Here is a 57671-nt window from a genome sequence, read left to right as displayed (position 1 = left end):
GGATCCGTTGCGGCTGATCGACATCAACTACCACGGTGCGGTCGCCGTCCTCGACGGCCTGCTCCCCGCGCTGCGCAGGGGCGAGTCGCCCGCGGCCGTCGTGGTGTCCTCGGTCTCCTCCACCCAGGTGCGGTGGGCGGAGAATCCCTTGTCCGCGGGCGCGGATCGCGATGCCGTCGCCCGGGCGCTGGCACCGGCGGGCGACTACGCGGGCCACCTCGCCTACGCCTGGTCCAAGAACGCCCTCACGGTCGCGGCCCGCGAGCGCGCGGCCGACTGGGGCGCGGCCGGGGTACGGCTCAATACGGTCGCCCCCGGCACGGTCGCCACCCCGCTGCTGCGGGCCGGTCTCGATGATCCGCGCTACGGCGAGCTCATCCGCGGCTTCACCGCCCCCATCGCGCGCACGGCCGAACCGAGCGAGATCGCCGCGCTCATCGTCTATCTGCTCGGCCCACAGGCCGGATACATCCACGGCGCCCAGTTCGTCATCGATGGCGGCGTGGACGCGCGGTTGCGGCCGACGGCGTTCTGATATCGGGGTCCGCGCGAACGGGTGCTGGGATACTCGCCGAGTGGTAGGACACCCGTTCCGCGGCCGGGGTCTCAGGCTGAACTGAGATCGCTCCATGCCCTGCGGCTCGTTGGGATTGGAGCGCTTCACGTTCGAAGACCGTGGTACCGCCAGGTATCTCTCTCCCCGAGGTTCTCAGCTGCATTCCGACTGGGCGCCGCGGGATGCGCCGCACTGGACGGTCGGTCGCGTCGAGAACCAGCTGGCGTGGAATATCTATTACCGGGTGCCGGCCCGGGGTGGCGAGATCATGGTTTGGGATCGGCTGTGGACGATCGATGTGGAGGCACACAAGAATTCGGGGCGGTGCGGCTATTCGGAGCGAACGGTCGTCGGCGCGACCGCGCGAGCGATCGGACCGCGGATCGGTGATCTGATCCTGTTCTGTCCCAGAAATATGCATCGGGTGGTTCCGGCCGCGGGCGCCGGCGCCCGAATCTCCGTCGGTTCGTTCATCGGTCTCACCGCTCGCGGTCACCTGGCAATCTGGTCGTGACCGGCCGATCCGGTCGCGCGACCACCGCCCGGCGCGACCCCGATCCGCCGTCCGGCCGCGCATGCTGCGAGAATGAGCCGGACGAATCGACCGCCCCGGACCAATCCGACACGCCACGGATGTAGGCATGCCATTCGCCCCTCGGTAACCGTGGCGCGGTAGAACGGAACGACATACGCGCGGGGCAATGGAAAGGCAGGACGTTGACGCTCGGTTCCGGATTGTCCGAGGTGTCGGCACCGTCTCCGCTGCTGCGCTCGGCCGCGGCGCCCGTGCCGCGCACCCTGGTCGACATTCTGGCCGCGACCGCCCGGGCCCACCCGGACGCACCCGCGATCGACGACGGTGACGACGTCCTGACCTACAGCGAACTGCTGGACGAGATCGACGAGACCGTAGACCGGCTGCGCGCGGTCGGGGTGCGGACCGGGGATCGCGTCGGAGTGCGGATTCCGTCCGGCACCAGCGAGCTGTACGTCACCATCCTGGCCGTGCTGCACGCCGGGGCCGCCTACGTTCCGGTGGACGCGGACGATCCCGACGAGCGGGCCCGGTTGGTCTTCGGTGAGGCCGCGATCGACGCCCTGGTCACCGCGGAGGGCATCACCGCGGTGCACGAAAGCGGCAGCGTCCGCCCGGAATCCACCGGCGCGCCGCAACTCGGCGACGACGCCTGGATCATCTTCACCTCCGGCTCCACCGGCACGCCCAAGGGCGTCGCGGTCACCCACCGCAATGCCGCCGCGTTCGTCGACGCCGAGGCGCGGCTGTTCCTGCGCGACAACCCGATCGGCCCCGGCGACCGCGTATTGGCCGGGCTCTCGGTCGCTTTCGACGCCTCCTGCGAGGAGATGTGGCTGGCCTGGCGGCACGGCGCCTGCCTGGTGCCCGCCCCGCGCGCGTTGGTGCGCAGCGGTATGGACCTGGGCCCGTGGCTGGAACGCCGCGCGATCAGCATCGTCTCGACCGTGCCCACGCTGGCCGCGATGTGGCCCGCCGAGGCGCTGGAGGCGGTGCGGCTGTTGATCTTCGGTGGTGAGGCGGTCCCGCCCGAACTGGCCGAGCGCCTGGCCGGAACCGGGGAGCGCGAGGTGTGGAACACCTACGGTCCTACCGAGGCCACCGTGGTGGCCTGCGCGGCACGGCTGACCGGGCAGGGGCCGGTGCGGATCGGTCTGCCGCTGGACGGGTGGGATCTGGCCGTGGTGGACGGCTCCGGAAACCCGGTGGGGGAGGGCGAATCCGGTGAGCTGGTGATCGGCGGCGTCGGGCTGGCCCGCTATCTGGATCCGGCCAAGGACGCCGAGAAGTACGCCCCGCTGCCGTCGCTGGGCTGGGAGCGCGCCTATCGCAGCGGCGATCTGGTGCGCAACGAGCGTGCCGGGCTGATCTTTCTCGGCCGCGCCGACGATCAGGTCAAGATCGGCGGACGGCGCATCGAACTCGGCGAGCTGGACAACGCGCTGCAGAATCTGCCCGGCGTCACCGCGGCCGCCGCCGCGGTGCGAACCACCAAGGCGGGCAACAAGATTCTGGTCGGATATCTGGCGAGCGCCGATCCCGACTTCGACGTGCATGCCGCCCGCGCCCTGCTCGCGGAGAATTTGCCCGCGCCGCTGGTGCCGCGGTTGGCCGTACTCGACGAATTGCCCACGCGCACTTCCGGAAAGGTCGACCGCGACGCGCTACCCTGGCCGCTGCCGGGGGCGGAGTCCGAACCCGCCCACGGCCTGACCGGCACCGCGCAGTGGGTGGCCGAGCAGTGGAACTCCATTCTGGGCGCGGATATCTCGGGACCCGATGCGGACTTCTTCGATCTGGGCGGCGGATCGCTGTCGGCCGCACAGCTGGTGACCGCGCTGCGCGCCCGCTATCCGCAGGTGACCGTCGCCGACCTGTACGACCATCCGCGCCTGGGCGCGCTGGCGGAGTGGCTCGACGCGGCCGCGCCCGCCCCCGAGGTCCAGCCCCGCACGGTCGCGCCGACGCCGCGGCTCGCCCAGTGGGCACAGGTCCTGGCGCTGGTGCCGTTGACCACCCTGACCGGTCTGCAGTGGCTGACCTGGCTGGGCATCGTCACCAATATCGCGAGCTGGTCCGGTGCGCTGCCGTGGATGCCCGGGCTGTCGTGGTGGTGGGCGCTGGCGGGCTTCGTGCTGTTCATCTCCCCACCCGGGCGCATGTCCATCTGCGTCCTCGGCGCGCGGATACTGTTGCGCGGGGTGCGCCCCGGCAGCTATCCGCGCGGCGGCCCGGTCCATCTGCGGCTGTGGGCGGCGGTGCGGCTGTCGGAGGCCAGCGGAGCCGAAAACCTCTCCGGCGCACCGTGGATGGTGCCGTTCGCCCGCGCCCTGGGCGCCCGGGTCGGCAAGGGCGTGGATCTGCATACGCTGCCGCCGGTGACCGGGATGCTCGAACTCGGCGACGGATGCAGCGTGGAGCCCGAAGTCGATCTGGCGGGCTACTGGATCGACGGCGATATCGTGCATATCGGCCCCATCCGGATCGGGGCCGGCGCGGTCGTGGGCTCGCGCTCGACGCTGCTGCCCGGCGCGGTGGTCGGCAAGAATTCGGTCGTCGCGCCCGGCTCGGCGGTGTTCGGCAAGGTGAAGGCGGGCCAGGAGTGGGCCGGTTCGCCCGCGGTGAAGGTCGGCAAGGCCGAACATCCGTGGCCGTCGGCCACCCCGCCGCGCGCGCCCGCCTGGGTGGTGGTGTTCGGGCTCAGCTCGATGGTGCTGGCCGCCCTGCCGATCGTCGGCCTGGCCGCGGGCGGTGCGCTGATCGCCTGGTGGATTCGCGACGAGGCGACGCTGCCGGCGGCCCTGGGGCACGCCTTCGCGATCCTGCCGGTGGCCACGGTGCTGAGCCTGGGCATCTTCGCCGCGCTGACGGTGCTGGCGGTGCGACTGCTGAGTATCGGTCTGCGCGAGGGCTACCATCCGGTGCGCAGCCGCATCGGCTGGCAGGCATGGGCCACCGAGCGATTGATGGATTCGGCGCGTACCTTCTTGTTCCCGCTCTACGCGAGCCTGTTGACTCCGCTGTGGCTGCGGCTGCTGGGCGCCCAGGTCGGCAGGGGCGTCGAAGCGTCGACGGTGTTGCTGCTGCCGAAGTTCACTACCGTCGCCGACGGCGCGTTCCTGGCCGACGACACCATGGTCGCCAGTTACGAACTCGGCGGCGGCTGGCTGCGCATCGGCGCCGCGAAGGTCGGCAAGCGGGCCTTTCTCGGCAATTCCGGGATGACCGCACCGGGGCGGCGGGTGCCGAAGAACGGCTTGGTGGCGGTGCTGTCGGCCGCGCCGGAGAAGGCGAAGGCGGGGTCGTCGTGGCTGGGCAGCCCGCCGGTTCGATTGCGGCGCAAGGCCGGTGAGTCCGACACCGCCCGCACCTTCGATCCGCCGCTGCGGCTGAAGGTGGCCCGCGGGATCGTCGAGACCTGCCGGTTGCTTCCGGTCATGGTGACCTTCGGCATCGGACTCGGTGTGCTGTTCGCGCTGGCCTGGCTGGCGCAGGGCATCGGATACTGGTTCGCCGCACTGCTTTCCGGTGTCGTGCTGCTAGCGGCGGGCGTGCTGGCCGGGCTGTGTGCGGTGGCCGCGAAGTGGACGGTGGTCGGGCGCATCGGCCGCGAGGAACATCCGCTGTGGAGCTCGTTCGTGTGGCGCAACGAGGTGGCCGACGCCTTCGTGGAAACCGTTGCGGCGCCGTGGTTCGCGCGCGCGGCGACGGGGACCGCGGTGATGAACATCTGGCTGCGCGGACTGGGCGCGAAGATCGGGCGCGGGGTGTGGTGCGAATCGTACTGGCTGCCCGAGGCGGATCTGGTGACCCTCGGCGACGGGGCGACAGTGGAACGCGGCTGCGTGGTGCAGACGCATCTGTTCCATGATCGGATCATGGCCATGGACACCGTGACCCTGGAGGCGGGCGCGACGCTCGGCCCGCACTGCGTCGCGCTGCCCGCCGCGCGGATCGGCGCGGGCGCGACCGTCGGCCCGGCCTCGCTGGTGATGCGCGGCGACACCGTGCCCCCCTCGACCCGCTGGTGGGGCAATCCGATCGCACCCTGGCCGGAGCGGCGATGACCGAGAAGTTCTACGAGGAACCGATCGACGCGTATCTGCCGCAGAACGGCAATCACGGCTACCGGGTATCGCGCTACGAGCTGGAGTTGGAGTACCGGGTCGCGAGCAACCGCCTGGCCGGGCGGGCCGCCATCACCGCGGTCACGACGGAGGCGCGGTCGCGATTCGCGCTGGATCTGTCGCAGTCGCTCAGTGTGTTCAAGGTTTTCGTCAACGGCACCAAGGCCGCGCGGTACACCCATCAGCGCGGCAAATTGACCATCACTCCGGTGCAGCGAATTCCGGCGGGCGGCGCACTCGCGATCGTCGTGCAGTACGCGGGCACGCCCCGGCCGATCCGCGGGCCCTGGGGCGAGGTCGGTTGGGAGGAGCTGACCGAGGGCGCGCTGGTGGCCGGTCAGCCCAATGGGGCGGCCTCCTGGTTTCCCTGTGACGACCACCCCGGTTCCAAGGCGAGCTACCGCATCTCGATCACCGCCGATTCGCCGTATTACGTTGTGGCCAACGGTGTTCTGACCCACAAGCGGGTCAAGGCCAGCCAGACCACCTGGGTCTACGAACAGCCCGAGCCGATGGCGACCTATCTGGCGACCGTGCAGATCGGCCCGTATCAGAAGCAGCGCATCGAGGCGGCGCCCGGTGCGGGGCGGGTGCCGATGCAGGCGGTGCTGCCGCCGCGGCTGCGGGTGCGATTCGACCACGACTTCGGCCGTCAGCCGCAGATGATGGCGGAGTTCCAGCGGTGCTTCGGGCCGTATCCGTTCGAGGTCTATACGGTCGTGGTGACCGATGACGATCTCGAGATTCCCCTGGAGGCACAGGGACTTTCGATCTTCGGCGCCAATCACTGCGACGGTGTGCGCGGCGCGGAGCGGCTGATCGCGCACGAACTGGCCCATCAGTGGTTCGGCAACAGTCTGACCGTACGGCAGTGGCGCGATATCTGGCTGCACGAGGGCTTCGCCTGCTATGCCGAATGGATCTGGTCGGAGGCATCGGGCGGCCCGAGCGCCGATGCGATGGCCCGTTCCGCTCATCAGCTTCTCGCCCGCCGCCCGCGCGATATCCTGCTGGCCGATCCGGGGCCGCGGTCGATGTTCGACGACACGGTGTACAAACGCGGGGCGCTCACCCTGCACGCCCTGCGGCTCGCCCTGGGGGACACGAAATTCTTCGCGCTGCTGCGGGATTGGACCGCGCGCTACCGGCACGGCTCGGTGAGCACCGAGGAATTCACCGATCTGGCAGGGCATTACGCCGAGGCGCCGCTGCGCGAGCTGTGGGACGAGTGGCTGTACGCGCGGTCGCTGCCGAACCTGCCGACGGCATAGGTGAGGGCGGGCACTGGCCCGCCCTCACCTGTTCAGATGTGTTCGTTACCGGATGACATAGGCGCCGTGATGGGTCGGCGACTCCACCGCGCTGCGCGGCGCGGGCTTCGCGGGCAGGCCGGTGGGCAGGCCGATTCCGAACGCGTAGGTCGCGATCGCGTAGGCAATAGCACCGGCGTTCGTGGTGATCGCCTTGTCGCTGATGTTGCGGACGGTGTCACAGGCGGCGTGGTAGCACGGGTCGTAAGGCTTGCCCGCCTCGCCGCCGAACATCTTCTGCTCCTCGGGCGTCTTGATGCCCTCGGCGCCGGTGAACAGGCCGCCCGCCGGAATGCCGACCGCGATGAACGGGCCGTAGTCCGAGCGTCCGTCGAACGGGGTGGGCACATGCGGGATGCGGAGCATGTCGAAGTAGTCGGCGAAGGTCTTCTCGATCTCCGCCGAACCGGCCGGGCCGCCCTCGCTGCCGTCATAGATCTTGTACGCGAAATTCGGCGACCCGATCATGTCGAAGTTGAGGTAGAGGCTGATCTTCTTGCGGTCGGCCTCGGACAGGTTGGCCACGTAGTGCTCCGAGCCGAGCAGACCGAGCTCCTCGGCGCCCCACCACGCGAAGCGAACCTTGTTCTGCGGCTGGAACTTCGCCATCTGCAGCGCGACCTCGAGCAGGCCCGCACTACCCGAACCGTTGTCGTTGATGCCCGGTCCGGCGAGCACCGAGTCCAGATGCGCACCCGCCATCACGACCTTGTCGGCATTGCCGCGCTTGGATTCGGCGAGGACGTTGTGGGTCGTACGGGTCGTGCTCTCGGTATCGGTCTTCAGGCGAACGACCGTATTGGCCGGAGAGGCCAGATCCTCGCCGATCGCGAAGCTGGTGCCCACCACCGGCACGGTGATGCCGGGCCCGCCGAGGGTTCCGGTGAAGGGGGCGGTGCGGCCGGGCTGGCCCTCGTTGAAGATGATCACGCCCTTCGCCCCGGCGGCCTGCGCATTGCGCGCCTTGTCGCCGAACGGGCAGGTGCCGCGCTGGATCAGGGCGATATTGCCGGGCTTGAAGCCCGCGAAGTCCGAGGCCTCACAGCCGGAGGTCGAACTGGGTTCGGGGCTGGGCGGCAGTTGCAGATCGACGCCCTGAACCGTGGCCTGCACATCGCCGGAACCCGAGTAGGTCAGCGTGGCGAAGTCGCCGAGCTCGCTGCTGCCGGGCGGGGTGGGCTTGTAGGTCTTGGCGTCGGGGGAGATCTGGTTCATGATGGCCGTCGACTTCTCCTTGAAGAAGGGGAAGTCGAAGGGCTGCACCGTCACCTGATAGCCCGCACGGCGCAGCTTGTCGGCGACGTAGTCGCGCGACTTCTCCTGGCCGGGCGTACCCGCGGCGCGGTTGCCGCCGTTGGCGTCGGCGATGTCCTGGAACGCCTGCAGGTGCCGCTTGATGTTTTGGGTCTGAATCGAATTGGTCAGCTGAAGCTCGGGCTTCGCGGGGGCGGGGTCGGCATGGGCCGACCCGGTCAGCGCGAACGAGAGCACTAGCGGCAGTGCGGCGGTCGCGGCGAGAACGTGGCCGGCTCTGGCACGTATGCGGGGCATGAACGGCTCCTCCCAGGGGACAGAAGTGAATCCCGCTGTCGAAGCTAGATCGACGCATTCGGCCGTTGAAACCTCGATTGAAAAAGAGGAGTAGGGGCTTGCTATTGCGCGAGATGTCGAAACTCATTGCCGCAGCATGAGTTTTCCACGTCGCCCGGTTCGTTCGCGATGTTACCGGCCGTGTCTCGCGGGCTTGCGCGGAGGGGCGCCTGCCGCCTCGTCCGGATCGCCGCGCCGATGTCCGATTTGCCCGGTAATCTTGTACTACCGGCCGTAGTAAGCAATAATGAGGTCGTGACCTTCTGTAGCAGGTTTGCTACACATCGTCACGCGATCACTATGGGAGGGCATATGACGGTCAGCGTGGACCGCCGTCCGATCATCGTCTCCGCCGCCGCGGGCATCGGGGTTCTCGCCCTGGCCGGAGTTGGGGATCGGCTGTTGTTGGGTGTATTCGTCTGCGCCGGAATGGCATTGGGCTGGCTGAACGGGTGGCTCACCCGGGTGGCCGCGGCCCGGATCGCGAGTGATGCCGAGTCGGGCAGGCAGCGGCTGGCGGCGACGACCGGACTGCGGCTGTTCGCCGTCACGGTGTTCGCGCTGCTCATCGGCGTGCTGGCGCGGCCCGATGGGCTGGGCATCCTGTTCGGGCTGGTGGTCTTTCAGATCATCGCGGCGATCGGGGTGGCGGTGCCGGTGCCGCGAGGTGCGCGATGACGAAAGTCGAAGTGGGCCACCATGAAACCGCACGCTGGTTCGGCATGGACTTTCATGTCGACACCATCCTCGCCACCACCGTCGCGGCCGTCGTCGTGCTGGGGCTGGCGTTCTGGCTGCGGCTCGAGCTGACCTCCGGGGTGCCGAACGGGGTGCAGCTGTTCTTCGAAACCGTGACCGTGCAGATGCGCGGGCAGGTGGAAAGCGCTGTGGGACTGCGGCTCGCGCCGTTCGTGTTGCCGCTGGCGGTGACGCTGTTCGTGTTCGTGCTGCTGTCGAACTGGCTGTCGGTGCTGCCGGTGCAGTACGGCGGCGGGGAATTGCTGAAGCCGCCCGCCGCCGACGTCAACTTCACCTACGCGCTCGCACTGTTCGTCTTCCTCTGCTACCAGCTCGCCGGGATGGTGCGGCGCGGTCCGCTCGGACATCTGAAGCAGGTGCTGAAGGGCCATATGGGCTGGGGGCCAATGGTTCTCATCAATGTCATCGAGGAGCTGGCGAAACCGCTGTCGCTGGCGCTGCGATTGTTCGGCAACATGTTCGCGGGCGGGGTGATGATCTCGGTGATCGCACTGCTCCCGGCCTGGCTCAGCTGGGGTCCCAATGCCGCGTGGAAGCTGTTCGACCTGTTCGTCGGGCTGATCCAGGCGTTCATCTTCGCCCTGCTCACCGTCCTCTACTTCGGCCAGGCGACCTCGGTCGAGCACGAAAAGCACTGAGTCGCCACCAGATTCCTGTTCAACGGGGAAAGGAAAAGGAAATGGCAGACATCACCCACGCCACGATCGTCCAGGCCGCGGCGCTGCTCGCGGGCGGACTGATGATGGTCGGCGGTGCGATCGGCGCGGGCTACGGCAACGGTATGGCGGGTTCGGCGCTGATCAACGGCGTATCCAGGCAGCCGGAGGCCGAGGGCAAGCTGCGCGGCAACTATCTGATGGCGGTCAGCCTGGTCGACGCCGTGTACTTCATCAATCTGACGTTCATGGCGCTGTTCGCCTTCGCGGCGCCCGGGAAGTAGTGCCATGGCCGCGGAAAACCTTGCCGGACAGAACTTTCTGATTCCCAATGGGACGTTCCTGGTCGAGCTGGCGATCTTTCTGATCGTGCTCGGTGTCATCTGGTTGTTCGTGGTTCCGCCGATCCGCGAGGTGCTCGCCGAGCGGGAGGAGCGCGTGGCCCGGACCGCCGCCGACGGGCAACGGGCGCGCGAGCTCGCTGCCGCCGCCGCGGATCGATACCGGTCCGCGGTGATCGAGGCCCGCGGCGCGGCCGCGCGGGTGCGCGAACAGGCCAGAAGTGAGGGGCGGACGATCCTGATGTCCGCGCGGGAGCGGGCGCGGTCGGAGGCCGACGCGATGGTGGTCGCGGCCACCATCGAACTGCGGTCGCATGCGGATGCGACGGCCGCCCGGCTGCGGGACCGCATCGATCCGCTGGCTCAGGAGCTGGCGGACCGGGTGAGCGGAGGTGTGGTCGTTGAGCGAACGTGACGGCATCTACGACATCACCTGGGACTGGCCGGTATTCCTGAGTCAGCTGTTCGGCTTCGCCGTCATCGTCGGTGTGCTCATGAAATGGGTGGCGCCGCCGATCAAGTCGGCGATGCGACGATCACAGGACACCATTAGCGCACAGCTCGAGGAAAGTTCGCAGGCGTCGGCTCGCTTGGCCGCCGCCGAACGAGCCTTCGCCGAGGCCGTCGCGGCGGCCGCCACCGAGGTCGCGCAAATCCAGCGGGAGGCCCGCGATGATGCCGAACGCATCGTCGCCGAACTCCGGGAGACCGCGGCGGCGGAGGTCGAGCGGGTGCGGATTCACGGGATGGATCGCGTCGCCCGGGTGCAGCGGCAGCTGCGCGCGGAACTCGGCCACGACCTGACCGTCGCGCTCCTCGACCGGGCCGAATCCGTTGTGCGGGAACGGTTCGACTCGGTGGCGGCCAGGTCGGCGAGTATCGATCGGTTCCTGGACGAGCTGGCGTCGGCGGGGGAGCGTGGTTCGTAGGTTCTCCCGCGCGGGATGGTGCTGAGCGCCCGGGTTGCTTCTGGCCCGGGCGCTCTCCGGGTATCGGGGGCCGCTCGGTTGCGGTCAGTACCGGCCGAAGACGAGGGCGACGTTGTGGCCGCCGAAGCCGAAGGAGTTGTTGAGGGCGTAGTCGATTCGGGTGCGGCGTGGGGTGCCTGCGACGATGTCGAGGTCGATTTCCGGGTCTTGGTTGTCGAGGTTGAGGGTGGGCGGGATGATCGCGTCGCGGATGCTGAGGACGGTCAGGATCGATTCGAGGGCGCCGGAGGCGCCGATCGAATGGCCGAGTGCGGATTTCGGGGCGTAGACGGCCGGGTGGTTGCCGACCGCGCGATTGATGGCCTTGGCCTCGGCGGCGTCGCCGATCGTGGTGGCGGTGGCGTGCGCGTTGACGTGGGTGATGTCGGACCCGCTCAGCCCCGCGGTGTGCAATGCCCGGATCATGGCCCGTGCCGCGCCCGTTCCCTCGGGATCCGGTGCGACCAGATGGAATCCGTCGGAGGTGATGCCCGCTCCGAGCAGTCGCGCATGGATGGTCGCCCCGCGCGCCCTGGCGTGTTCCTCGGTCTCGATCACCAGCAGTGCCCCCGCCTCGCCGAAGACGAATCCGTCCCGATCGATATCGAAGGGCCGTGACGCTGCCTTCGGCTCGTCGTTGCGCGTACTCATCGCCCGCATCATCGCGAAGACGGCCATCGGCACCGCGTCGATATATCCCTCGACCCCACCGGCGACCACGATGTCGGCATCGCCCATGGCGATCATCCGCCACGCGGTCGCGATGGCCTCCGATCCCGATGAGCACGCCGATACCGGGGTGATCACCCCCGCCCGCGCCCGTAATTCGAGCCCCACCACCGCCGACGGCCCGTTCGGCATCATCATCTGCACCGCCAGCGGCGAAATCCGCCGATATCCGCCCTCGGCCAGCGCGTTATGAGCATGCACCACCGCATCCCCACCACCCTGTCCGGTTCCGATCACCACCCCCAGCCGTTCGGTATCCACCTCCGGCCCTCCGGCCGCCCGCCACACCTCCCGCCCCAACACGGTGGCCAACTGCTCCACATAGGCCATCCGGCGCAATTCCACCCGGCTCAAAGCCGATTCCGGCCGGACGCGCAACCGCCCCCCGATCCGCACCGGCAGATCGTAGGCATCCACCCACCCGTCCTCGAGCCGCTCGATCCCCGACTCACCCGCCAGCAATCCCGCCCAGGTCCCCTCGACATCCCCCGCGAGGGAGGTCGACGCCGCCATCGCCGTGACCACCACACTGGGAAACCGCCCATCGGCTGCAAACGGATTGTGCGCCCGCATTCCCCCTCCTCCGGACCGCCATCGAATCATCCAGTTCGACCATATGATTCGGTTCCGGCACAGGTCGTCGAATCGGGCGAATGACCTGGCGGCGAGCAATCATTTGCTATGCGTGCGAGCCGTCCGCACGGGACGACTTGTTCCGGGATGTGGCGTTCCTCCGCGTGGAATCGTCGCGGACCGCAAACGATTCCGGCCCGGGCTGGGTGGCCCGGGCCGAAATGCGCTGGGTGGCTCAGCGACTCAGAGCTGGTCCATCTCGTAGTCGTTGATGATCTCGTCGGAGTGGGTCTGACCGATGACCTCGGGGGTGGTTTCGCCGAGGGCGCCGGTGAGATCGCTGTTGCCAGTGGGGCTCTGGTAGGGCTGGACGTTGCGGGCGTGTTCGTCCTCGTCGCGGCGTTGAGCGGCCGCGGCGGGGGCGCCCATGAAACCGGAACCGGCAGCACCGCTCTGGCCCGGTGTGCCGGGCATGCCGGGACCGAACGGGATGCCGGGCATGCCGCCCAGGAGGCCGCGGGCGCCGGGCAGGCCGCTGCCCGCGCCGGGCTTGGACCCGATCGAGCCGCTGCCGCCGCTGCCACCCGCGCCGCCGCGGCCGAAGACGCCGCCGAACCCGCCCGCGCCGCCGCTGGATCCACCATAGGAACCGGCGTGCGCGCCGTTGCCGCCGTAGGAGGCCGCGTGCGTCGACGCACCGAGGTTGGAACCGGCCAGGTCGGTGCCGCCGCCGAGGCCCGCGGCCTGGGTGTCGATGCCGCCGCCCGACAGCAGCTGCTGGGCCTGCTCCATGATGGGCTGACCGACGTTCTGCGCCACCGCCTGGGCGACCTCGGCCGGATTCGGTCCGCCCGCCGAGCCGAGCAACTGCTGGACGACACCGGACAATTGGCCCGTGTATCCGGCCAATTCGGCGCGGGTGGCATTGACGATGCCCACGGCCGTGCCGAGATGTTCGGTGGCACTGGCGATCAGCGTCGCCTGCGCGGGCGGGGTGAAGATGACCGGCGCCAGCGCGGTGGCCTCGGCCGCGAATGCGTTCGCCACCGCGGTCAGCTGCACATTGCCACGCTGCACGACCGCCGCGGCCTCCTCGGTCAGCTTGGAGATATCGATGCCGCGCTGGCTGGTGTCCTGGCCGTGTACCTGGGTCTGCTGCGCCGCGGCCTGGGCGGCGCGCGCCGACTGGCCCTCCCACACCTGCTCGACGGCCTTCATCGCGCCCTGGCCGACCTGCATGGCGGCCTGGATCACCTGGGAGGACTGGCTCAGGATCGTGGTCGGATTCAGCGCGCCCAGCACGCCGGTGCCGAAGCTGGACAACAGATCCAGGAACGGCTTGAAGAGCAGGTCGACCCCCGGCAGCGCGGGCAGCGCCACGCCGTTCATGAGCGCGCCGATCGGATCGGCGGGCAGGGGCGGAACCGCCGGCGCGGCGGCAGCGGCCGCCGCGGCGGGTGAGCCGGCCTGCTGGATCGCGGCCGCGGCGCCACCGCCGAGCCCCGCGGGCGCCTGACTCAGCGCCGACTGCGCGTTGTCGAGCACGCCCTGGGCCGCGGTATGCGTGTTGTCCAGCACGCCCTGGGCACCGTTCAACGCCCCGTGTGCCGCGCCGAGCAGGGAAGAGTCGTCGCCGAATGCGGCCGGTCGAATCGCGCCCGAGGTGTCGGGCGCGGCCCCGCCGCCCAGCCCCGGCGCGTGCGGCGCGCCGATCACCGAGCCGTTGGTGTCCTCATATTCTTTGCGCGCCAACACGAATTCCGGCGGTTCGATCGGCGGCAGGTCCGCGGGCAGCTGCGGCAGCGGCAGATCCGGAATCCCGCCGTGCTGGGTCGCCTCGGCGAGGGTGGGTCCGGGCGGCGGCGGGGCGGGAGCGGCCGGTGGCGCGCCGATGATCCCGCTGTCCGCTCCGTCGACTGTGCGCACTGTCATGCCCCTATCTGGCCGCCGATGCCCCCGAGCACGCCCGCGCCGCCCTGGTCGGTATCGCCCAGGACCGCGACCGTACCGAAGGCGGCCTTCCCGAGATGATCGACCCTGGCCGACAGATCGTTGATGTCCTTGGCGTGCAACACCTGTGCCGCGGCGAACATGGCGAGATAGTCCGCGCCGATGACGCCGAACACCGGCGTCATGGCCGCGATATGACCGACCGTGTCCATATTCCCCGCCCCCGCGATATCGGCCGCCACACCCTCGTGTGTCGCGGCGAACGCCTGGACCGCTTCGGTCTGCAGCGAGAGATCACTCATCGAGTCTGCCCCCCAATCGTCGTGATCATCAGCCTTCGTGAACGTCTGAATTGTCCGCGCCACCATCGCCGAACGGTGGTGACTGGGCCTCAATATAGCCGACCTCGCGGACAGGTTTCGAGCCCGCGCGCGGGGAGGGAAATGAACTGGAACGCGTTGCAAAATAGAACGAGTTCTATATTCTCGATCGCATGAAGGTCGCAGTCACCGGAGCAGCGGGGTTCCTCGGTACCAATCTGCTCCACCAGTTGGTGCAGCGCGGTCACGAGGTGACCGCGATAGATCGAACGGTTCCGTCCGGACCGGACGATCCGCGGATCCGGTGGCTGACCGCCGACGTGCTCGACCCGACCTCGATGCGCGCCGCGCTCGACGGCGTGGAGGTGGTCTATCACCTGGTGGCGGTGATCACGCTGGCGCACCGCAGCGATCTGGCCTGGCGGGTGAACACCGAGGGGGTGCGGGTGGTCGCGCAGGCCGCCCGCGCGGTCGGCGTGCGACGCATGGTGCACGCCAGTTCCATTCACGCGTTCGACCAGTACAGCTGTGGTGGCCGCATCGATGAGCGCTCGCCGCGGTCGGTCGATCCGGCGCTGCCGGTCTACGACCGCTCCAAGTTCCAGGGCGAGGTCGAACTGCGCCGCGTCATCGACCGCGGCCTGGACGCGGTGATCTGCAATCCGACCGGTGTCTACGGTCCGATCGACAACAGTGCCTCCCGCATCAACGCTTCGGTCTGGGATGCCGCGCGCGGTCGCGTGCCGGTGATGGTTGGGGGCGGATTCGATCTGGTGGACGTGCGCGACGTGGCCGCGGGGCTCATCCTGGCCAGCGAGCGTGGCCGGACCGGCGAGAATTATCTGCTGCCCGGGGCCATGGTGTCGATGCTCGAGCTGACCCGCCTCGCCGCGACCGTCAACGGAAAACGCGGGCCGCGCTTCGCGATTCCGGTGCCGGTGATCTCGGCCGCGCTGCCGGTCATCGAGCCGATCGCCAAACTGTTCGGCAGCGACAAGGTCTCGCGCGCCGCGATGGGCGCGCTGCTGTCGGCGCCCCAGGTCGACGGCGCCAAGGCGCGCGGTGAACTGGGCTATCTGCCGCGCCCGACCGAGCGGACCGTGCGCGATCTGGTCGCGTTCTACCGCGGCGAACCACTGGAACCGGAGGTGCGCAGCATTGCTTGACACCGCTTAGAACACATGTTCGACTGGATGGGTGCGATGGCAAGGCCAGACCCTGGATGCCGATGACGGCGCCCTCCCGGGACTCGAGCGGGCCGGTTTCGTGCGCAGCGTCCAGACCCCGGAGTTCGAGGGCGTCACATTTCACGAGGTGCTGTGCAAGAGCGCGCTGAACAAGCTCCCGGAGAGCTCGGGGTTGTCGTTCAAATGGACGATCAACCCGATGCGCGGCTGCTCGCATGCCTGTCGCTACTGCTTCGCCCGCACCACACACGAATATCTGGATCTGGACGCGGGCCGCGATTTCGACAGCCAGATCGTCGTGAAGACCAATGTCGCGGCGGTGCTGCGCAGGGAGTTGCATCGCCGATCGTGGCGACGCGAGACGGTGGCGCTGGGCACCAACACCGATCCGTACCAGCGCGCCGAGGGGCGCTATCGGCTGATGCCGGGCATCATCGGCGCGCTGACCGATTCGGGTACACCGTTTTCCATCCTCACCAAGGGCACGCTGCTGCGCCGGGATCTGCCGCTGCTCACCCAGGCGGCGCGGGTCGTGCGGGTCGGTCTCGCGGTATCGATCGCGATCGGCGAGCAGGATCTGCACCGAAGTCTGGAACCGGGCACCCCGTCGCCGCGCGCGCGACTGGATCTGGTGCGGGCGTTGGCCGATGCCGGATTCTCGGTGTCGGTACTGGTCGCCCCGGTCATTCCCTATCTCACCGACGGCACCTCGCACCTGGACGAATTGTTCGCCGCGATAGCCGACGCCGGGGCGACGAGCGCGGTGGCGTTTCCGATGCATCTGCGCGGCAGCACCCGCGGCTGGTTCCTGGAGTGGCTGGCTACCCACCACCCGGCGCTGCTGCGCCGATACCGACAGCTGTACGGTCGTGGGGCGTACGTCACACCGGAGTATTCTGCGTGGCTACGTGGCCGGGTCGAGCCGCTGCTCGCGCGGCACGGATTGAATCGGGACACCGTCGCGGAGTCCGCTCCGCCGGAGCACGAGGACCGATTATCCGAGCCCGACCCACAGCTCGCCCTGTTCGCTTGACGCAGTGCTCGATTCCGGTCGTTCCGTTCGGAACGTCCGAATCATGTGGTCCCCAACGTTTCTCGGGTGTGCCCGAGGGGAACGGGGGAGTAATTTGGCGTGTGGTATCTCTCACCGACGAGGAAGTGATGCAGGCGCATGGTTGACCTCGCGCACCACAGCGGTGCCGGCACAGAGAAATTGGAGCGGGTCGTCATCCGTTTCGCCGGGGACTCCGGCGACGGTATGCAGCTGACCGGTGATCGCTTCACCCACGAGGCGGCCGCCTTCGGCAACGACCTCGCGACCATGCCGAACTTCCCGGCGGAGATCAGAGCCCCGCAGGGCACGCTGCCCGGCGTGTCGTCGTTCCAGATCCAGATCGCCGATTACGACATCCTCACCGCGGGCGATCAACCCGATGTGCTGGTGGCGATGAATCCCGCTGCGCTGAAGGCTAATCTGGAGGATCTGGCGCGCGGTGCGACGGTGATCGTCAACACCGACGAGTTCACCAAGCGCAATCTGGCCAAGGTCGGCTACGCCGGTGATCCGCTCACCGACGACACGCTGTCGGGCTTCGTCGTGCATCGGGTGCCGATGACCTCGCTGACGCTGACGGCCACCGAGCCGACCGGCGTGGGCAAGAAGGACGGCCAGCGCGCGAAGAACATGTTCGCCCTCGGACTGCTGTCGTGGATGTACGGGCGGCCGATCGGCGGCACCGAACAGTTCATGCGCGAGAAATTCGCCGCCACACCGGATATCGCCGAGGCCAATATCCTGGCGTTCCGCGCGGGCTGGAACTACGGCGAGACCACCGAGGCGTTCGCCACCACCTACGAGATCGCGCCCGCGACCCTCGCGCCGGGCACCTATCGGCAGATCACCGGAAATACCGCCCTCGCCTACGGGATCGTGGCGGCCGGTCAACTGTCCGGACTGTCGGTCTTCCTGGGCACCTATCCGATCACCCCGGCCTCGGACATCCTGCACGAACTGAGCAAGCACAAGAACTTCGGCGTCACCACCTTCCAGGCCGAGGACGAGATCGCCGGAATCGGTGCGGCGCTGGGTGCTTCGCTGGGGGGCGCGCTCGGCGTCACCAGCACCTCCGGTCCGGGCCTGGCGCTCAAGAGCGAGGCCATCGGTCTGGCCGTGATGACCGAGCTGCCGCTGCTGATCGTCGATGTGCAGCGCGGCGGCCCGTCGACCGGGCTGCCGACCAAGACCGAACAGGCCGATCTGCTGCAGGCGCTCTACGGGCGCAATGGTGAATCGCCGGTGGCGGTGTTGGCGCCGCGGTCTCCGGCGGACTGCTTCGCCACCGCGGTGGAGGCGGCGCGCATCGCACTGACCTATCGCACCCCGGTGCTGCTGTTGTCCGACGGCGCCATCGCCAACGGCTCGGAGCCGTGGGCGATTCCGAATGTCGCGGATCTGGAGCCGATCGATCCGGCCTTCGAGCCGGAGGCCGAGGAGGGCGATTCGTTTCAGCCCTACGCCCGCGATCCGGAGACGCTGGCCCGGCCGCTCGCGGTGCCGGGGACCAAGGGGCGCGCGCACCGCATCGGCGGACTGGAGAAGGCCGACGGCAGCGGCAACATCTCCTACGATCCGGCCAACCACGAGCTCATGGTTCGGTTGCGGCAGGCCAAGATCGACGGCATCGCGGTGCCGGAGCTCGAGGTCGACGATCCCGACGGTCGCGCCGAACTGCTGCTGATCGGGTGGGGCAGCTCCTACGGGCCGATCGGCGAGGCGTGCCGACGGGCGCGGCGTCGGGGCGTGCCGGTGGCGCAGGCGCATCTGCGGCATCTGAATCCGTTGCCGCCCAACACCGGTGCGGTGTTGCGCCGTTATCGCACGGTCGTCGCCCCGGAAATGAACGGCGGCCAGCTCGCCATGCTGCTGCGGGCGCGCTATCTGGTGGACGTGCAGCCGTGGACCAAGATCGCGGGAACCGCCTTCTCGGCCCAGGAGTTGGTCGGGGTCATCGATGCCGCCCTCGACGGCTCCATCTCGGAGATGGAACACGACAAGGCCTTCGACGCGCGAGCGCGGGCCACATATCGCACCACAGGGGGTAAGTGATGACTATTGTCGAAACCTCGTTGGTCGGCACCGACCTGGGCCTGACCGGGCTGTCCGGGGTGCCGGGCGCGGACGGGCCGCAGAAGGTCAAGGACTTCACCTCCGATCAGGAGGTGCGCTGGTGTCCGGGCTGTGGTGACTACGTCATCCTCGCGACGGTGCGCGGGTTCCTGGCCGAGCTCGGATTGCGCCGGGAGAACCTGATGTTCGTCTCGGGGATCGGCTGCTCGAGCCGGTTTCCGTATTATCTGGACGCCTACGGCATCCACTCCATCCACGGGCGCGCCCCGGCGATCGCGACCGGGCTGGCGGTCACGCGGCCCGATCTGTCGGTCTGGGTCGTCACCGGGGACGGCGATGCGCTCTCGATCGGCGGCAACCATCTGATCCATGCGCTGCGGCGCAATGTGAACATGACGATCCTGTTGTTCAACAATCGGATCTACGGGCTCACCAAGGGCCAGTACTCGCCGACGTCGGAGACCGGGAAGGTGACCAAGTCGACGCCGATGGGGTCGGTGGATCATCCGTTCAACACGCTGTCGGTGGCGCTGGGCGCGGAGGCCACCTTCGCCGCCCGCGCACTGGACTCCGACCGCGCCGGGCTGACCGAGGTCCTGCGCGCGGCGGCCGAACATCGCGGCACGTCGTTCGTGGAGATTCTGCAGGATTGCCCGATCTTCAACGACGGCTCCTTCGACGCGCTGCGCCGGGAGAACGCCGAATCGCATCTGATCAGATTGCAGCACGGCCGTCCGATCAGGTTCGGGGCCGAGGGTGAGTTCGCGGTCGTGCGCAATGGTTTCGGCCTGGAGGTCGTGCTGGCCGATACGGTCGAGGAGTCCGAGATCATCGTGCACGACGCCTACGCCGACGATCCGGAATATGCCTTCGCGCTGTCCCGCCTGTCGGCGCAGGATCTGTCCCATGTTCCGGTGGGCATCTTCCGCGATGTCTCCCGGCCGACCTACGACGACGGTGTCCGGGCCCAAACGGCCGCCGCGCGCGAACGGAAACCGGTGGGTCCGAATTCGTTTCAGGAGTTGCTGACCGGCAAGGAGACCTGGACGGTCGGCTGATGGTTCGCGCCGTGGCCGGGTAGGCGAGGGGCGTTCGGGAACCTGTCGTGGGACGTTCGCTCGGATACATGGCCACGGCCATCGCGGTCCCACCAGGTTGCCCCACCTCGATGCCCGCCACGGTTTCGACGCCTCGCTCGCTTCGCCGCGGGGTTGTCGACCTCACCGATCCGCCACGAACCCGTCGAGCAACCTCTTGCACAAATCGGCGAACCGCTGCCGATTCACCTTCTGCTCCTCACTCAACCCCTCGCTGGCCCCCGGCGAGTAAACCACCAGATGCACATCCTGATCCGGCGTCGCCCCGAGAAAATCGAGCAGCGTACTACTGGCGTCCCCATCCCTGGGCACCCCCATATCCACCGCCGCCAACGCCTTCGCCTCACCCACGGCCGCAGCCACCACCTCGGGCGCCACTCGCCCACTCACCTGCCGCGCGCCCACCCCCACCCCACGCTCCACACTGGCCGCATCCGGCCGCATAACCGCCCGCCCATCCGCCCGCACCTCGAGCGTCGGCCCCAAATCCGTCCGCCCCTCCCACCCACTGGGAATAGTGGTGAGCACCAACGAAACCGGCGCGGACGCGGAATTCTCCGGTCCGGTCGGCACGGGATCGCCCGCCGGTGGCGGGACGGGTACAGGGTCAGCCGCGGGCGCGGCCGGAGGTGCCGGGGCGGGATCGGCCGCGGGTGCCGGAGGAACGACAGACGCGGGCGCGGGATCGCCGACCGGTGGCGGGGGCGCGGCCTCGGGCTGGGGTGCGGGGATGGGATCTTCCGCGGGCGCAGCCTGAGGTGCGGCCGCGTCGGGTGCGGGAGCATTGGGGCCTGTGGGTGCAGGAATGTCTGCCCGAGCTGGCGGCGGGGCGGCGTAGGTGGTGGCGGTGCCGAACAGTCCGAGGCACAGGGCCGAGGCGCAGGCCACCGTCCGAAGGATCCCGAATCGGCTTGCCGGTGTGCGTTTTCCCATGAACCGTCCCTCCGTAGCTGGCTGTTGATCACCACCGACACGATTGTGGGCCGGCGGTTGTCGGCGATGTGCGCGACGCGCCCGTGTGGGCGGGGCGTCCGTGGGGGAGTGGTTTGATCCGGCGTTGGGGAAGGAGGGTGAGTTGCGGATTCACCCGGTGGTGTCGTCGGGCACTTCGATTCCCGGCCAGGTTCGAAGCTCGATTGTGTGCGAGAGTTCCGCGGGATCGTTGGTTCGCGAACCTCGGACGATATTCGGGCATCGTCGCAATGCCGCTCCTCGCGACCCGAGCCTGCCGGGCCGAATCGATCAGCCGCCGTTCAGAACCAGTCCCTCACATGCGATCCGCCCGTAGTGTCGCCCTCCAATTCCCCAGCGGCAGTACCTCTTCGGTACAGCATTCGTTTCCGAACGGCCAACGGATGGGCGCGCCGGGGGAATGCTATCGATGCGGGGCAGGGGTGCGGCGAACATCGGCCCGCCGCGGTCGCGGAGCGTGTCGCCGGACGGCACGTCGCACCGGACATGCGGTGCGTCGGCAGGACGCAGCAGATCCGGGTCCCGCGCCGCAACCGCGCGGGCTCTTGCTCAGGGTGCGCGCTGGTAGGCGCCGTGGTGCCAGCTGAGCAGCCGACGCTCGGCCAGCAGGAGCAGGCCGTTGAGCAGGTAGCCGAGTATGCCGAGCAGGGCTATCGCCGCCCACAGGCTCGGCAGGTCGAACGAGGTGGACGCGTTGTTCAGCGCGTAACCGATGCCTTCGGTGGCGCCGACGAGTTCGGAGATCACCATCAGGATGAGCGATATCGACACGCCGATTCGCATACCCGCGAAGATCTTCGGCAGGGCGGCAGGGATGATGAGGGCGGTCAGACGTTCTCGGGGCGAGAGGCGAAAGGCTCGTGCGGTGTCCACCTTCAGCGGGTCCACCGAGGCGACTCCATCGGCCGTATTGAGCAGCACCGGCCAGACCGAGCCGAACGCGATGGTCACCACCTCCATCTGGGTGCCGATCTTCAAGAAGGCGAGGAAGACCGGTACCAACGCCACCACGGGAAGCGCACGGCAGAACTGCAGGATCGGGTCGAGGTAGTCGGCGAGGACGGGCGATCGGGCGATGGCGATACCTGCCACGATTCCGATCACGGTGGCGATGGTGAACCCGGCGACGATCCTGGCCAGGCTGGGCAGGATGTCGTCGATCGCATCCTGGGTGAGGAACAGACGGTCGACCGGACCCGAGAACCAGAGCCGATACATCTGCGCCGCGATCCGGGTGGGAGGCGGGAAGAACGGACTCCGCTCACCTCGCGCCCACACCTCCCACAGGCCGAGGCCGACGGCGAGCACCGCCCATCGCCAGATCCAGGCCGCCCCCATCCGCGGCATCCGCGAATCCATCCGCCGCCTCATCCCGCCTCCCGGGAATAGGCGCTGTGCCAGTGGAACATTCGTCGCTCGGCAGTAACCGCGAGTGTGTCGAGGATCAGGCCGAGCACACCGGCCCACAGGGTCGCGGCGAGGACGAGGGCGGTATTGCCCGCGCCCGAGTTGGCGTCGGCGATGAACGCTCCGATACCGGGGCCGTTGATCCGGCCGGCGACGATACCGACGGCCACCGCGACGATGATGGCGATCGAGGACGCCAGCCGGATTCCGGTCGCGATGAACGGCGCGGCGCTCGGCAGCGACACCCGCATCAGCACACTGGCCTGGGAGAATCCGAACGAGCGCAGGGTCTGTTTGGCCACCGGCTCCACGCTCTGCAGGCCATAGATGGTGTTGAACAGGACGGGCCAGACAGCGGCGTAGACGATCAGCGTGATCGTCATCCGCGGCCCGACACCGATGATCAAGCTGACCAACGGAATCAGCGCCACCGACGGAATCGGTCGCAGCAGTTCCACGATCACCCTGGTGGCCGTGCGCACGCCGGGCACACTGCCGAGCACCAGCCCGGCCGGCACCGCCACTACCACCGCGATCAGCAATCCGACCGCCCATGCCGCGACGGTGGCGGCGAGATCGGCGAGGAAGCGGCCGTTGCCGAGCAGGCCGACCGCGCGGTCCAGTACGGTGGACGCCAGTGGCAGCACAGCCGGGCTCACCACGCCGGTGCGAACGAGCAGTTCGGCGATCGCGAGCAATACGACCACCCCGGTCAGTCCGCGCCGCAGGCGTTGCCGCGTGCGGTTCCGCGGACCCGATTCAGAGGCGAAATGCCTTGACAAGGTTGCCTTTTGGGCCATGTCAGCTCTAATCCACCGCCGCGTCCGTGACCGGAATCCGGCCATCGGATCGGGAGCGCACCGCACGGCTCGCGGGATTTCCGCGGATCAATACCCCGACCTCGGCGCGCAGACGGATGTAGCCCGGCAACTGTTTGGTGGCGATCTGGTCCCGGGACCGCGGCAGCTCGACCGGGAGATCCGCGATCACTCGCCCCGGTGCACGGCTGAGCGCGAGGACCCGGTCGCCGACATAAACGCTCTCGTCGATATCGTGCGTGACGAAGACGATGGTGATCTCTCGCTGGTCGCGCAGCCGAAGTATCAAGTCTTCCAGGTCTTCCCGAGTCTGTGCGTCGACCGAGCCGAACGGCTCGTCCATCAGCAGTAGCTTCGGCTCGTAGGCGATGGCGCGGGCGATCGCGACCCGCTGCTGCATCCCGCCGGACAGCTGCCACGGGTGCCGCTGAGCGACCTCGGACAGACCAACCGCGGCGAGCGCGTCCAGGGCGGCGTCCCGGCGCTGTCGGCGGCTGCGGAATCGGCGGCGCAGCGGCAGCGCGACGTTGCCGACGGCATCCAGCCATGGGAACAGCGAGCGGCTGTAATCCTGGAACACGATCGCGAGTTCGTCAGGCACCCCGGTGACGGGCGTGCCGTCCACGATCACCCGGCCCTCGTCGAACCGCAGCAGTCCGGCGATGGCTCGCAACAGCGTCGACTTGCCGCAGCCGGATGGGCCGACGATGCTGACCAGCTCGCCGCGGGCCACGCTGAAGGTGAGGTCGGCGAGCGCCGGGTGGATGTCGGCTCCCTTCCGGTAGGAATGGCTAAGGCTGCTTACCTCGAGCACGGCCTGCTCCCTATCGGAAGATGATCGGGTTCACATCCAGCGGCTCGGACAGCATTCCGCCGCTGTGCATCAGATCCGCCACCCGCTGCAGCTGGGCCGGATCGGTCGTCGGCGGATAGCCACCGAGGGCGAGCTGCTGGGCGTCCTGCGGCGAGATATTGGTATAGCTGGGGATGATCTGGTGCACGGCAGCATGATCGGCGGCAGCATGCTCCTGCGCACGGGCCAGCGCGCGCTGAAACGCCCGCGCGGCCTTGGGGTTCTGCTGCGTCCACGAACGGGTGGCGAAATAGCCCGAGAGCGGGAGGTTCTCGGTCGGTCCACTGCACTGCGACATCACCGAAACGGCACGCACCTCCCTCTTGGCGCTGGTGACGAACGGCTCGACCACGCTGATCGCGTCGACCTGGCGGGCCGCCAGGGCACGATTCATATCCGGGAAGGGAATCTGTACGTAGCGGATGCCGGTGGTATCGATACCGGCGGATTTCAACAACACGTCGGCGGTGAGGGTCTGGATGTTGTTGACGATGGCGACGGCGATCTTCTTGTCGGCCAGGTCCGCCGGAGTCCGCACGTTCGAATCGGGCAGCGCCATAATGGCGTAACCGTCGGCGACGCAGGTGGTGGCCGTGCCGAGCACTTGGAGGTCGAATGTGCCCCTGGCGTTGCCCTGCAGGTAGGAGACGAGATTGCCGCCACCGATGAGGTCGATGGTGCCGTGCAGGAGATCCGGTAACGCCTGCGTGCTCTGCGTGACGAGCTTGGTGTCGACCGTCAGCCCCTCCTGCTGAAAGTAGCCCTCCTTGATCGCGATGAACAGCGGGGCATCGTCGAGCACCTGCACGGCGCCGACAGTGAGCCGCGTCTTCTCCAGCCCGTCCCCCGCCGCGGGTTGCGGGCTGGAGCCACCACCGCATGCCCCGGCCGCGAGCACGACAGCGAGCCCGGCGCCGAGCACAGCGAGTATCCGACGAGAAAGACCGATGCGCTTCACAATTCATCCACCCCTGCGAATCTGTCGAAGCACTATGTCGACCAGGATCTCACCTTCGGATTGTTCCGGCACCGGAAATCGGCTCTACTCCCCTACGGGCCAACGGATTACCGCAAGGCGGCATTCGGTCGTGATCAGCGGCGGGAAGGCCGAATGCTGATCTTCCCGTTTCCCGCCATGATCTACGTCCTGCACCGCCGTGGGATCACGGCGATCTTGTTCGCTATCGGTGCCGTGTCGGGGACGGTCCTGAGCATCGAGATGGGCTGCCGCGGCCGGGACTGATGCGCCGCCACGGCGGCATCCGGCGATGCTGGATTCACTATCCGGCTTGTTCGAAGGTGAGCCGGACCCGGTGCGGAGCGAGGGCGCCGGCACAGCTTGTCGCCGGGTGGTGCGCGACAAACGACAAGAAGGCTTCGGTCTCTTCAGGATTGGAACACCAGCGGCTGCCGTCGCCGATGCCGTGGAGGGGCGGCGTGACCGGATAGTGGAGGGTGAGCGAGAGCTGCAGGATGGTGTCGCGGGGGTTGTCGATTATTACCTGGCGCGTGATGTCGTAATGGAATTCTTGATGGTCGTCGCCGTCGATGCCCCACTGAAACAGCAACATGTCGCCGTCGTTGTCGAGGTCGACATCTGTCACGCGGTGACGGGTGTAGAACGCGGCCATAGCGCCGACAGCGGCAGCCGCGTCGAGGCTGTCGAGAGTTCGGCCGCTGTCTTGCAGGTGCCGACGGAAGGCGTTCTCGAGCTCATGGGCGCGCACCGGCGTAATTGTGCAGGGTCACACCGCCGCACGCGAGACCGGAACCGGTGCGCCGCACGGCGACATTGCTGCGCGGCGCGTCATGTGGGTGGTTCGATTCAGTGGCTACCGGAGATCATGAGAGTGGCAGCTCTGCGTCCGTGCCATGACGTGTGAGTCATCCGGCGGGCTTTTCGGGAATTTCTTGCGTCATCGAGGCTAGCTCAGGGGTGACATCAACAATGTAGTTCCTGGGCGGCTCACCTTTGGCCAGCGGCTCCTCTTTGACGTCGATAAGGGCCCTGATGCCCTCACTCGCTTCAAAGACGCCGTCGGTGTGAAAATAAGTCTTCGTCCCCTCGTTGCGGAACCCTGCCAGCGGCCTCTCGTCAAAAATGCGAGAGACCGGGACCATGACCGGCCAGTTGATGACCGGTGTCTCGACAATTCCCGTCACGTACCCGCTGAACGCGCCGACCATGGTGTAAGGAACGCGCGGTTTCGTCTTCTCGATCATCAGAACCGCCGTCACTTTGGTATGCTGCGGAATCTCGATCTTCTTCTCGAAGTCCCAGCCGCGCTCCTTCGTCTCTGTCGCGGACTTCGACGACTTGAAGGAGTACTCGGTCGAGACGGTGGTGTCGACTCCTCCGATGAGGGGCACTTTGATTTCGGCCGTGACCGAGATGCCAACGGAAACAGAGTGTTCAGTGGTCCATGTGTAGCTGTTCGTAATCGTTTCGTGTCGCCTGACCGTCGTTTCTTGCTGGACAGACGTGCGATTCGTCTCGATCACCTCGTCGATGGTATCCATTGCCGTGCTGGAACTCGACTCATCCAGATGGTAGTTGATAGCGCCATCGAAAATCAGTCTATCTAGCGACAGCTTTTTGACCTCTAGGTGTGGCGCACCGGGATGGTCTTTCGCCAACAGCGCAGAAACGGCCTCTTTGAAGTGCTTGTCGAGGTCGATGATCTGAGTCACTTGCTTGGTCCTTTCATGTAGCTTTTGGAAACCGAGGCTCGTCTTTCCTCGGCAGATGCGAAAAATATGGTCGAGCTGCCACGAAAACGCAGGCGTTGCGCCAGCGGGCGACATCTCAACTAGGAACGGAAAACCGGGACCAACGATCGGGGTCGAGCCAACCGAGAACGCTGACCTCTGCTGCCCGGTCCACCGCTCCCGACATGTCCGGGGGCGTCAATGCCGAAATCCTCGCTGGCACAGCCAGTTTGGCACATCGACGTCAAGGCTTCAATACGCCGATTTTCGGACGCGCCGGCGCCGATCACTTGCCCGCACCCCCTACTTGTTACTTTCGTATGGAAGGGCGGGTAGCCGTCTATTCACCCGGACAAAGGAAATTCTTCAGAGGATCTTTTCGGTTTAGCGAGCCGTCGATTGGATATGTGGTGGGGCATGGCGACTTCGGGCCCGGACGATGACCTTGCTGCGGTGACGATCGGTGATCTGGCACCGTATGCGGTCCCGGTGGTTGTGGAGGATTACAACCCGGAATGGCCGGTCTGGTATGCCGCCGAAGCGGCGGCGGTGTGCGAGGCGCTCGGGTCGCTGGTGTTGCGGATCGAGCACATCGGTTCCACCTCGGTGCCGGGGTTGGCGGCCAAACCGGTCATCGACATCTTGCTGATCGTTCCCGACACCACCGATGAGGCTGCCTATGTAGCGCCGCTCGAGCGTGCGGGATATGCGTTGCGCGTGCGTGAACCGGACTGGTATCAGCATCGGTGCCTCATCCGGCGGGTGGAGGACGGGGCGCCGTGCGACGTCAACCTGCACGTGTTCGCACCGGAGCTCGGGGCCGTGGAGATCGAGCGAATGCTCGTTTTCCGTGACTGGCTGCGTACTCACGAGGAGGATCGCGCGTACTACGAGGCGGCCAAACGGGAACTGGCCCAACGCCGGTGGAAATACGTGCAGCATTACGCCGACGCCAAAAGCAATGTCGTCGAGGAGATCCTGAGTCGTGCCCTGCAGGGCTGATCATCTTGCCCGCGATGCACTCTTCGCGCGGGTCGATGCATGGCAGCAGTGAGGAGTCATGATCTCTCCCCCTCCTACTTTATACACGATTCCGGGGCCTCATGAGGCAGCGATTTGTGGTCCATACTCGCTCGCGAAACGTCGAAACCGCCAGGTGAGGAGTAGTGGATGACCTATGTGCTGAGCTTCGGGGAGATCGACCGGACACAGGTCGCGATCGTCGGAGGCAAGGGCGCGAACCTCGGCGAGCTGTCGCGCATCGACGGTGTGCAGGTGCCCGACGGGTTCTGTGTGACGACGGATGCCTTCGCGCGGACCGTGGCGGGTGTGCCGTCGATCGAGGCTCGGCTCGACGAGCTGTCGCGCCTCGAACCGGACGACCAGGAAGCGATCCGTGTGCTGAGCGCGGAGATCCGTTGCGCGGTCGAAGAGCTCGCCATTCCCGAAGAGGTGGCGGCCGCGATCATCGGCGCGCACGCCCAACTCGGTACGGACGGCGCCTACGCTGTCCGGTCCAGTGCGACGGCCGAGGATCTGCCTACCGCGTCCTTCGCCGGGCAGCAGGACACCTATCTCAATGTCGTGGGCTCGGCGGCGATTGTCGAACATGTCAGCCGGTGCTGGGGCTCGCTGTTCACCGAGCGGGCGGTCACCTACCGGCTGCGAAACGGCTTCGGCCACAAAGCCGTTCGGATGGCGGTGGTCGTGCAGCGGATGGTTTTCCCGCGTGCGTCAGGCATTGTGGTCACCGCCGACCCCGTCACCTCCGACCGGACGGTCGTGTCCATCGATGCGGGCTTCGGTCTGGGGGAGGCCCTCGTTTCCGGCCTCGTCAACGCCGACGTCTACCAGGTTCGCGACGGCGGCATCACCAGCAGGACGATCGCCACCAAGAAGCTCTCCGTCGAACCGGTTCCGACGGGCGGAACTCGGGTGCGCGAGACCGCTCCGGAGCGCCGCGACGAGCCGGTGCTGTCCGATGCCGAGGTGCTGCGGCTCGCACAGCTGGGCCGCCGCATCGAAGCGCATTTCGGCAGCCCGCAGGACATCGAATGGTGCCTCGACGGCGACGATATCCGCATCGTGCAGAGTCGGCCTATCACCACGCTGTTCCCGATTCCCGTCGCCGCCGACGGGGAGAACCGCGTCTACGTCTCGGTGGGCCATCAGCAGATGATGACCGATGCGATGAAGCCCCTGGGAATCTCGCTGTGGCAGCTCACGAGCCGGGGGCCCATGCGTGAGGCGGGCGGCCGGTTGTTCGTGGATGTCACCGAAGCGCTGTCGTCGCCGCAAACCCGCACCGCTCTGATCGAAGGGCTCGGCAAGTCCGACCCTCTGATCGGGGACGCACTGCAGACCGTGATCGACCGCGGCGATTTCATTCGTCAAGTGCCGGAAGGAGATTCCGTCCAGGCACCGGCCGCGCTGCGCGGTACCGCATCCGCGCCGCTTGCGGCCGATCCCGAGATCGTCACCGAGCTGATCGGGGACAGCGAGGCCTCCCTCACCGCCTTGAAACGAGACATCCGGACCGTGTCGGGACCGGCGCTGCTCGACTTCATCCAGGACGACATCCAGGAGTTGCAGCGGGTCCTGTTCGCTCCGCGCGGTCTGCAGGTGATCACGACCGCGATGAACGCCTCGTCGTGGCTCAACGACCGGATGCAGGAATGGCTGGGCGAGAAGAACTCTGCCGATGCGCTCACCCAATCCGTGCCCGGGAACGTGACGTCGGAGATGGGCCTGGCGCTGCTGGACGTCGCCGACGTGATCCGCCCGCATGCGGAGGTGGTGGCCTACCTGCAGCAGATCGAGCGGGCGGCGCCGACGGGGAACGATTTCCTGGACGAGCTGGTCGAGTATCCGGGTGGCCACGAGGCGCGAGCCGCGATCGAGGGCTTCCTCGACAAGTACGGCATGCGCTGTTCCGGCGAGATCGACATCACCAGGCCACGCTGGAGCGAAAACCCCGCCACACTCGTGCCGACGATCCTCGGCAATATCAAGAACTTCGGGCCCGGCGCGGGCAAACAGCGTTTCGAGGACGGCCTGCGCGACGCCGAGCAGAAGAAGGCGCAACTGCTCGAACGCCTGCGCGCCCTGCCGGGCGGGGAGCGCAAGGCCGAGGAGACCGAGCGGATGATCGACCGGGTCCGCACCTTCTCCGGCTATCGGGAGTATCCGAAGTACCGCATGGTCAGCCGCTACTTCCTCTACAAGCAGGCCTTGCTGGGTGAGGCCGAGCGCCTGGTGGAGGCCGGCGTGCTCGACGAGCCCGAAGACATCTACTACCTGCGATTCGACGAGCTTCGCGAGGTGGTGCGCACCCACTGTGCGAGTGTGGAGCTCATCGCCGAGCGCAAGGACGCCTTCCGCTCGTATCAGGCGCTCACCGCCCCGCGGGTACTCACCTCCGACGGTCAGGCCCTCGCGGGGACATATCGGCGCGAGGATCTGCCGGCAGGTGCACTACCCGGCATGGCGGTGTCCGCCGGAACGATCGAAGGTCGCGCGCGCGTCGTCTCCGATATCGCCCAGGCCGATCTCGACCCGGGTGACATCCTGGTCACCGCCTACACCGATCCGAGCTGGACCCCACTGTTCGTCGCGATCGAGGGTCTGGTGACCGAAGTCGGCGGTCTGATGACCCACGGCGCGGTGATCGCCCGCGAATACGGCCTGCCCGCCGTGGTCGGTGTGGAGCACGCCACCGACCTGATCCGCGACGGCCAGCGCATTCGAGTCAACGGCACCGACGGATACGTCGAAATCCTGTCGCAGCCGGGCGAGTGACGCCTGCCCATCGGCTGTCTGTGGATTGTTATGACGGTGCCACGAGGGCCGCGACGCCGTGAGCAGGGCGATAATCGAGCTGATGTCCCGCCTTGCCGGAGTCGTAGACTCTATCGATCTTGGCCGGTAGTGGCCAGCCGTGCCGGGCGAACAGGGCCACCACGTTCGGTGCCCGCTGGGCGAGCACCGCCGGAGCATCGAGCCACAACTGCTTCGAATCGTTGGGGCCGAACAGCATCGGGCCAGCGATGTTGAATGTGCCGGTTACCCGAGGACGTTCGGCGGCCAGCCGGTGTGCGCGGGCGACGTCGCGGATGTCGACGCCACGGTAGAGGCGGTGGGCCGCCTGTACGGCGGGTGCCTCGGGAAAGCAGCGGGCGATGCGCAGCACGATCGTCGTGAACGGCTGGTGAGCGTCCGCGACGAGAGTTTCTGCGGCGAGCTTGGTTTCGTCGTAGATATCGCGCGGCTGCGCCTGCAGCGTTTCGTCAACCCATACCGCCCGATCGTCGGGCACCAGAGCGTGCCCGTACACCGAGGTCGTGCTGGTGTAGACGAAACGCCGGACACCGCATTCGGCCGCCTGCCCGAGCAACGCGGCGGTGGCCTCGACGTTGACGGTGTGGAACTCGGCATCGGAAACCACGCCGACATGCGGGGCGTGCAGCGCGGCCGCGTGCACGACGAGCTCCACACCGGCAACGGCGCGCGCTCGGATTTCTGTGTCGCGCAGATCGCCGCGGTGGGTGGTCCACGGCCCCGGGCGCAGGTCCCAGCCGCGCACTTGCCATCCCGCCGTGCGCATTTCCTGCGCGACGCCAGCCCCGACGACACCGGACGAACCAGTCACCAACACGACACCCGACCCCACGGCGCCGATTTTACCGCTGTCGTCGGTGTCCAGTAGTGCTCGGGCGGCGGAAATGAGTTGAGTCGATAACCAGGCTTCGGCAAGATGACCGTTCGTCACCGGGGACCACAGCCAACGAAGGGAGATCGGACGTGCGGTTCGCGCGATATCGCCGTGTGCAACCGCTCGACCGGTCGCGCTGAACCCGTTGCGCCGTCGAGCATTCGGGGCGGCGTCGACGCGGGAGAGTCGGGCTCGGCTGTAAACCGAGTGCCGCGTGCCGAGTGGGTTCGAATCCCGCCCGTCCCGCTCCCGGCAGACGGACCGGCAACCTCAGCGCAGTGCGGGCGGGTTGTTCAGGTCGGCGGCGTTGAAGGTGTCGCAGGCGCGGACCTGGCCGGTGCGGTATCCGGCGAGGAACCATTGCTGGCGCTCCGCGGAGGAACCGTGGGTCCAGCCTTCGGGGTTGACCCGGCCGGTGGCCTTCTTCTGAATGCGGTCGTCGCCGACCGCCGCGGCCGCCGACAGGGCGTCTTGGATGTCCTTGTCGGTCAAGGGCTTCAGCAGGGGTTGGCTGCCGCCGGGGGCAGGGGTCTTGGCGGCGTAGCTGGCCCAGATTCCGGCGTAGCAGTCGGCTTGCAGTTCCAGGCGGACCGAGCCCGACTCCGGTCCCTTGGGGTCGCGCTGGGCTCGGCCGCTGTCGCCGAGCAGGTTCTGGATGTGGTGGCCGAACTCATGGGCGACCACATACTCCTCGGCGAGCGGGCCGCCGGACGCGCCGAACTTGTCGCGCAGCTCCTGGAAGAAGGCGGTGTCGAAGTAGGTGGTCCGGTCGGCGGGGCAGTAGAAGGGGCCGACGGCGCTGGTCGCATTGCCGCAGCCGGTGCCGATCGCCCCGGTGAACAGTTTCACCTCCGGCCGAATGTATCGCCTGCTGGTCTGCTGGGGGAGTTGGCCGCCCCAGACGCCGTCGAGGCTCTGCGCGGTCAGCACGACGCGGCACTGGGCATATCGGTTGGCATCGCTGTTGGTCTTGCAGACCGACACGTCGACCGCTCCGCTCTGCCCCTTGTTCTCACCGCCGGTCAGATTGCCCACGACATCGCCGGGATTCACGCCGAACAACAGCGCGAGCACCAGCACGATGAGCCCGCCACCGCCGCCCAGCACCATCTTGGGCCCCATACCACCGCCGGTGGAAACCCGCTCGGGGTCGATGTCCATGCCTTCGTTGAAGGTCATCGCTCGCTCTCTCGTATGCGCTGAAGCTGCCGTGCCGACATCAAGCTTGACATGGGGTCCGGCGTCTTGCGTCGTGTCGGTCGCTCCGTGTCTTCCCCCGAAACGGTCGTCCCAAGCGCCGGGGCCGGATATCCGTTTTCGAGCACCGGATGCCGCTCACTACCATGGGGGCGCACCTGCTCACCTCCGATGCCCGGAGTCGTCGAAAGGAATCCCGTGCTGCGCACCCACTTGGCTGGTTCGCTGCGAAGCGAGCACGCCGGTCTGACCGTCACCCTCACCGGATGGGTGGCCCGGCGTCGAGACCACGGTGGGGTGATCTTCATCGATCTGCGTGATGCGTCGGGTGTGGCGCAGGTGGTCTTCCGCGAGGGTGAGCCTGCCGAGCAGGCCCATCGGCTGCGCAACGAGTTCTGTGTCAAGGTCACCGGCGTGGTCGAGCAGCGGCCCGCGGGCAGCGAGAACCCGAACCTGCCGACCGGGGCCATCGAGGTCAACGTGACCGAGCTCGAGGTGCTCAACGAGTCCGCGCCGCTGCCGTTCCAGCTCGACGACGAGCCGGGCGAGGAGGCGCGGCTGAAGTATCGCTATCTGGACCTGCGGCGAGAGGGACCGGGCCATGCCATCCGGCTGCGGTCGAAGGTCAACGCGGCCGCGCGCGAGGTGCTCGCCCGCCATGCGTTCGTCGAGGTCGAGACGCCGACCATGACTCGGTCGACCCCCGAGGGCGCGCGCGACTTCCTGGTGCCCGCGCGGCTGCAGCCGGGCAAGTTCTACGCGCTGCCGCAGTCACCACAGCTGTTCAAGCAGCTGCTCATGGTCGGCGGCATCGAGCGCTACTACCAGATCGCGCGCTGCTACCGCGACGAGGACTTCCGCGCGGACCGCCAGCCCGAGTTCACACAGCTCGACATCGAGATGAGCTTCGTCGAGCAGGAGGACGTGATCCTGCTGGCCGAGGACATCCTGGTCGCGCTGTGGAAGCTGGTCGGCTACGACATTCCGACGCCGATCCCGCATATGACCTACGCCGAGGCCATGCGCCGCTACGGCTCGGACAAGCCGGACCTGCGCTTCGGGGTCGAGATCACCGAGTGCACCGAATACTTCAAGGACACCCCGTTCCGGGTGTTCCAGGCGCCCTACGTCGGCGCGGTCGTCATGCCCGGCGGTGCGAGCCAGCCGCGGCGTCAGCTCGACGCGTGGCAGGAATGGGCCAAGCAGCGCGGCGCCAAGGGGCTGGCCTATGTGCTGGTACAGGAGGACGGCACCCTGGGCGGTCCGGTCGCCAAGAACCTCAGCGATACCGAGCGCGAGGGTCTGGCCAAGCACGTCGGCGCGGCCCCGGGCGACTGCGTCTTCTTCGCGGCCGGTCCGGCCAAGGCGCAGCGCGCGCTACTGGGCGCGGCGCGCGGCGAGATCGCCCGCAAGTGCGGTCTGATCGACGAGGACGCCTGGGCCTTCGTGTGGATCGTGGACGCGCCGATGTTCGAGCCCGCCGACGAGGCGACCGCGAGCGGGGATGTGGCCCTCGGTCATTCGGCCTGGACCGCGGTGCACCACGCCTTCACCTCGCCCAAACCGGAGTCGCTGGACACCTTCGACACCGATCCGGGTTCGGCGCTGGCCTACGCCTACGACATCGTGTGCAACGGTAACGAGATCGGCGGCGGCTCCATCCGTATCCACCGCCGCGACGTGCAGGAGCGGGTGTTCGACGTCATGGGCATCGGCCCGGACGAGGCGAAGGAGAAGTTCGGCTTCCTGCTCGACGCCTTCTCCTTCGGCGCACCCCCCATGGGCGGCATCGCCTTCGGCTGGGACCGCATCACCGCGCTGCTGGCCGGTGTCGAGTCCATCCGTGAGGTCATCGCCTTCCCGAAGTCCGGCGGCGGCGTCGACCCGCTGACCGACGCACCCACCCCGATCACCCCGCAGCAGCGCAAGGAGGCGGGTCTGGACGTGGTGCTCGACGAGAACGGCAACCCGGTCGGGACGGACAAGAAGAAGTAGCCGCGAGCTCGCACCGCGGCATCGCCGATGTCGCGGTGCGCTCGACGGCGACTCGGAGTGCTTCCCCTGATCGGCCCCCGAGCCGGATAAGCTCCAGCGGCGGCGTCGGCCGGTGCCGTCGTGCGCGAAAAGGCTCACAGACAAGGGGATACGGTGCTGCACGTTCGTGTGATCTGTCCGTCGGAGACGACCGAGGCCGCCCTGGGCGTATTGCGCGGCGAACCGGGCGCGACGCTCATCACCGTGCAGCGCGGGGCGTCGATCGAGCCGGGTGGCGATGTCATCGAGGTCTACGTGGCGCGGGAGGCGGCGAACCAGGTGCTCGACGCCTTGACCGGGCTCCGCATTCCCGAGGCGGGCGGCATCATTCTCGATCCGGTCGAGACCTCCCTGTCACAGGCCGCCGACCGGGCCGTGGAGGCGGCGCCCGGCGATCCGGCCGATGCGGTCGTCTGGGAGGAACTACTCGCGCAGACCCATGAGGAGTCCACGCTCAATCCGACATTCCTGGCATTCATCACCCTCGCCTGCCTGCTCGCGGTGGTCGGCGTGGCCACCGACTCGCCGGTGACGGTGGTCGGCGCGATGGTGGTGGGGCCGGAATTCGGTCCGCTGGCGGCGATCGCGGTGTCGTTGGTGCGCAGGGATTTCCGGCTCGCCCGGCAGTCGGCGCTGGCGCTGCTGGTCGGATTCCCGGTGGCGATGGGGATCGCCGCGCTGGCGTCGCTGATCTGGGAGCGCGTCGGCTGGATCACCGCGGCAGGAATCAACGACAGCCACAATGTCGACTTCATCTACGAGGTGGGACCGTTCTCGTTGGTGGTCGCGCTGCTGGCCGGGGCGGCCGGAATGCTGTCGCTGGTGACCTCGAAATCCTCGGCGCTGGTCGGCGTATTCATCTCGGTGACCACGATCCCCGCCGCCGGATACGCCGCGGTGGCGGCGACGCTCGGCGAATGGAACAAGGCGTTCATGTCGGCCGGGCAGCTCGGGGTGAACATGATCGGCATCGTCGCGGCCGGGGTGATCGTGCTGCAACTGCGACCCGGTCACGGCCGCGAGGCCGGGCCGCTGGATCGGCTGTGGCGGTGGCTCACCCGGCGCCGGTGAGGCTCAGGCGAGGAGGCCGCCGGTGAGGAAGCGGTAGCTGTAGGTGAGCGCGATGGCCGACACCGGCGCCACCACCAGCAGGCCGATTCCGCAGAGCAGCAGGGCGACGAACGTCATCACCACGATCGCCAACGCCAGCAGCAGCGTCGGCGCGAAGTTCGAGATCACCAGGCGCACACTGGATTTGATGGCGGTGAACGGATTCTGATCCTGATCGATCACGAAGTGCAGCGAGAACATGCACAGATATCCGACGATCAGCGCGGGCACCAGCAGGAACAGCGCGGCCACCCAGGCGGCGAGGAAGACGATGAGCGCGGTGATCAGCACGTTGCCCGCGTTCACGAAGCCGAAGAAGCCCTGGAAATCCGGCGGTGTGCCGTCGGTCTCGTAGAGCGCGCCGCGAATCATGGCCGCCTGGAGCAGCCACACCACCACCGACACCACGAGGAAGATCAACAGCAGCGGCACGATCGAGTCGACCTCGCCGATGCGGATCACGAGCGTCACCGCCAGATAGGCGATGAAGCCGACCAGCGTGATGGCGACCCACGGAATCGGATTGGCGCGGAATCGGTCCCAGCCGTAGCCGAGGGCGCGGCCGATGCTGAGGGTGGCGGGCGCCGCGGCGTAGCCGTAGGGCTGGCCGTAGCCGGGCGCGCCGGACGGCGGGGGAAAGGAACCTGTCGGTCCGTAAGTCGACTGACCGTAGGGCTGCTGTTCATAGGTCGGCTGACCATACGACTGCTGTTCGTAGGGCGGTTGACCATAGCCGGACGGTGCGGAGGCCGGTTGACCGTAGCCGGGCTGCCCGTAGGAAGGCTGGCCGAAACCGGACGGCTCGTAGGGTGGCTGCCCGGGCGTCGGCCGCGCACCCGACACGGGCGGTGGCGGCGGCGGGGCAGCGGCCCCGGCCACCGGCGGCGGCGGTTCGACCGGTTCGCTGCCGTACTGCGCCGCGCCCGGACCCTCGAACTGCGGATATCCGGCGGCGCCCGGCATCTGGTGGCGGCCGTGCGCCTCGGTCGAACCGCCGGTCGGTTCGGTCGGCGCCGGATCCTGATGCTGTCCCGGACGCGCCGTGTACCGCTCGTCACCGCCCTCCGCAGGCGTGTCGCCAGGAGCGGGCTTCGGCGTGTCGGCCATCGTGGGGACCTTTCGAATCGCCTGGGTTGCGGTGTGGCGCAGAGCAGTTGACGATGAGACAACCGGACCGGCCAGGTTGTGTCAAGCAACCGGCATCCCGGTGTCCGCACTACACCGCGGGCTGGAGAGTTCGTGATACGCGTCGAGCATCATGCGCGGTAGCGAACCCTTCACAAAGACACGCCGAGCGACGCGCCAAAGGTTGCGTAACCGCTCGCTGAAAGTGACCTGAAGCGAGTAACTTGGGATCCGATGACCGCACTATTGGCCGAACGCGCCGCCGAAGTCGTGTCCGCGGCACAACAGTTGCTCACAAAGCGAATGGGTGCTCCGGTAAAGCTGAGCGATCCGATGGAACTCAGCGGCAGTGGCAGGACGACGGTATTACGCGTGCGTGTTGCGGAGAACGCCTTTTCACTTCCTCGGACCTTGATCATCAAGCAGGTCCGTGGTGCCGCGCAGGATCGCCGGATCGGCGGCCTGGCACCAGGGGTGGCCAGTATCGATTCGGCCTTTCTCCGGGAGGCGGTGTCCTACCAATTCACCACCGCACTGTCGAGCCGACACCGCCCCGGCGCCTACCTGCTCGCCCACAACCTGCCGGAGCGGTTGCTGATCCTCAGTGACCTGGGTGAGAACACGTCACTCACCTCGGTGCTGCAGATCGGCGCCGAACCGGCCAGCCGCAACGCGCTGATGGCGTTCGCGCAGGCGCTCGGGCGCATGCACGCCGCCACCGTGGGGCGCGAGGCCGATTTCGTGGCGCTGCTCCGGCGCGTCGACGTATCACATCGTATCGACGGCATCGGCCAGCAGGCGGAGTCGGCGATCAACGAGGTGCCCGGACTGCTGTTGCGCGAGTTGGGAATCGAGGTGCCCGGCGAGATCGCCGAGCGGATCGTGCGCGGCAACCGGCTGTTCTCGGCGGGTCGCTTCCGCGCGTTCAGCCCGTCGGATCTATGCCCGGACAATGTGATTCTCAATGACGAGGGCGCGCGGTTCCTGGACTACGAGTGGGGCGGATTCCGCGACGCGACCCTCGATATCGCCTACGCCCTGGTCTCCTTCCCGGGTTGCCTGTGCGATTTCGAGTTGTCGCGCGAGCGGGCCCGGCAGATGGTCGAGGCGTGGCGGTCGGAGGTCGTGGGTGTGTGGCCCGCGCTGGCCGACGACGCGCTGCTGGCCGAGCGCATTCTCGAGGCACGCCTGATCTGGGTGTGGCTGACCACCTACTGGTTCCTGCCCGTCGACCACACCCGCATCGCCGCCGCCCGCGAGCATGGCCTGTCGGTGCCGCGGTCGGCCGCGCTGATCAACCGGTGGGCCGCCCTCGCCGAGGACGCGCGCTGCACCGGTGACGATTCGCTGGGTGATTTCGCCGAGCACGTATCGGCGACGCTCGAGGAGTGCTGGGAGGAATAGCCCTGGCGCTCAGGGCTTCTCGGCCTCGATGCGGGTGCGGGCAGAGTGCGCGACGAACGGGCCGTGCGCCCGGATGTGGTCGTGCAGTTCGCGCAGCCGGTCGCGGTACGTCTCGACGGTGAACCCCCGGACCATCCAGATCACCTCGCGCGGGGAGTAGACGACCGCGCCGTATCGACGAACGCCATCCGCAGTCGTTCGGCGCGCAGATCGACGATGCGCAGGCCCGCCTGCCGCGCGCCGGCGGGCTCGGCCAGCAGGTCATCGAACGCTCGGTCCCCTGTGGAAGATTTTCCAGTCCGGGATCGTCCGCGGTGGCGCGCGTGGCCCGGCCAGCCGCCGCTCGTCGATTCGCCGGGTTGGTTCGGGCCGGCGGTGGGCGGGCGGCAGTGCGTTGTAGAAGTCGTAGGGGGCGCAACGGCATTCGGACAATTCGGCCGTGGTGGCGGGGTGAGCGGGGGCACACTGGACGAACGTCCTGTTGATGGATCGGATGCCATCGAGGGGGGAGCCATGTCAGCTCGCCGATTCGTTCCGCCGCTTCCGCTGCTGCGTCTGGTCGACCGCTTTCGCGGCGTGCTGACCGGCGTGCATCGTCGGACGGTCCCGCCCTCGATCGCACTCATGGACATCGCACAGGGCGGCTTCCTGGCCCAGACCCTCTGCGCCACAGCCGAACTCGGGGTCGCCGACGCCCTGGCCGCGGGACCGTTGCCGCTCGAGGAGTTGGCCGAGCGGGTCGGGGCCCGCCCGGAGACGCTGCGGCGACTGCTGCGGCCGCTGCTCGCCGAGTGGATCTTCAGCTGCCGCGGTGATGTCTACGCGCTCAACTCGCTGGCCCAGCCGCTGCGCGGCGATGCGGCGGTGTCCGTGCGCCACCTGTTGCGTTTCATCGGCGATCGGCGGCAGGGTGCGCTATGGGCGGAGCTCGCCAACTCCGTCCGGACCGGTGAACCGGCGGCGCTGCGGGTGTACGGGATGCCGTTCTTCGACTACCTCCAGCGGGATCGGGAGTTCGGTGAGCTGTTCGATGCGGCGATGACCGGGGTTTCGGAGACGACGCTGGCATCGACCCTGGCGGCCTACGATTTCTCGGCCTTCGGCACGATCGTGGATATCGCCGGTGGGCACGGGCGGCTGCTGGCCGACATCTTGCGGCGAACGCCGGGAGCGAAGGGGGTGCTGTTCGATACGCCCGACGTCGTGGCGGCGGTGCCGCGGCTGCTGGCCGAGCGCGGCCTGACCGATCGCTGCGCGGTGGTGGGCGGGTCGTTCTTCGTCGAGGTGCCCCGGGGCGGGGACGCCTACCTGCTCAAACACATCGTGCACGACTGGCCCGACGAACAGGCCGTGCGGATCCTGAGCACCGTGCGCAAGGCGATGGCCGACTCCGCCCGGCTGTTGGTGATCGAATTCGTGCTGCCGCGGGACACCCGGCGTCATTTCGGCAATCTGCTGGACCTGGAGATGCTGCTGACCGCGGGTGGCCGGGAACGCACCGAGGCGGAATTCCGGGAGCTGCTCGCGGCCGGTGGCTTCGAACTGCTGCGCCACGTCCCGACCGCCAGCATGGACGACATCCTCGAGGCGCGCCCGGTGTAGCCGACCTGTCGGAGCCGGGCTGTACCGTCGGGAGCGTGAGCGACGGGTTGTTCGAGGCGCCGACGGCGGAGCCGGTGACGGGAGGAGGGGCGGTCGAATTCCGCGGGGCGGGTGAGCACGTGCCGCTGGCGGTACGGATGCGTCCGGCGAATCTGGACGAGGTGGTGGGGCAGCAGCATCTGCTCGGGCCCGGATCGCCGCTGCGGCGGCTGGTCGAGGGTTCCGGGGCGGCGTCGGTGCTGCTGTTCGGTCCGCCCGGCACCGGGAAGACGACGCTGGCCTCGCTGATCTCGCATGCCACCGGTCGCCGGTTCGAGGCGCTGTCGGCGCTGTCGGCCGGGGTGAAGGAGGTGCGGGCGGTCATCGAGGTCGCGCGGCGGCGGTTGCTGTCGGGGGAGCAGACCGTGCTGTTCATCGACGAGGTGCACCGGTTCTCCAAGACCCAGCAGGACGCGCTGCTGGCGGCGGTGGAGAACCGGGTGGTGCTGCTGGTCGGCGCGACCACGGAGAATCCGTCCTTCTCGGTGGTCTCGCCGCTGCTGTCGCGGTCGCTGGTGTTGCAGCTGAAGTCGCTGTCGGACAAGGATATTCGCGCCGTGCTGCGCCGGGCGATCGAGGATCCGCGCGGGCTGGGCGGCGAATACACCGTCACCGACGCGGCTTTGGACCATATCGTGCGGATCGCGGGCGGCGATGCCCGCCGGGCCCTGACCGCGCTGGAGGCCTCGGCCGAATCGTCGCTGGACGGGACGGTCGATGTCGATCTGGTCGAGGCGAGCGTGGACAAGGCGGCCGTGCGCTACGACCGCGCCGGGGATCAGCACTACGACGTGATCAGCGCGTTCATCAAGTCGCTGCGCGGCTCGGACGTCGATGCCGCGCTGCACTATCTGGCGCGCATGATCAGCGCCGGGGAGGATCCGCGCTTCATCGCGCGCCGATTGATGATTCAGGCCAGCGAGGACGTGGGCATGGCCGACCCGACCGCGCTGCAGACCGCGGTCGCCGCCGCCCAGGTCGTGCAGCTGGTCGGCATGCCGGAGGCGCAACTCGCCCTAACGCACGCCACGATTCATATCGCCACGGCCCCGAAGTCCGGCGCCGTGGCGGCCGCGATCGGTTCGGCACTGGCCGACATCGGCAAGGGCAGGGCGGGTGTTGTACCGCCGCATCTGCGCGACGGGCATTACGCGGGGGCCGCGCGGCTCGGCAATGCGCAGGGATACAAATATCCCCACGATCATCCGGATGGGGTGCTCGCCCAGCAGTATCCGCCCGACGATCTGGTGGGCACCGATTACTACCGTCCCACCGATCACGGATACGAGCGCGAGGTCGGGCCGCGGGTGATGAAGCTGCGCCGGATCGTTCGGGGGCAGTGATCATCGGGCGTCGCGCCGGTGGGTGGATCGCGCCGCGGGCTGGGGGCGCGGCTGGCGCGGTATTCGGTTGGATGATCGTCGAGTTCGGGATTGCCTCCCTTCGGGGTAGAGGTGATCTGCGTTGCCGGGCCGGTGAACTATCCGGCCGCGGGTGTGCCTGATTCGCTTGCGGCTGTGGATGCCTGGCCGTTGATCGGATATCCGGATCGGCCGCCGCGGGCGGCGACCCGAATCGAGTCCAGCCAGGTCCGGACGGGTCCGAGAACCCGACGCGGTCGGTCGCTGGGCGCCCATCGATTCCGGGTCGCCCCCTCCCCGCTGTCCTGGACCGGCGGTGGCCGTCCGCCGAGTCCAGGTCGGGCGGGATGGTGGGCTGGTGAGCCTCGGTGCGGTGGGGCCGGTGGCCGGGCGACTCCTTACCGCTGACCTCGATCCACCGGTGGGTTACCGCAGGAGACGGTTCGAGCGGGCCGATATCGTCAGCTTCCCGTTCGTACCGGGCCGAGGTGAACGCCGCCTGGATCAGGCTCGGGCGCATCGGGATGCACGGGGTGTCGAACTCCTCCTCTTGATTGGTCTCGGTGTAGTCGTTGGGGCCGTTCGGGTCTCGCTGTCGAGGCGCGCTCTCGACCGATGCGAGTCCGGATGGCCGGGGTGATTTGTCAGGGCATGGGCACCAGACTTCCCAGGGCGGCACCGGCGGCGCCACCGAGCGCGGCGCCCGCCGCTGCGCCCGCGAGACCGCCGCCGACGACGCCCGCGGCGATGCCCAGGGGCTCGCCGAGGACCGCGCCCGTGATGGCGCCGAGCGGGGCGCCCGCGACGACCGAGATGCCCGCGGTTTCCAGGCCGACCTCGACGCCGACGCCCTCGCCGAAAACGGTGCCCGCGACCGCGCCGACGATCGGACCCGCGACGGCCCCGGCCACCGCACCGGCGGCGGCGCCGAGCGGTGCACCGATCACGGCACCGGTAGCCGCGCCGACTCCGGCACCCACGATCTCGGTGGGCGAGAAGTCCGGGATGGGCAGGTCGATCGGGGGCACCTCGATGGGCGGAATGTCGATGTCCCGCAATGGCATTTCGGGCAGATGTACGGCTGGCATGTCCAGCTCGGGCAGGCGCAGGGAATCACCTTCCATCGTGGGGACCAGGCTGCTCAGCGACTGCGGTTCGATACTCGGCACGAACCGCGCCGGGCCGCTCGGCTGGTCGATCACCGGTTCCGCGGCGCTCGGCTGGGGGCCGGGCGTTGGGAGCGGATCGACCTGGGGGCCAATGAAATTCGGCTGGGCCGGCGCCGAGGGCTGGACCAGCGACTGCCGACCGGGGTCGCGATCGATCACCGGTTCGGACGGCGACACGCTCGCCTGCGACTGATCGGCACGCGGCGCGTTCGGCGCGTCGGCCCGCGGCCGGTCCTCGCCGGTGAACGGATTCGTCGTCGACTGCCCACCCGACGGTGCGCTCGCCTGCGGCCGGTCGCCCTGCGGCTGTCCGTCCGACCGGCCGCTTGCCTGCGGCCGAGTGCCGTTGCCGAGCCCGCTGCCCTGCGGCTTGCCGCCTCGTGCGTTGCCGGGGCCGCTGGCCTGGGGCTTGTTGCCCTGTTCCGTGCCGGGACCGCTTGTTTGGGGACGATCGTTCGACGGCTCGTCGGCCTTGGGCTGGTTGCCTTCGTTCGAAGTGCCCTGCGACCGGTTGCCGTCGTCGGCGGGGCCGCTGGTTCGCGGCTGGTTGCCGGCGCCGCTGGACGGGCCGTTCGTCCGAGGCTGATTGCCATTTGCCTGCGGCCGATCGCCGTTCGACGGGCCATTCTGCGGCCGGTCACCACCGTTCGACGGGCCGCTCGTCTGCGAGCGGCCACCGCCGCCGTTCGACGGCGCACCCGCCTGCGGTTGGTCGCCGCCGGGGGACGGACCGGTTGTCTGCGGCTGGTTGCCGCGGTCGGTGGGTCCGTTGCCGGAGGGCCGACCAACTGATTGCTGACCATTTGCTTCAGAAGTGCTGCCGTCCTGGCCGTTCGGCTGGCCCCCGGGCGGGGGTGCGGCGGCATCCGATCCGCCCGAATCGCGGTGTGGTGCGGGCTGGGGCGGCGGGGCGGCGTCGTAGTCGGACCCGCCTATCGGACCCTGATCGCCCGGCGCAGGCGCGGGTGCCGGGGCCGCGAGCGCCGCATTCGGTGCGGGCACGGCCGGTGATGGGCCCTGGATGCGCTCCGCCTGCTGCCCGAGCTGATCGAGCAGCCCGGGCAGCGCCTGGGTGACCGCGGGCGGGAGGCTGTCGGTCGGCAGCGCGATCGACGGGACCACCGGAGATCGCGGGATGTCGACATCGGGGGTCTGGATCTGCGGCAGCGGGAGCTGTCCGAGATCGACCGACGGTATTTCGATTGCCGGGAGCTCGATTTCGCCCGCCTTCGCCTGCGGCGCGTGCTGCGCGGCAGCGGCGAGCGGAACCGACAGCACCAGCAGTGTTGCGACGGACCACATTCCTTTCCGTCCCCATTGTTGCCAGATGTTCATTCCTGCTCCTGAATGCGAATGAGAAATCTGTGGTTACGGTCGGGCAGTCCGAGTACCTGAAAACAGGGGTGAAATACTCCTATTTCAGATTATGCCCGGACTACCGCATAGCGGAAATGTCGATGGCCGGATCCTTTCGTCGACGGTCTCGGTGCGGCGGATGGCTGCTCGGCTAGCCGCTCATGGATGGGCGCTGACCGCGAAGTCATCGTCGCTGGAGATCTCGGACCGTTTCCTCGAGCCGATATCTCCGCCGGACCGGTACTGCCGGGAGGTCTGCCGAAGCGGCGCCAATTCTGTCCCGGCCGATGGCATTGCCGGACCTGACGTGGCCTCGTGCCCTGGCGCGAAGCTGGGCAACTGCTCAGCTACCTCCACATACAACAGGATCACATATAGCGAGACTTGTAGTAACGTGATTTAAGTAACACTGTTTCACACTTCCCATCCGTGCCCGGCCACGGCTTCGCGCGGGACTGTCCGTCCCCTGGAATACCCGGTGGACCTGGCCCGGTAGGCTGGATGGTTGTGCAGACCCACGAGATTCGACGGCGCTTCCTGGACCACTTCGTCCGTGCCGGGCACACCGAGGTCCCCAGTGCCTCGCTGATCCTGCCCGACCCGAACCTGCTGTTCGTCAACGCGGGCATGGTCCAGTTCAAGCCGTACTTCCTGGGCCAGGAGGCTCCGCCCTACACGCGGGCGACCAGTGTGCAGAAGTGCGTGCGCACCGGCGATATCGAAGAGGTGGGCGTCACCACCCGGCACAACACGTTCTTCCAGATGGCGGGCAACTTCTCCTTCGGCGACTACTTCAAGGAGGGTGCCATCGGCTTCGCCTGGGAGCTGATCACCAAGTCGCAGGAGGACGGCGGCTTCGGCTTCGATCCCGAGCGCATCTGGGTGACCGCCTACAAGGACGATCCGGAGGCCGCCGAGATCTGGCACCGGGTGGCGGGAATTCCGAAGGAGCGCATCCAGTTTCGCGACGGCAAGGACAACTACTGGGATATGGGCGTGCCCGGCCCCGGTGGCCCCTGCTCGGAGATCTACTTCGACCGCGGTCCCGAATACGGTCGTGACGGCGGGCCGGTCGCCGACGAGGATCGCTACCTCGAGATCTGGAACCTGGTGTTCATGCAGGACATTCGCGGCGATCTGAGCCCCAAGGAGGGCCACCCGCCGATCGGATCCCTGCCCAAGAAGAACATCGACACCGGGATGGGCGTCGAGCGCGTCGCGATGCTGCTGCAGGGCGTGGACAACGTCTACGAGACCGATCTGCTGCGCCCGATCATCTCCAAGGCCGAGGAGCTGACCGGGAAGAACTACGGCGTCGAACACGCCGACGACGTGCGCTTCCGCGTCATCGCCGACCATGCCCGCTCGGCCGCGATGCTGATCTCCGACGGCGTGAATCCGGGCAACGACGGCCGCGGCTACGTGCTGCGCCGCCTGCTGCGCCGCATCGTGCGCTCGGCCCGGCTGCTGGGCGCGAACCGGCCGGTGATGGGCGAGTTCATGAAGGTCGTCAGCGATCTGATGGCGCCCTCGTATCCGGAGCTGGCTACCGACTTCCAGCGCATCGAGAACGTAGCCGTCGGCGAGGAGACCGCGTTCCTCAAGACCCTCAACACCGGCACCAAGCTGTTCGACGAGACCGTCGACGAGGTGAAGGCCGCCGGTGGTAAGCGGATCTCGGGTTCGGACGCCTTCACCCTGCACGACACCTACGGCTTCCCGATCGATCTGACCCTCGAGATGGCCGCCGAGGCCGGGCTCGAGGTCGACGAGGCGGGCTTCCGCTCGCTGATGGCCGAACAGCGCCAGCGCGCCAAGGAGGATGCGCAGGCCCGCAAGCACGCCCACGCCGACCTGTCCATCTACAAGGAGCTGGTCGACCGCGGCGCCACCGAGTTCACCGGCTTCGACGAACTGACCACCGAGGCCAAGGTGCTGGCCCTGATCGCCGACGGGGTGCGGGTGCCGACCGCGGTGGCCGGGCAGGACGTCGAGGTCATCCTGGACCGCAGCCCGCTCTACGCCGAGTCCGGCGGCCAGATCGCCGATCGGGGTTCGATCACCGCCAGCGGGGTGAAGCTGAACGTCAAGGACGTGCAGAAGATCGCCAAGAAGCTGTGGGTGCACAAGACCACCGTCGAACAGGGGCAGATCACCGAGGGCGACACCGTGCTCGCCCAGGTCGATCCGGCCTGGCGGCGCGGCGCGACCCAGGGCCACTCCGGCACGCATATGGTGCATGCCGCGCTGCGGCAGGTGCTGGGCCCGAACGCGGTGCAGGCCGGATCGCTCAACAAGCCGGGCTATCTGCGCTTCGACTTCAACTGGCAGGGCCAGCTGACCGACGCCCAGCGCGAGCAGATCGAGGTCGTATCCAATCAGGCCGTCGGTGAGGACTTCACCGTCAACACCTTCGTCACCGATCTGCCGAAGGCCAAGGCCATGGGCGCGCTGGCGCTGTTCGGCGAGAACTACGGCGACGAGGTGCGCGTCGTGGAGATCGGCGGCCCGTTCTCGATGGAGCTGTGCGGCGGCACCCACGTCGAGCACTCCTCGCAGATCGGCCCGATCACGCTGCTCGGCGAGTCCTCGGTCGGTTCGGGTGTGCGGCGCGTGGAGGCGTTCGTGGGCCTGGACTCCTACCAGTACCTGGCCAAGGAGCGCGCCCTGCTCGCCGGTGTCGCCGCGAGCCTGAAGGTGCCCACCGAGGAGGTGCCCGCCCGCGTCGAGCAGCTGGTGGAACGGCTCAAGGTCGCCGAGAAGGAGCTCGAGCGCACCAAGCTCGCCGCGGTGCTGTCCTCGGCGGGCAAGTTCGTCGACGAGGCCCAGCGCGTGGGCAAGGTGCTGCTGGTCGCGGCCGCCGCGCCCGAGGGTGTGGGCGCGGGCGATCTGCGCACGCTGGCCACCGACATCCGCGGCCGGTTCGGCACCGAACCCGCGGTGGTCGTGCTGCTCGGCAGTGCCGACGGCAAGGTGCCGTTCGTGGTCGCGGTGAACAAGCCCGCCCAGGACCTCGGCTTCAGGGCCGGTGACCTGGTAGCGAGTTTCGGTCCGAGCATTTCCGGGCGGGGCGGCGGCAAACCGGAGTTGGCGCAGGGCGCCGGATCGGATCCGTCGGGAATCGCCGCAGGACTGGCCGCGGTGCGGGCACGGGTGGCCGAGCTCGCGGGCTGATGGACAGTTCCGAGAACTCGGACACGTCGGAGAAGGTGATCGCCGGCGGGATCGGACCTGAGCGGCCCAGCGCCGACACCGATCCCGGCCGGGGGCGGCGCATCGGCATCGATGTGGGTTCGGTCCGTATCGGCGTCGCCGCGAGCGATCCGGACGGAGTCTTGGCGACCCCGGTGGAAACGGTCGCGCGCGCCAAACGCAGCGGGGCGGAGCCGGTCGACCTGATCAGAATTGCCGAAATTGTGCGGGAGTATGAGGCCGTCGAGGTGATCGTCGGCCTTCCGCGCACGCTACGCGGGGAAAACGGCTCCTCGGCCAAGATCGCCGCAAGCTTCGCGAAGCGTTTGCGGCGCATGATTCCTGGTGTGCCGATACGACTTTCCGACGAACGTTTGACTACGGTATCTGCAGCACGTGCATTGCGGGACAGCGGAGTTCGCGCGCGTGGCCAGCGACAGGTGATCGATCAGGCAGCGGCCGTGGCGATCCTGCAGGGATGGTTGGACGAACGGAGTGCGGTGTTGAAGTCGGCCGGTGACGCAGGCGGGACGGTGGTCGGATGAACGACCGCTGGGCCCGTGCCGAGGAGCGATATCGGCAGCGCACCGAGGAACTGCGCTACCGGCGCTCGGATTACGACTGGGGCGATGCCGAGCGGGCGCCCCGGGGCCGTGGTGCGCGGCATGCGGCGTCCACCGACGAGTGGGACGACTACGAGGACGACACCACCGTCATCCCGCGCTACACCGACGATCAGGAGCCTCCGGTGCGGCCGACCCGGCCGGTCCCCGGGCGTGCGCCGGCGCGCGATGTCGAGGGCGATCGCGGTCGGCGGGCACGCTCCGCCGACTGGGACACCGACGAGCAGCCCTGGGATGCCGAGGATCACGACTGGGAGGCCGACCCCCGCACGCGTGAGTGGCGTGCCGACCACCCCGAGTGGGACGATGCCGACCACGAGGACTGGGAGGACGAGGACCACGCGCCGGATGACGTCCCGGCCCGCAAGGGCGGCGCCCGTGGTCGCTCGGACGAGCGCGAATCCGGTCGGGCCGGTCGCGGGCGGTCGGGGCGCGGACAGTCCCGCGGCCGCCGCTCGCGCGCGGCGTCGCGCAAGGCGGCCGAACGCAAGCGGCGGCGGCGCAATCTGCTGATCCTCGGCTGCGTCTTCGCGGTACTGTTCGTGGCCGCGGGCGGCTACGCGGGGTACAAGCTGATCGGCAAGCTGGGCGGACCGGAGGATTTCGCGGGTCCGGCGGGTCCGGCGACGGTGGTGCAGGTGCGCTCCGGCGATACCGCCGAGCAGATCGCCCAGACCATGGCGGGTAAGGGTGTCGTCGCGAGTACCGGCGCGTTCTACGAGGCCGCCGTGCACAATCCGGGGATGACCTCGGTGCAGCCGGGCTATTACGCGGTGCCCACGCACAGCAAGGGTGTCGATGCCGTGGCCGCGCTGCTGGACAAGAAGAATCGGGTCGGCAACGTCGTGATCCCCGAGGGAAAGCGGTTGCGCGACTCCTTCGATGTGACCACCGGCGCTCGCAACCAGGGCATCTACGGCATGATCGCCGACGCCAGCTGCATGGGGACCGGGGCGGAGAAGAAGTGCGTCACCGCCGAGCAACTCGACGCGGCCGGGGCGAGCACCGATCTGGCCGCCCTGGGCGTGCCCGCCTGGGCGCTGGACGCGGTGCGCAGGGTGCCCGATCGCAGCCATCAGCTCGAGGGGCTGATCGCCGCGGGCACGCTGGACTTCGACCCCACCGGCAGCCCGACGCAGATCCTGAATCAGCTGATCACCCAGAGCGCGAGCCGCTACGAGTCGACGGGGCTGCTGCAGGCGGGCGGGGCCAACGGCATGAATCCGTATCAGACGCTGATCGCCGCATCGCTGGTCGAACGCGAGGCGCGGCCCAACGACATGTCCAAGGTGGCCCGGGTGATCGTGAATCGGCTGGCCGCCAACGAGAAGCTGGAATTCGACTCGACGGTGAACTACAACCTCGACCGCACCGAGGTTGCCACGACCGATGCCGACCGGGCGCGGGAGACGCCCTGGAACACCTATGCCATGACCGGCCTGCCCGCGACGCCGATCTCCTCGCCGTCGCTGGAGGCGCTACGGGCGATGGAGGAACCGGCGCCGGGGCCGTGGCGGTACTTCGTGACCGTCGACAAGCAGGGCACCACCCTGTTCACCGACAGCTACTCCGAACATCTGCGCAATGTGGTGCGCGCCCAGCAGAGCGGAATTCTCGACAGTGGCAAAGGAAACTGACCCGGCCCGCCGAGCGGCCGTCCTGGGCAGCCCGATTTCGCATTCGCGCTCGCCCCAACTGCATCTGGCGGCCTATCGGGCGCTCGGGCTGAACTGGAGCTATGAGCGCATCGAGTGCACCGCCGAGCAGTTGCCCGGCCTGGTCGACGGGCTCGGACCGGAATGGGTCGGCCTGTCGGTGACCATGCCCGGGAAGGTGGCCGCCCTCGCGTACGCCGCCGAGCGAACCGAGCGGGCGGTGCTCGCGGAGTCGGCGAATACGCTGGTACGCACCGCGAATGGGTGGCGTGCGGACTGCACCGATGTCGACGGGGTGCGCGGCGCGCTGCAGGGCGGCGGGGTCGAGAAGGTCGAGCGGGCCGTGGTGCTGGGGGCCGGGGGTACGGCCCGGCCCGCGCTGTTGGCGCTGTCGGAGCTGGGCGCACGGGCCGTCACGGTCGTCGCGCGCTCTGCCGGGCGGGCCGCGAGTACGCGGGAACTGGCCGAACGACTGGGCATGACGGTCTCGGTGATCGGCTTCGAGGCCGAGACGCTGCGCGGGGTGTGCGCGGATGCCGACGCGGTGGTGAGCACGGTGCCGGCCGAGGGGGCCGCCGCCGTCGCCGCGGCGGTCGCCGCCGCGCCGGTCGTGCTCGACGCCATCTACGACCCGTGGCCGACACCGTTGGCGGCGGCCGTGACGCGCGCGGGGCACACCGTGATCAGCGGGCTGCAGATGCTGCTGAATCAGGCGTACGGACAGGTCGAACAGTTCACGGGTCGGCCCGCGCCACGCGCGGCGATGGCGGCCGCGCTCGAGCAGTGAGCCACGGCGCGAGGGTGTTTCGATAACCGGTTACTGTTTTTCGGAGTTCCCCGGCAGGTTAGGGTGGTCGACATGAATGCGTGGGTGTTGCGCGCCACAGTCCTCGGGACGCTGACGGTGTTCCTGCGGACCGTGCTGGGCTTCGGGATGGTCTACTCGCCGACGCACGGTGCGTGGATGCGGACGCTGTGCCTGATCGTCATGATCGCGGCCGGTCTCGCCTGGGGCCTGATCGACGGGCGCGCCGACCGCCGCGCCAATCCCGATCCGGAGCGCGGCGGCGCCGACCTCACCATGCGCTGGCTGAAGGCCGGTGTGGCCGGGGGTCTGGGCAGCGGTCTGGTGTCCTGGCTGCTCGACTTCGTCCCCAAATTCGATCTCGGCGGCAACGGCCTGTTCTTCGAACTCACCTCGGCCGCGGCCTTCATCATCCTGCTGATCTTCGTCCCCGCCATGGCGGGCGTCGCGCTCGGCCGGTTCCTGGTCGGCCGGGAAACGCGGAAGGCGGAGACCACCGCACCCATTCAGCCGACCCCGTCCGCCGCCTGACCTACCCGCGCCTGGCCCGGTGCCGGCGGACCGCATCGCGATTCGCACAGGCTCGAGTGCAGTAGCGCTGGCGACCACCTCGGGTGGTGTCGATGGATGCTCGCCCGCAGTCGGTGAGCGCGCGGCGGCCGAGTCGATGCATGCCGAACCGGGTCAGATGCTTCGCGGCGGCCCCCACCGTCACCGCGCCATCACGGCGGCCAGGTGCACGTCGTCGTCTCGAGAGTGCGGATGCCAGCCGGTGCCGTCGTGATCGGTGATCCGGGGATAGGCGGCCGCGTCGGCCAGTAGCGCGTTGAGCAATCGCGCCCGGCTCTGCGCGTCGACGGCGTCGATCACCTCGGACCAGCGAACGAGGAATTCGCGCGTCTCGGCCAGATCGCGAGCGTCGGCCGTCATGTCGGAACCAGACCGGCGCGCCGCCAGCGCGCGGCCGAATCGTCCGGATCGGTCGGTGGGGGCCGGCGCAGCCGCGTGGGGTCGCGACCCACCCGCGAGGGGGCCGAAGGCCGTGAGCTATCCAAGGGTCCGCGACCGGAGGCATTCGCCGCGGACCCTTTCGGTCGCTATCGAACGTCGGCTTCGGCCTCGAGAAGAAAATACGGAGCGGCGTCGATGAGTTCGGTGACCGATGTGATCGTCAGGCCGGCACGGTGGCACACGTCGTCGAAGTCGGCGCGGGTGCGTTCGCGCCCGCCGACGTTCACGAGCATGTTGAGGTCGCTCAGGTAGGTGATTCCGGCGTCGGTGACGTCGGCCTCGGCGTCGACGACCTCGGGTAGTACGGGTTCTACGATCAGGACGCGGCCGCCGGGCGGCAGCACCGCGCGACAGTGGGTGAGGATGGTGACCGCCTGTTCGTCGGTCCAGTCGTGCAGGACGCTCTTGATCAGGTAGAGATCCGAGCCCTGCGGAACCGAGCGGAAGAAGTCTCCGGCGATCAGGGCGCAGCGGTCCGTGAGACCCTGGCGCTCCAGGGTTTTCGGGGCCTGGGCCAGGCCCTCGGTGGTGTCGAAGACGACGCCGGTGAGGCCCGGGTGTGCGGCGAGCACACCGGCCAGCAGCGTTCCGTCACCGCCGCCCACATCGGTGACCGAGGTGAACCGGCCGAAGTCGTAGCGGTGGGGGAGCACCGCGGCCACCCCACTGACGGCCTGGCTCATCGCCGCGTTGAATGCGGCGGACAGCTCGGGGTGCTGCGCGAGGTGGCCGAAGAAGTCGGTGCCGAAGACGGTGTCGAATGCGATCTCGCCGGTGCGGATGCTGGCGTCGAGATGTTCCCAGGCGCGAATGATGGCGGGCTCGGTGAACATACGCACGAAGGAGGCGAGTGAGTCGGGGCGCTCGGTGTCGAGCAGAGCGCCCGCGCCGGTCGGTGCGAACTCCCCGGGGGCGTGTTCGCGCAGCAGGCCGAGACCGGCCAGCGCGCGCAGCAGCCGGGTGGTGGCCTGGGGGTCCGTGCCGAGGTCGGCCGCCACCTCCGCGGCTTTGCGCGGCGCAGCGCCGAACGCCTCGATCACGCGCAGCCGGACCGCGGCGCGCAGGGTCTGCGCGGCCATACTGCCGAAGGCGAGCCTGACGACCAGCTCGCGGTCGGGGATGGTCGCCGTTCGAGTATCGGTGTCCACCGGGTTTTCCTTCCTCTCGTTTCGATGGCACGCGCCAGCCATGGCGATCACCGGTCTCGGGTGTCGTCGTGCGAAGGCGCGCGAATCGTCGGTGCGGCCACTCGGGTCCGCATTCGGCGCGGCGATCCGCGATTACGGTCGCCGCGAGCTGATTTCGTCTCGGATCAGACGGTGGAACCCGCCCTGCCCGCCAGCGCGCGGGGCGTGCAGCCCGCGAAGCCCACGACGTCGCGATGCAGATGGGATTGGTCGGCATAGCCGCAGGCCAGGGCCACATCGGTGACGTCAGCACCGGCGGTGAGCGCCCGGGCGGCGTGGTCGAACCGGACCAGCATCGCGGCGCGTTTGGGCGTGAGGCCGATCTCGGCGGCGAATTTGGACCACAGTCGCTTGCGGCTCCAGCCGAAGGACGCGGCGAGGTCGCCGACGGCCACCCGGCCACGTTGGGCCACGATCCGCTCCCAGGCGGCGGCGACCTCCGGCGTCATCGACGGCGCGCGTTCGGCGCGCTGGGCGAGGAAGCCGTTCAGCAGCGCGAGGCGATCCTGCCACGTCGCGGCCGTGGTCAGACGCTCGCGCAGGCCCTGTTCGTGGCCGCCCCACAGCTCGTCGAGACCGGTGACCGTGCCGTCCAGTTCGCGCAGGGACACCCCGAGCAGCGCATGGGCGGCCGCGGGGGACAGGCGCATCTCGATGCATTCGACGCGCTCGCCGCGGATGCGGGCGGTGCCCGGCGACAGGGCGGCGACGAGACTGGTCAGCGATCGCCGACCGGCCGGGCCCTCGATCGTCATCGGGTCGTCGCCGAGGCCGATGACGACCACCACGACCGGCTGGGGGCGTACCCGCATGTCCAGGCCCGCGGCGCGGATATCGCGATACCCGGCCATCTGGACGCCGTCGAGCGGGCTACCGCCGACAGGCAGGACGACCTCCCAGCCGTCCTCCATATCGGCCTCCGTGGCGGCGGGTCGGTAGCTGGGCATGCCTCTACCATGACCGATTTCGGCCGCGGTGTCTTGGACGAATGTTCCGCGGTGCTACTCGAACCCGAACAGCGGGGGAAAGGCCAGCACGACGATCCAGGCCCAGACGGCGTACACCACAACGTAATTGGTCTGCCAGCGGTCGAGCCGCGCGAAGGGCAGCCTGCGGCGGAGAAAGGCGAACAGCAGCCAGGCCGACCAGGCGAGATTGGTCAGCAGGATGAGATTCTCGCCCAGGGCCGCGAGCTTGTTGGGGGTGGAACCCCATTCGGTGATGCGGCCGGTGATCGCGACCAGCACCAGGATGTCGACCAGCAGGGCGCTGACGACCAGCGCCAGCTGCAGTCGGTCGAACCATCCGGGCTCGGCCAGCGGGTCGCGAGCCGACAGGGAGTAGAGCAGAAGCGCGAGCACCACGGCCAGCAGCAGATCGAACAGGATGAGCACCTCGCGCCGCACGTCGATGCCGGTGCTGCTCAGGCCGATTCCGATCAGCAGCGCCAGCAGCACCGCGGTGAACAGGGGCGTGAAGATCTTGGTCAGGACCGGGGCGATGTTCTCGATGACGTTCTGTTTCGCCTCCACCAGCCGGGCCGCGACCACGACCGCCGCCGTCCCGCCGCACGGCAACAGCCAATTCGATACGGCCTCCTCGGCGTCGATGCCGATGGCGTCGAAGGTGCCCACGGTGAAGCCGATCAGCACGCCGCCGCCGAGGGCGATGAGCACGAAGTAGACGAACCATTCGCCGGTGAACCGGATGAAATCCATCCGTTTGCGCTGCGAGCGCCAGTCACCCCCGGCATAGGCGACCCCGGTCATCAGCCACAGCGCGATCGGGAGATGGATGGCGGTCAGCACGATCGACTGCGAGTCCTCGCGCAGTGGGTAGGCGTTGGCGCCGACCGCGCCCAGGACGAACCACAGCGCCAGCAGCGCGACGGTGATGGGGCGCAGCCGCCGTCCGATCGCGAAGTAGGCGGCCAGTGGTGTGAAGGCGAACAGGGCGAGGTTTCTGGCGTAGAAGTCGTCGTCGAAACTCGCGCCGAACAGCGTGGGCGCCTTGATCGCGATGGCGGCGGCGGCCGCACACGCGATCATGGTGCGCAGCTCGGAGCGTGCGCCGCGGGCGCGCGGGGTGGCCGGGTCGTCGGTCAGGACGAGCTGTTTCCACAGTCGCCCGGAGTGTTCCCGGGCGAATTCGCGCGCGAGCTCGTCCACGCTGCCCAGGCGTTTCACCGCGACGAGGAACGCCTCGTCCGGCCGCAGGCCGAGGCCGGTGAGTTCGGTGATGGTGCTGCGCAGGTGATCCTCGAGCTCGTCGGCGTCGGTGCTGTGCACCGTGCCGCGGCGGCGCATGTACCCGCGCCACTCGGCGATCTGGCGTTCGAGATCGTCCGGACGGTCCTCGGCCACCGTTACCCCTCCACCAGTCGTGTCGGCAGCAGGCCGTCCTGCGTCGTCTGCCAGACGCCCCGCAGCGCGGACAGCACGGCCCGCCACTGCCGTTGATGTTCGGCCAGTTCGGCGCGGCCCTGATCGGTGATCCGGTAGTACTTGCGCCGACGGCCGCCCTCGGACGTGGCCCAGAACGATTCGATGTGCCCGAGCCGTTCCAGGCGATGCAGCAGGGGGTAGAGCAGCCCGTCGTTCCACTCGAGCTGGCCGCCGGACAGGTCCGCCACCTGCTTGAGGATCGCGTAGCCGTAGCTGTCCCCGCGCGCGAGCAGGCCGAGGACCAGCGGCGTCGCCGACGCCGCCACCAGGTCCTTGGGTATGTGCACCCGTCCTCCCGCACTCGACCCTAGATCTGCTAGGGATAGTAGTACTAGGTATCGGGGCGCGTGGCGGATTTCCCGGGAACTCCGCTCAGCGGACTCAGAGCAGGACCGCGCCGCCCGTCGGATTGTCCTCGCGCGCGATGGTCGCGTACGCGGCGGCCAGCAGCGAGGGGTCCGGGCCTTCCAGCCGGCCGGGTTTGGCCAGGCCGTCGAGAACGACGAAGCGCAGCACGCCCGAGCGGGTCTTCTTGTCGGTCTGCATGGTGTCCAGCAGTTGGGGGAGCGCGTCGGCGTCGTAGGTCGTCGGGAGGCCGACGCTTTCGAGGATGGTGCGGTGGCGATCGGCGGTGGCGTCGTCGAGACGGCCGGCCAGGCGGCCCAGCTCGGCGGCGAAGACCAGGCCCACCGCTACGGCCGCGCCGTGCCGCCAGCGGTAGCGCTCGCGGCGCTCGATGGCGTGGCCGAGGGTGTGGCCGTAGTTGAGGATCTCGCGCAGGCTCGCCTCCTTGAGGTCGGCGGAGACCACGTCGGCCTTGACCTGGACGGCGCGGCGGATCAGCTCGGGCAGCACATCCCCGGCCGGATCCAGCGCCGCCTTCGGATCGCGCTCGATCAGATCCAGGATCACCGGATCGGCGATGAAGCCGGCCTTGATGATCTCCGCCATACCGGCCACGATCTCGTTGCGCGGCACCGTTTCCAGCGTCGCCAGATCCACCAGGACCGCGGTCGGCTCGTGGAAGCAGCCGACCAGATTCTTGCCCGCCTCGGTATTGATCCCGGTCTTGCCGCCGACGGCGGCATCGACCATCGCCAGCAGCGTGGTCGGCACGTGCACGATCTTCACCCCGCGCATCCAGGTGGCGGCGACGAATCCCGCGAGATCCGTTGCCGCACCGCCACCGAGACTGACGATCACGTCCTGACGGGTGAGCCCGATCCGGCCCAGCACCTCCCAGCAGAACCCGGCCACCGGCAGGTCCTTACCCGCCTCGGCGTCGGGAATCTCGATCCGATGCGCATCGATCCCCTTGTCCGCCAAGGCCTGCCGCACCACCTCGGCCGTCTCGGTCAGCGGCGGCTGATGGAAGATCGCGACCGTCCGCACACCCGGCTGCCCCGTCACCTGGTCGACCAGGTCCCCCAGCAGACCCCGCCCGATGATCACCGGATACGGATCGGCGGCCCGGACCTCGATACGGGTCGGCTCACTCATGCAGCTGCTCCGATTCTTCTCGTGTTCGTCGTGTGTGCGCCCCGTGCGACCGAACGCGCGGGGTCGGTTCGCCGTCGCGACGGCCGTCGCTCGGCGGTGCGTCCGGTTGCGCCGGAACGGAGGTGGTTTCACTGGTGGCCGCCTCCGGTCGCGTCGAGCGCGGCCGGTCGGCACGGTCACGCGCCGCGCCCGCACCGGCCGACGGGGGACCGGCCGCACGGGCGGCACCGCGTCGCGATCGGCCGGTGCGGCGCGGCGGGTGGGTCGTATCGGTGGCGAGTCCCGCCGCGGTGGGTTCGTTCGCCATGGCGTCCAGGCCGGGAGATCCGGATCGCTGGATCGAATCGGCTTGGGCGCGAGAGGTATTCGAGCGGGCGTCGTCGGCGATCCGGTGCGCGGTCGGCGGCGCGGCGGGGTGGGCCTGGTTGTCGGCCCCCGGGGCGCCGGAGGCGCGGGTGGTGCGGCGACGGCGGCGGTTGCCGGGGGCCGAGGTCGTGGGATGGGGTGTCTGCGCCCCGGCGGCCGCGTCGGGAGCGGACGGATTCGTCGGTTCCGACGGTGGGGTGGTCTTACGGTTGTGGCGGCGGCCGCCGCGGCGGGAGCGACGGGACCGGCGACGCGGGGCGGATTGTCCCGCGGCGGCGGGGGCGGGCGCGCCGGTCGGGGAGGCGTCGGCCGCGCCGGTGCTGTCGCCCTGCTGGATCGCGGGCGAATTCGCCTCTGCCGCGGGCGGATTGGCGGTGTTTCGGGATCGGCGGCGGCGTCGGGCGCGGGCGCGACGGCTGGTTCCTTCGCCATCGGCAGGGCGTGCGGGGGTCCGGGGTGTGGCGATGGCGGGCTCGAGGTCGAGTTTGGCCATGATGTTGCGCACGACCCGGCCGGGGCTGCGGCCGTCGGTACGCACGCGGAGGCTGGCGACCTCGCGATAGAGGGGCCGGCGCTCGCGCATGAGTTTGCGGTACTTGCTGCCGGGGTCGTCACCGGCCAGCAGCGGGCGATTGCTGTTCGCACCGGTGCGTCGAAGGCCCTCGGCCACACTGATTTCCAGGTAGACCACGGTGCGACCGCGCAGCAACTCCCGGGTGTTCGCGGACAGCACCGCGCCACCGCCGAGTGAGACCACGCCGCGTTCGGCGAGGATCGCGCGGCGCACCACGCGTTCCTCGATCCGCCGGAACTCCGGTTCCCCGTCGGCGGCGAAGATCTCCGGGATCGTGCGCCCGGTCTCCTGTTCGATTCCGGCGTCGGTGTCGAACAGTTCGACGCCCAGCTCCTTGGCGAGCTTGCGCCCGATCGTCGACTTTCCCGCACCGGGCGGGCCGACCAGCACCACGCACGGACGGCGCGGGTCGGTCTGCACGATCATGACGTCACGGTGCCCGGGATATGCGGGCGCGCGTTGATCCGTTTCAGGTAGCTAGTGATGTTGTCGACCGTCTCGGGCAGTGAGTCGCCGCCGAATTTCTCGAGTGCGGCCTGGGCGAGGACGAGGGCGACCATGGCCTCGGCGACGACGCCGGCGGCGGGGACGGCGCAGACGTCGGAGCGTTGGTGGATGGCGA

At 68.6% G+C, this 57671-nt stretch carries 49 protein-coding genes, 1 tRNA gene and 2 pseudogenes (1 of these 52 running past the window's edge); 27 read left to right on the top strand and 25 right to left on the bottom strand.

Translation table 11 applies throughout. The features are described from left to right. The 4 genes from NDR87_RS12755 to NDR87_RS12740 form a co-directional block, all read left to right on the top strand. On the top strand, positions 1-535 hold the 3' portion of the coding sequence (locus NDR87_RS12755; RefSeq protein WP_251912548.1) for an SDR family oxidoreductase. Its footprint begins 227 nt before the window's first position; the window shows 535 of its 762 coding nt (coding positions 228-762); the start codon falls outside the window, past its left edge; the stop codon is at positions 533-535. A 94-nt stretch (positions 536-629) separates the two neighbouring features. Next, positions 630-1070 (top strand): hypothetical protein, encoded by a 441-nt coding sequence (locus tag NDR87_RS37875; protein WP_372494154.1) that lies wholly within the window; start codon positions 630-632, stop codon positions 1068-1070. Positions 1071-1273: 203 nt separating this feature from the next. Continuing rightward, a complete protein-coding gene (locus tag NDR87_RS12745; RefSeq protein WP_372494155.1) occupies positions 1274-5158 on the top strand; it encodes a Pls/PosA family non-ribosomal peptide synthetase in 3885 nt (1294 codons plus the stop codon). Continuing rightward, a complete protein-coding gene (locus tag NDR87_RS12740; RefSeq protein ID WP_251912551.1) occupies positions 5155-6489 on the top strand; it encodes a M1 family metallopeptidase in 1335 nt (444 codons plus the stop codon). The genes NDR87_RS12745 and NDR87_RS12740 overlap by 4 nt, the downstream gene beginning before the upstream one ends. A 45-nt stretch (positions 6490-6534) precedes the next feature. Here NDR87_RS12740 and NDR87_RS37285 read toward each other — a convergent pair whose 3' ends face one another. After that, the gene (locus NDR87_RS37285) at positions 6535-8079 is read right to left on the bottom strand and encodes a M28 family metallopeptidase (protein WP_286013469.1); all 1545 of its coding nucleotides are present in this window, start codon (positions 8077-8079) and stop codon (positions 6535-6537) included. A 351-nt stretch (positions 8080-8430) separates the two neighbouring features. Between NDR87_RS37285 and NDR87_RS12725 the strand changes: the two genes are divergently transcribed. From NDR87_RS12725 to NDR87_RS12705, 5 genes are read left to right on the top strand one after another with little or no spacing between them, the layout of a single operon-like run. Then, a complete protein-coding gene (locus NDR87_RS12725) occupies positions 8431-8796 on the top strand; it encodes a hypothetical protein (RefSeq protein WP_251912552.1) in 366 nt (121 codons plus the stop codon). Next, positions 8793-9515, top strand: coding sequence for a F0F1 ATP synthase subunit A (gene atpB / locus NDR87_RS12720; RefSeq protein WP_251912554.1), 723 nt, complete (start codon positions 8793-8795; stop codon positions 9513-9515). Before NDR87_RS12725 ends, atpB begins: the two co-directional genes overlap by 4 nt. Positions 9516-9556: 41 nt before the next feature. Next, positions 9557-9817 (top strand): ATP synthase F0 subunit C, encoded by a 261-nt coding sequence (atpE, locus tag NDR87_RS12715; protein ID WP_251912557.1) that lies wholly within the window; start codon positions 9557-9559, stop codon positions 9815-9817. 4 nt (positions 9818-9821) lie between these two features. Then, positions 9822-10289, top strand: a complete 468-nt coding sequence (locus NDR87_RS12710) for a F0F1 ATP synthase subunit B (RefSeq protein WP_251912559.1) — start codon at positions 9822-9824, stop codon at positions 10287-10289. Beyond that, the gene (locus NDR87_RS12705) at positions 10276-10803 is read left to right on the top strand and encodes a hypothetical protein (RefSeq protein ID WP_251912561.1); all 528 of its coding nucleotides are present in this window, start codon (positions 10276-10278) and stop codon (positions 10801-10803) included. The genes NDR87_RS12710 and NDR87_RS12705 overlap by 14 nt, the downstream gene beginning before the upstream one ends. A gap of 84 nt (positions 10804-10887) precedes the next feature. Here the strand turns inward: NDR87_RS12705 and NDR87_RS12700 are convergent, their stop codons facing one another. The 3 genes from NDR87_RS12700 to NDR87_RS12690 all read right to left on the bottom strand — a co-directional run bounded on the left by NDR87_RS12700 (position 10888) and on the right by NDR87_RS12690 (position 14396). Beyond that, complete coding sequence (locus NDR87_RS12700) at positions 10888-12144, bottom strand: KasA/KasB family beta-ketoacyl-ACP synthase (protein WP_251912563.1); 1257 nt, start codon at positions 12142-12144, stop codon at positions 10888-10890. Between the two features lie 243 nt (positions 12145-12387). Continuing rightward, entirely contained in the window at positions 12388-14076 is a 1689-nt protein-coding gene (locus NDR87_RS12695) for a hypothetical protein (protein WP_251912565.1), read from the bottom strand. After that, entirely contained in the window at positions 14073-14396 is a 324-nt protein-coding gene (locus NDR87_RS12690) for a type VII secretion target (RefSeq protein WP_251912567.1), read from the bottom strand. The genes NDR87_RS12695 and NDR87_RS12690 overlap by 4 nt, the downstream gene beginning before the upstream one ends. A gap of 191 nt (positions 14397-14587) precedes the next feature. Here NDR87_RS12690 and NDR87_RS12685 point away from each other — a divergent pair, with 191 nt between their 5' ends. The 4 genes from NDR87_RS12685 to NDR87_RS12670 all read left to right on the top strand — a co-directional run bounded on the left by NDR87_RS12685 (position 14588) and on the right by NDR87_RS12670 (position 19786). Continuing rightward, positions 14588-15580, top strand: coding sequence for an NAD-dependent epimerase/dehydratase family protein (locus NDR87_RS12685; protein WP_251912569.1), 993 nt, complete (start codon positions 14588-14590; stop codon positions 15578-15580). 31 nt (positions 15581-15611) lie between these two features. Continuing rightward, positions 15612-16634, top strand: coding sequence for an Rv2578c family radical SAM protein (locus NDR87_RS12680; RefSeq protein ID WP_251912570.1), 1023 nt, complete (start codon positions 15612-15614; stop codon positions 16632-16634). 138 nt (positions 16635-16772) lie between these two features. After that, complete coding sequence (locus tag NDR87_RS12675; protein ID WP_251912572.1) at positions 16773-18707, top strand: 2-oxoacid:acceptor oxidoreductase subunit alpha; 1935 nt, start codon at positions 16773-16775, stop codon at positions 18705-18707. Continuing rightward, positions 18707-19786 carry a 2-oxoacid:ferredoxin oxidoreductase subunit beta gene (locus tag NDR87_RS12670; protein ID WP_251912575.1) on the top strand — a complete coding sequence of 360 codons (1080 nt, stop codon included), beginning with the start codon at positions 18707-18709 and terminating at the stop codon, positions 19784-19786. Before NDR87_RS12675 ends, NDR87_RS12670 begins: the two co-directional genes overlap by 1 nt. Before the next feature lie 162 nt (positions 19787-19948). On the opposite strand, the gene NDR87_RS12665 is transcribed toward NDR87_RS12670, so the two are convergent. The 5 genes from NDR87_RS12665 to NDR87_RS12645 all read right to left on the bottom strand — a co-directional run bounded on the left by NDR87_RS12665 (position 19949) and on the right by NDR87_RS12645 (position 24833). Then, a complete protein-coding gene (locus tag NDR87_RS12665) occupies positions 19949-20398 on the bottom strand; it encodes a hypothetical protein (RefSeq protein ID WP_251941137.1) in 450 nt (149 codons plus the stop codon). A gap of 948 nt (positions 20399-21346) precedes the next feature. After that, on the bottom strand, positions 21347-22156 hold the full coding sequence (locus NDR87_RS12660) for an ABC transporter permease (RefSeq protein ID WP_251912578.1): 810 nt from the start codon (positions 22154-22156) through the stop codon (positions 21347-21349). Positions 22157-22164: 8 nt separating this feature from the next. Continuing rightward, positions 22165-22911: an ABC transporter permease subunit gene (locus tag NDR87_RS12655; RefSeq protein ID WP_251912580.1), complete on the bottom strand. Its 747-nt coding sequence runs from the start codon at positions 22909-22911 to the stop codon at positions 22165-22167. 100 nt (positions 22912-23011) lie between these two features. Then, positions 23012-23836 (bottom strand): ABC transporter ATP-binding protein, encoded by an 825-nt coding sequence (locus tag NDR87_RS12650; protein WP_251912582.1) that lies wholly within the window; start codon positions 23834-23836, stop codon positions 23012-23014. 10 nt (positions 23837-23846) lie between these two features. Continuing rightward, complete coding sequence (locus NDR87_RS12645) at positions 23847-24833, bottom strand: ABC transporter substrate-binding protein (RefSeq protein ID WP_251912584.1); 987 nt, start codon at positions 24831-24833, stop codon at positions 23847-23849. Between the two features lie 153 nt (positions 24834-24986). Between NDR87_RS12645 and NDR87_RS37280 the strand changes: the two genes are divergently transcribed. Next, positions 24987-25118, top strand: coding sequence for a hypothetical protein (locus NDR87_RS37280; RefSeq protein WP_286013468.1), 132 nt, complete (start codon positions 24987-24989; stop codon positions 25116-25118). 37 nt (positions 25119-25155) lie between these two features. On the opposite strand, the gene NDR87_RS12640 is transcribed toward NDR87_RS37280, so the two are convergent. Further along, positions 25156-25602 carry a hypothetical protein gene (locus NDR87_RS12640; RefSeq protein WP_251912586.1) on the bottom strand — a complete coding sequence of 149 codons (447 nt, stop codon included), beginning with the start codon at positions 25600-25602 and terminating at the stop codon, positions 25156-25158. A gap of 157 nt (positions 25603-25759) precedes the next feature. After that, positions 25760-26566: an ETX/MTX2 family pore-forming toxin gene (locus tag NDR87_RS12635; protein WP_251912587.1), complete on the bottom strand. Its 807-nt coding sequence runs from the start codon at positions 26564-26566 to the stop codon at positions 25760-25762. A 471-nt stretch (positions 26567-27037) separates the two neighbouring features. Here NDR87_RS12635 and NDR87_RS12630 point away from each other — a divergent pair, with 471 nt between their 5' ends. Next, positions 27038-27586 (top strand): GrpB family protein, encoded by a 549-nt coding sequence (locus tag NDR87_RS12630; RefSeq protein WP_251912589.1) that lies wholly within the window; start codon positions 27038-27040, stop codon positions 27584-27586. A gap of 168 nt (positions 27587-27754) precedes the next feature. Next, positions 27755-30382, top strand: a complete 2628-nt coding sequence (gene rph, locus NDR87_RS12625) for a rifamycin-inactivating phosphotransferase (RefSeq protein WP_251912591.1) — start codon at positions 27755-27757, stop codon at positions 30380-30382. Positions 30383-30410: 28 nt separating this feature from the next. On the opposite strand, the gene NDR87_RS12620 is transcribed toward rph, so the two are convergent. Then, complete coding sequence (locus NDR87_RS12620) at positions 30411-31352, bottom strand: NAD(P)-dependent oxidoreductase (RefSeq protein WP_251912593.1); 942 nt, start codon at positions 31350-31352, stop codon at positions 30411-30413. Between the two features lie 106 nt (positions 31353-31458). Between NDR87_RS12620 and NDR87_RS12615 the strand changes: the two genes are divergently transcribed. Further along, positions 31459-31541: transfer RNA gene (locus NDR87_RS12615), tRNA-Tyr, on the top strand. A gap of 24 nt (positions 31542-31565) precedes the next feature. Here NDR87_RS12615 and NDR87_RS12610 read toward each other — a convergent pair. Further along, positions 31566-32474, bottom strand: coding sequence for a neutral zinc metallopeptidase (locus NDR87_RS12610; protein WP_251912595.1), 909 nt, complete (start codon positions 32472-32474; stop codon positions 31566-31568). Positions 32475-32690: 216 nt separating this feature from the next. Between NDR87_RS12610 and aspS the strand changes: the two genes are divergently transcribed. Continuing rightward, a complete protein-coding gene (gene aspS / locus NDR87_RS12605) occupies positions 32691-34487 on the top strand; it encodes an aspartate--tRNA ligase (protein WP_251912597.1) in 1797 nt (598 codons plus the stop codon). 153 nt (positions 34488-34640) lie between these two features. Further along, entirely contained in the window at positions 34641-35597 is a 957-nt protein-coding gene (locus NDR87_RS12600; RefSeq protein WP_251912599.1) for a DUF389 domain-containing protein, read from the top strand. 3 nt (positions 35598-35600) lie between these two features. On the opposite strand, the gene NDR87_RS37275 is transcribed toward NDR87_RS12600, so the two are convergent. Beyond that, positions 35601-36743 carry a hypothetical protein gene (locus tag NDR87_RS37275; protein WP_286013466.1) on the bottom strand — a complete coding sequence of 381 codons (1143 nt, stop codon included), beginning with the start codon at positions 36741-36743 and terminating at the stop codon, positions 35601-35603. 252 nt (positions 36744-36995) lie between these two features. Here NDR87_RS37275 and NDR87_RS12590 point away from each other — a divergent pair, with 252 nt between their 5' ends. Continuing rightward, positions 36996-38165: a phosphotransferase family protein gene (locus tag NDR87_RS12590; RefSeq protein ID WP_251912600.1), complete on the top strand. Its 1170-nt coding sequence runs from the start codon at positions 36996-36998 to the stop codon at positions 38163-38165. Between the two features lie 9 nt (positions 38166-38174). Here the strand turns inward: NDR87_RS12590 and NDR87_RS37870 are convergent, their stop codons facing one another. Then, positions 38175-38300 carry a hypothetical protein gene (locus NDR87_RS37870; protein ID WP_372494156.1) on the bottom strand — a complete coding sequence of 42 codons (126 nt, stop codon included), beginning with the start codon at positions 38298-38300 and terminating at the stop codon, positions 38175-38177. Positions 38301-38678: 378 nt separating this feature from the next. On the opposite strand from NDR87_RS37870, the gene NDR87_RS12580 reads away from it, so the two are divergent. After that, a complete protein-coding gene (locus NDR87_RS12580; protein WP_251912602.1) occupies positions 38679-39767 on the top strand; it encodes an acetylserotonin O-methyltransferase in 1089 nt (362 codons plus the stop codon). 35 nt (positions 39768-39802) lie between these two features. Beyond that, positions 39803-41149, top strand: a complete 1347-nt coding sequence (locus tag NDR87_RS12575; protein WP_372494157.1) for a replication-associated recombination protein A — start codon at positions 39803-39805, stop codon at positions 41147-41149. Between the two features lie 662 nt (positions 41150-41811). Here NDR87_RS12575 and NDR87_RS12570 read toward each other — a convergent pair. After that, on the bottom strand, positions 41812-43638 hold the full coding sequence (locus tag NDR87_RS12570; RefSeq protein WP_251912604.1) for a hypothetical protein: 1827 nt from the start codon (positions 43636-43638) through the stop codon (positions 41812-41814). Positions 43639-44199: 561 nt separating this feature from the next. On the opposite strand from NDR87_RS12570, the gene alaS reads away from it, so the two are divergent. The 5 genes from alaS to NDR87_RS12545 all read left to right on the top strand — a co-directional run bounded on the left by alaS (position 44200) and on the right by NDR87_RS12545 (position 50498). Continuing rightward, a complete protein-coding gene (gene alaS, locus NDR87_RS12565; RefSeq protein ID WP_251912606.1) occupies positions 44200-46866 on the top strand; it encodes an alanine--tRNA ligase in 2667 nt (888 codons plus the stop codon). Further along, positions 46866-47429: a Holliday junction resolvase RuvX gene (gene ruvX, locus NDR87_RS12560; RefSeq protein WP_251912608.1), complete on the top strand. Its 564-nt coding sequence runs from the start codon at positions 46866-46868 to the stop codon at positions 47427-47429. Before alaS ends, ruvX begins: the two co-directional genes overlap by 1 nt. Beyond that, on the top strand, positions 47426-49144 hold the full coding sequence (gene mltG / locus NDR87_RS12555; protein ID WP_251912610.1) for an endolytic transglycosylase MltG: 1719 nt from the start codon (positions 47426-47428) through the stop codon (positions 49142-49144). The genes ruvX and mltG overlap by 4 nt, the downstream gene beginning before the upstream one ends. Continuing rightward, complete coding sequence (locus NDR87_RS12550; protein ID WP_251912612.1) at positions 49128-49949, top strand: shikimate dehydrogenase; 822 nt, start codon at positions 49128-49130, stop codon at positions 49947-49949. Before mltG ends, NDR87_RS12550 begins: the two co-directional genes overlap by 17 nt. Before the next feature lie 72 nt (positions 49950-50021). Further along, on the top strand, positions 50022-50498 hold the full coding sequence (locus NDR87_RS12545; protein ID WP_251912614.1) for a B-4DMT family transporter: 477 nt from the start codon (positions 50022-50024) through the stop codon (positions 50496-50498). Between the two features lies 1 nt (position 50499). On the opposite strand, the gene NDR87_RS12540 is transcribed toward NDR87_RS12545, so the two are convergent. The 9 genes and pseudogenes from NDR87_RS12540 to NDR87_RS12500 form a co-directional block, all read right to left on the bottom strand. After that, positions 50500-50640 (bottom strand): CGNR zinc finger domain-containing protein, encoded by a 141-nt coding sequence (locus NDR87_RS12540; protein WP_251912658.1) that lies wholly within the window; start codon positions 50638-50640, stop codon positions 50500-50502. A 38-nt stretch (positions 50641-50678) separates the two neighbouring features. After that, a complete protein-coding gene (locus NDR87_RS12535) occupies positions 50679-50897 on the bottom strand; it encodes a hypothetical protein (protein ID WP_251912616.1) in 219 nt (72 codons plus the stop codon). Positions 50898-51064: 167 nt separating this feature from the next. Further along, complete coding sequence (locus tag NDR87_RS12530) at positions 51065-52126, bottom strand: methyltransferase (RefSeq protein ID WP_251912617.1); 1062 nt, start codon at positions 52124-52126, stop codon at positions 51065-51067. A gap of 164 nt (positions 52127-52290) precedes the next feature. Beyond that, complete coding sequence (locus NDR87_RS12525; RefSeq protein ID WP_251912619.1) at positions 52291-53112, bottom strand: helix-turn-helix domain-containing protein; 822 nt, start codon at positions 53110-53112, stop codon at positions 52291-52293. Between the two features lie 54 nt (positions 53113-53166). Further along, positions 53167-54471 carry a permease prefix domain 1-containing protein gene (locus tag NDR87_RS12520; RefSeq protein ID WP_251912659.1) on the bottom strand — a complete coding sequence of 435 codons (1305 nt, stop codon included), beginning with the start codon at positions 54469-54471 and terminating at the stop codon, positions 53167-53169. 59 nt (positions 54472-54530) lie between these two features. Further along, positions 54531-54896 (bottom strand): PadR family transcriptional regulator, encoded by a 366-nt coding sequence (locus NDR87_RS12515; RefSeq protein WP_251912621.1) that lies wholly within the window; start codon positions 54894-54896, stop codon positions 54531-54533. Positions 54897-54990: 94 nt separating this feature from the next. Then, positions 54991-56109 (bottom strand): 3-dehydroquinate synthase, encoded by a 1119-nt coding sequence (gene aroB, locus NDR87_RS12510; RefSeq protein ID WP_251912623.1) that lies wholly within the window; start codon positions 56107-56109, stop codon positions 54991-54993. Between the two features lie 847 nt (positions 56110-56956). Continuing rightward, positions 56957-57475, bottom strand: a pseudogene (locus tag NDR87_RS12505) (shikimate kinase); the annotation flags it as partial. Then, positions 57472-57671 (bottom strand): annotated as a pseudogene (locus NDR87_RS12500) (chorismate synthase); the annotation flags it as partial. The pseudogenes NDR87_RS12505 and NDR87_RS12500, both read right to left, overlap by 4 nt.

Source organism: Nocardia sp. CDC159, from assembly GCF_023740735.1.
GTDB lineage: Bacteria > Actinomycetota > Actinomycetes > Mycobacteriales > Mycobacteriaceae > Nocardia > Nocardia pulmonis.
This window is presented reverse-complemented; position numbering and strand designations above follow the sequence as displayed.

What these genes read in the sequence shown, in the direction of transcription:
- NDR87_RS37875 (WP_372494154.1), top strand. Translation starts at nt 630, where the DNA reads ATGCCCTGCGGCTCGTTGGGATTGGAGCGCTTCACGTTCGAAGACCGT.
- NDR87_RS12740 (WP_251912551.1), top strand. Translation starts at nt 5,155, where the DNA reads ATGACCGAGAAGTTCTACGAGGAACCGATCGACGCGTATCTGCCGCAG.
- NDR87_RS37285 (WP_286013469.1), bottom strand. Translation starts at nt 8,079, where the DNA reads ATGCCCCGCATACGTGCCAGAGCCGGCCACGTTCTCGCCGCGACCGCC.
- NDR87_RS12725 (WP_251912552.1), top strand. Translation starts at nt 8,431, where the DNA reads ATGACGGTCAGCGTGGACCGCCGTCCGATCATCGTCTCCGCCGCCGCG.
- atpB (WP_251912554.1), top strand. Translation starts at nt 8,793, where the DNA reads ATGACGAAAGTCGAAGTGGGCCACCATGAAACCGCACGCTGGTTCGGC.
- atpE (WP_251912557.1), top strand. Translation starts at nt 9,557, where the DNA reads ATGGCAGACATCACCCACGCCACGATCGTCCAGGCCGCGGCGCTGCTC.
- NDR87_RS12710 (WP_251912559.1), top strand. Translation starts at nt 9,822, where the DNA reads ATGGCCGCGGAAAACCTTGCCGGACAGAACTTTCTGATTCCCAATGGG.
- NDR87_RS12700 (WP_251912563.1), bottom strand. Translation starts at nt 12,144, where the DNA reads ATGCGGGCGCACAATCCGTTTGCAGCCGATGGGCGGTTTCCCAGTGTG.
- NDR87_RS12695 (WP_251912565.1), bottom strand. Translation starts at nt 14,076, where the DNA reads ATGACAGTGCGCACAGTCGACGGAGCGGACAGCGGGATCATCGGCGCG.
- NDR87_RS12690 (WP_251912567.1), bottom strand. Translation starts at nt 14,396, where the DNA reads ATGAGTGATCTCTCGCTGCAGACCGAAGCGGTCCAGGCGTTCGCCGCG.
- NDR87_RS12685 (WP_251912569.1), top strand. Translation starts at nt 14,588, where the DNA reads ATGAAGGTCGCAGTCACCGGAGCAGCGGGGTTCCTCGGTACCAATCTG.
- NDR87_RS12675 (WP_251912572.1), top strand. Translation starts at nt 16,773, where the DNA reads ATGGTTGACCTCGCGCACCACAGCGGTGCCGGCACAGAGAAATTGGAG.
- NDR87_RS12670 (WP_251912575.1), top strand. Translation starts at nt 18,707, where the DNA reads ATGACTATTGTCGAAACCTCGTTGGTCGGCACCGACCTGGGCCTGACC.
- NDR87_RS12660 (WP_251912578.1), bottom strand. Translation starts at nt 22,156, where the DNA reads ATGGATTCGCGGATGCCGCGGATGGGGGCGGCCTGGATCTGGCGATGG.
- NDR87_RS37280 (WP_286013468.1), top strand. Translation starts at nt 24,987, where the DNA reads ATGCTGATCTTCCCGTTTCCCGCCATGATCTACGTCCTGCACCGCCGT.
- rph (WP_251912591.1), top strand. Translation starts at nt 27,755, where the DNA reads ATGACCTATGTGCTGAGCTTCGGGGAGATCGACCGGACACAGGTCGCG.
- NDR87_RS12610 (WP_251912595.1), bottom strand. Translation starts at nt 32,474, where the DNA reads ATGACCTTCAACGAAGGCATGGACATCGACCCCGAGCGGGTTTCCACC.
- NDR87_RS37275 (WP_286013466.1), bottom strand. Translation starts at nt 36,743, where the DNA reads ATGGCCGACACGCCGAAGCCCGCTCCTGGCGACACGCCTGCGGAGGGC.
- NDR87_RS12590 (WP_251912600.1), top strand. Translation starts at nt 36,996, where the DNA reads ATGACCGCACTATTGGCCGAACGCGCCGCCGAAGTCGTGTCCGCGGCA.
- NDR87_RS37870 (WP_372494156.1), bottom strand. Translation starts at nt 38,300, where the DNA reads ATGGTCCGGGGGTTCACCGTCGAGACGTACCGCGACCGGCTGCGCGAA.
- NDR87_RS12580 (WP_251912602.1), top strand. Translation starts at nt 38,679, where the DNA reads ATGTCAGCTCGCCGATTCGTTCCGCCGCTTCCGCTGCTGCGTCTGGTC.
- NDR87_RS12570 (WP_251912604.1), bottom strand. Translation starts at nt 43,638, where the DNA reads ATGTGGTCCGTCGCAACACTGCTGGTGCTGTCGGTTCCGCTCGCCGCT.
- ruvX (WP_251912608.1), top strand. Translation starts at nt 46,866, where the DNA reads ATGGACAGTTCCGAGAACTCGGACACGTCGGAGAAGGTGATCGCCGGC.
- mltG (WP_251912610.1), top strand. Translation starts at nt 47,426, where the DNA reads ATGAACGACCGCTGGGCCCGTGCCGAGGAGCGATATCGGCAGCGCACC.
- NDR87_RS12545 (WP_251912614.1), top strand. Translation starts at nt 50,022, where the DNA reads ATGAATGCGTGGGTGTTGCGCGCCACAGTCCTCGGGACGCTGACGGTG.
- NDR87_RS12540 (WP_251912658.1), bottom strand. Translation starts at nt 50,640, where the DNA reads ATGCATCGACTCGGCCGCCGCGCGCTCACCGACTGCGGGCGAGCATCC.
- NDR87_RS12535 (WP_251912616.1), bottom strand. Translation starts at nt 50,897, where the DNA reads ATGACGGCCGACGCTCGCGATCTGGCCGAGACGCGCGAATTCCTCGTT.
- NDR87_RS12525 (WP_251912619.1), bottom strand. Translation starts at nt 53,112, where the DNA reads ATGCCCAGCTACCGACCCGCCGCCACGGAGGCCGATATGGAGGACGGC.
- NDR87_RS12520 (WP_251912659.1), bottom strand. Translation starts at nt 54,471, where the DNA reads ATGCGCCGCCGCGGCACGGTGCACAGCACCGACGCCGACGAGCTCGAG.
- aroB (WP_251912623.1), bottom strand. Translation starts at nt 56,109, where the DNA reads ATGAGTGAGCCGACCCGTATCGAGGTCCGGGCCGCCGATCCGTATCCG.